Source organism: Lacicoccus kunmingensis DSM 17847, from assembly GCF_059568765.1.
In genome coordinates this window covers 172,176-229,846 of sequence record NZ_JCANUC010000003.1, presented here as the reverse complement: position 1 = coordinate 229,846, position 57,671 = coordinate 172,176, and the positions used below count along the sequence as shown (strand labels likewise).

Annotated in this window: 62 protein-coding genes (2 of these 62 cut by a window edge); 18 read left to right on the top strand and 44 right to left on the bottom strand. The window is 42.9% G+C overall.

Features of this window, described 5'->3' with window-relative positions; genetic code table 11:
* Together murA and fsa are read right to left on the bottom strand one after the other, a co-directional pair.
* Positions 1 to 219, bottom strand: the start of a protein-coding gene (murA, locus tag BO48_RS05325; RefSeq protein ID WP_496366380.1) for a UDP-N-acetylglucosamine 1-carboxyvinyltransferase. The gene continues 1,044 nt to the left of window position 1, outside the view; 219 of the gene's 1,263 nt are visible here — the first part of the coding sequence; its start codon is at positions 217 to 219; its stop codon lies off the left edge, out of view.
* Between the two features lie 30 nt (positions 220 to 249).
* Positions 250 to 894, bottom strand: a complete 645-nt coding sequence (fsa, locus tag BO48_RS05320) for a fructose-6-phosphate aldolase (protein ID WP_052254787.1) — start codon at positions 892 to 894, stop codon at positions 250 to 252.
* Positions 895 to 1,112: 218 nt separating this feature from the next.
* Between fsa and BO48_RS05315 the strand changes: the two genes are divergently transcribed.
* Positions 1,113 to 1,625 carry a DUF2529 family protein gene (locus tag BO48_RS05315; protein ID WP_496366379.1) on the top strand — a complete coding sequence of 171 codons (513 nt, stop codon included), beginning with the start codon at positions 1,113 to 1,115 and terminating at the stop codon, positions 1,623 to 1,625.
* Between the two features lie 23 nt (positions 1,626 to 1,648).
* Here BO48_RS05315 and pyrG read toward each other — a convergent pair whose 3' ends face one another.
* The 3 genes from pyrG to BO48_RS05300 form a co-directional block, all read right to left on the bottom strand.
* The gene (gene pyrG, locus BO48_RS05310) at positions 1,649 to 3,244 is read right to left on the bottom strand and encodes a CTP synthase (protein WP_496366378.1); all 1,596 of its coding nucleotides are present in this window, start codon (positions 3,242 to 3,244) and stop codon (positions 1,649 to 1,651) included.
* Positions 3,245 to 3,378: 134 nt separating this feature from the next.
* Entirely contained in the window at positions 3,379 to 3,912 is a 534-nt protein-coding gene (gene rpoE, locus BO48_RS05305) for a DNA-directed RNA polymerase subunit delta (protein WP_496366377.1), read from the bottom strand.
* A gap of 72 nt (positions 3,913 to 3,984) precedes the next feature.
* Positions 3,985 to 4,824: a GNAT family N-acetyltransferase gene (locus BO48_RS05300; RefSeq protein WP_496366376.1), complete on the bottom strand. Its 840-nt coding sequence runs from the start codon at positions 4,822 to 4,824 to the stop codon at positions 3,985 to 3,987.
* A gap of 351 nt (positions 4,825 to 5,175) precedes the next feature.
* Between BO48_RS05300 and BO48_RS05295 the strand changes: the two genes are divergently transcribed.
* The 3 genes from BO48_RS05295 (at position 5,176) to BO48_RS05285 (ending at position 8,322) form a co-directional block, all read left to right on the top strand.
* The gene (locus BO48_RS05295) at positions 5,176 to 6,759 is read left to right on the top strand and encodes a BCCT family transporter (RefSeq protein WP_496366375.1); all 1,584 of its coding nucleotides are present in this window, start codon (positions 5,176 to 5,178) and stop codon (positions 6,757 to 6,759) included.
* Between the two features lie 63 nt (positions 6,760 to 6,822).
* Complete coding sequence (coaW, locus tag BO48_RS05290) at positions 6,823 to 7,626, top strand: type II pantothenate kinase (protein WP_496366374.1); 804 nt, start codon at positions 6,823 to 6,825, stop codon at positions 7,624 to 7,626.
* Positions 7,627 to 7,698: 72 nt separating this feature from the next.
* Entirely contained in the window at positions 7,699 to 8,322 is a 624-nt protein-coding gene (locus BO48_RS05285; protein WP_496366372.1) for a hypothetical protein, read from the top strand.
* 41 nt (positions 8,323 to 8,363) lie between these two features.
* Here BO48_RS05285 and BO48_RS05280 read toward each other — a convergent pair whose 3' ends face one another.
* The 4 genes from BO48_RS05280 to BO48_RS05265 all read right to left on the bottom strand — a co-directional run bounded on the left by BO48_RS05280 (position 8,364) and on the right by BO48_RS05265 (position 11,484).
* A complete protein-coding gene (locus BO48_RS05280; protein WP_496366370.1) occupies positions 8,364 to 8,780 on the bottom strand; it encodes an OsmC family protein in 417 nt (138 codons plus the stop codon).
* 39 nt (positions 8,781 to 8,819) lie between these two features.
* The gene (locus BO48_RS05275; protein WP_496366369.1) at positions 8,820 to 10,040 is read right to left on the bottom strand and encodes an Nramp family divalent metal transporter; all 1,221 of its coding nucleotides are present in this window, start codon (positions 10,038 to 10,040) and stop codon (positions 8,820 to 8,822) included.
* Positions 10,041 to 10,087: 47 nt separating this feature from the next.
* Entirely contained in the window at positions 10,088 to 10,996 is a 909-nt protein-coding gene (locus BO48_RS05270) for an agmatinase family protein (RefSeq protein WP_496366428.1), read from the bottom strand.
* 140 nt (positions 10,997 to 11,136) lie between these two features.
* Positions 11,137 to 11,484, bottom strand: a complete 348-nt coding sequence (locus BO48_RS05265) for a carboxymuconolactone decarboxylase family protein (protein WP_496366368.1) — start codon at positions 11,482 to 11,484, stop codon at positions 11,137 to 11,139.
* Positions 11,485 to 11,622: 138 nt separating this feature from the next.
* Between BO48_RS05265 and BO48_RS05260 the strand changes: the two genes are divergently transcribed.
* A complete protein-coding gene (locus tag BO48_RS05260; RefSeq protein WP_496366367.1) occupies positions 11,623 to 12,000 on the top strand; it encodes a DUF6176 family protein in 378 nt (125 codons plus the stop codon).
* A gap of 57 nt (positions 12,001 to 12,057) precedes the next feature.
* Here BO48_RS05260 and BO48_RS05255 read toward each other — a convergent pair whose 3' ends face one another.
* A complete protein-coding gene (locus BO48_RS05255; RefSeq protein ID WP_496366366.1) occupies positions 12,058 to 12,261 on the bottom strand; it encodes a hypothetical protein in 204 nt (67 codons plus the stop codon).
* Between the two features lie 44 nt (positions 12,262 to 12,305).
* The gene (locus tag BO48_RS05250; RefSeq protein WP_496366365.1) at positions 12,306 to 12,812 is read right to left on the bottom strand and encodes a GNAT family N-acetyltransferase; all 507 of its coding nucleotides are present in this window, start codon (positions 12,810 to 12,812) and stop codon (positions 12,306 to 12,308) included.
* Positions 12,813 to 13,035: 223 nt separating this feature from the next.
* Here BO48_RS05250 and BO48_RS05245 point away from each other — a divergent pair, with 223 nt between their 5' ends.
* Positions 13,036 to 14,010, top strand: a complete 975-nt coding sequence (locus tag BO48_RS05245) for an NADH:flavin oxidoreductase/NADH oxidase (protein ID WP_496366364.1) — start codon at positions 13,036 to 13,038, stop codon at positions 14,008 to 14,010.
* 60 nt (positions 14,011 to 14,070) lie between these two features.
* On the opposite strand, the gene BO48_RS05240 is transcribed toward BO48_RS05245, so the two are convergent.
* Complete coding sequence (locus BO48_RS05240) at positions 14,071 to 14,709, bottom strand: class I SAM-dependent methyltransferase (RefSeq protein ID WP_496366363.1); 639 nt, start codon at positions 14,707 to 14,709, stop codon at positions 14,071 to 14,073.
* 22 nt (positions 14,710 to 14,731) lie between these two features.
* Here BO48_RS05240 and BO48_RS05235 point away from each other — a divergent pair, with 22 nt between their 5' ends.
* Both BO48_RS05235 and BO48_RS05230 read left to right on the top strand, forming a co-directional pair.
* Positions 14,732 to 15,433: a TMEM164 family acyltransferase gene (locus BO48_RS05235; protein ID WP_496366362.1), complete on the top strand. Its 702-nt coding sequence runs from the start codon at positions 14,732 to 14,734 to the stop codon at positions 15,431 to 15,433.
* A gap of 15 nt (positions 15,434 to 15,448) precedes the next feature.
* Positions 15,449 to 16,075, top strand: coding sequence for a hypothetical protein (locus BO48_RS05230; protein ID WP_496366361.1), 627 nt, complete (start codon positions 15,449 to 15,451; stop codon positions 16,073 to 16,075).
* 112 nt (positions 16,076 to 16,187) lie between these two features.
* On the opposite strand, the gene BO48_RS05225 is transcribed toward BO48_RS05230, so the two are convergent.
* From BO48_RS05225 to BO48_RS05190, 8 genes are all read right to left on the bottom strand, one after another.
* A complete protein-coding gene (locus BO48_RS05225; RefSeq protein ID WP_496366360.1) occupies positions 16,188 to 17,033 on the bottom strand; it encodes an aldo/keto reductase in 846 nt (281 codons plus the stop codon).
* Between the two features lie 21 nt (positions 17,034 to 17,054).
* Entirely contained in the window at positions 17,055 to 17,582 is a 528-nt protein-coding gene (locus BO48_RS05220) for a chromate transporter (protein ID WP_496366359.1), read from the bottom strand.
* A complete protein-coding gene (locus BO48_RS05215; protein ID WP_496366358.1) occupies positions 17,579 to 18,118 on the bottom strand; it encodes a chromate transporter in 540 nt (179 codons plus the stop codon). Before BO48_RS05215 ends, BO48_RS05220 begins: the two co-directional genes overlap by 4 nt.
* Positions 18,119 to 18,133: 15 nt before the next feature.
* The gene (locus tag BO48_RS05210) at positions 18,134 to 19,723 is read right to left on the bottom strand and encodes a gamma-glutamyltransferase family protein (RefSeq protein WP_496366357.1); all 1,590 of its coding nucleotides are present in this window, start codon (positions 19,721 to 19,723) and stop codon (positions 18,134 to 18,136) included.
* A 74-nt stretch (positions 19,724 to 19,797) separates the two neighbouring features.
* Positions 19,798 to 20,829, bottom strand: a complete 1,032-nt coding sequence (locus BO48_RS05205; RefSeq protein WP_496366356.1) for a Rho termination factor N-terminal domain-containing protein — start codon at positions 20,827 to 20,829, stop codon at positions 19,798 to 19,800.
* Between the two features lie 55 nt (positions 20,830 to 20,884).
* Positions 20,885 to 21,808, bottom strand: a complete 924-nt coding sequence (locus tag BO48_RS05200; protein WP_496366355.1) for an AEC family transporter — start codon at positions 21,806 to 21,808, stop codon at positions 20,885 to 20,887.
* A 17-nt stretch (positions 21,809 to 21,825) separates the two neighbouring features.
* On the bottom strand, positions 21,826 to 22,110 hold the full coding sequence (locus BO48_RS05195; RefSeq protein ID WP_496366354.1) for an AzlD domain-containing protein: 285 nt from the start codon (positions 22,108 to 22,110) through the stop codon (positions 21,826 to 21,828).
* The gene (locus tag BO48_RS05190; RefSeq protein ID WP_496366353.1) at positions 22,107 to 22,790 is read right to left on the bottom strand and encodes an AzlC family ABC transporter permease; all 684 of its coding nucleotides are present in this window, start codon (positions 22,788 to 22,790) and stop codon (positions 22,107 to 22,109) included. Before BO48_RS05190 ends, BO48_RS05195 begins: the two co-directional genes overlap by 4 nt.
* A 106-nt stretch (positions 22,791 to 22,896) precedes the next feature.
* Here BO48_RS05190 and BO48_RS05185 point away from each other — a divergent pair, with 106 nt between their 5' ends.
* Positions 22,897 to 23,751, top strand: coding sequence for a Cof-type HAD-IIB family hydrolase (locus BO48_RS05185; RefSeq protein WP_496366352.1), 855 nt, complete (start codon positions 22,897 to 22,899; stop codon positions 23,749 to 23,751).
* 30 nt (positions 23,752 to 23,781) lie between these two features.
* Here BO48_RS05185 and BO48_RS05180 read toward each other — a convergent pair whose 3' ends face one another.
* Together BO48_RS05180 and BO48_RS05175 are read right to left on the bottom strand one after the other, a co-directional pair.
* On the bottom strand, positions 23,782 to 23,988 hold the full coding sequence (locus tag BO48_RS05180; RefSeq protein WP_496366351.1) for a hypothetical protein: 207 nt from the start codon (positions 23,986 to 23,988) through the stop codon (positions 23,782 to 23,784).
* Positions 23,963 to 24,604 carry an alpha/beta hydrolase gene (locus tag BO48_RS05175; protein ID WP_496366350.1) on the bottom strand — a complete coding sequence of 214 codons (642 nt, stop codon included), beginning with the start codon at positions 24,602 to 24,604 and terminating at the stop codon, positions 23,963 to 23,965. The genes BO48_RS05180 and BO48_RS05175 overlap by 26 nt, the downstream gene beginning before the upstream one ends.
* 80 nt (positions 24,605 to 24,684) lie before the next feature.
* On the opposite strand from BO48_RS05175, the gene BO48_RS05170 reads away from it, so the two are divergent.
* Positions 24,685 to 25,611: a VOC family protein gene (locus tag BO48_RS05170; protein WP_496366349.1), complete on the top strand. Its 927-nt coding sequence runs from the start codon at positions 24,685 to 24,687 to the stop codon at positions 25,609 to 25,611.
* A 197-nt stretch (positions 25,612 to 25,808) separates the two neighbouring features.
* Here the strand turns inward: BO48_RS05170 and BO48_RS05165 are convergent, their stop codons facing one another.
* From BO48_RS05165 to BO48_RS05155, 3 genes are all read right to left on the bottom strand, one after another.
* On the bottom strand, positions 25,809 to 26,657 hold the full coding sequence (locus BO48_RS05165; protein WP_496366348.1) for a DUF6612 family protein: 849 nt from the start codon (positions 26,655 to 26,657) through the stop codon (positions 25,809 to 25,811).
* A 72-nt stretch (positions 26,658 to 26,729) separates the two neighbouring features.
* Entirely contained in the window at positions 26,730 to 27,647 is a 918-nt protein-coding gene (rarD, locus tag BO48_RS05160; protein WP_496366347.1) for an EamA family transporter RarD, read from the bottom strand.
* A 122-nt stretch (positions 27,648 to 27,769) separates the two neighbouring features.
* Positions 27,770 to 28,798 (bottom strand): hypothetical protein, encoded by a 1,029-nt coding sequence (locus BO48_RS05155; RefSeq protein WP_496366346.1) that lies wholly within the window; start codon positions 28,796 to 28,798, stop codon positions 27,770 to 27,772.
* 182 nt (positions 28,799 to 28,980) lie between these two features.
* Here BO48_RS05155 and BO48_RS05150 point away from each other — a divergent pair, with 182 nt between their 5' ends.
* Genes BO48_RS05150 through BO48_RS05140 form a run of 3 tightly spaced genes read left to right on the top strand, consistent with a single transcriptional unit; the run spans position 28,981 to position 32,398 of the window.
* Positions 28,981 to 29,442, top strand: a complete 462-nt coding sequence (locus BO48_RS05150; protein ID WP_496366427.1) for a MarR family transcriptional regulator — start codon at positions 28,981 to 28,983, stop codon at positions 29,440 to 29,442.
* Complete coding sequence (locus BO48_RS05145) at positions 29,420 to 32,104, top strand: MMPL family transporter (RefSeq protein WP_496366345.1); 2,685 nt, start codon at positions 29,420 to 29,422, stop codon at positions 32,102 to 32,104. Before BO48_RS05150 ends, BO48_RS05145 begins: the two co-directional genes overlap by 23 nt.
* 48 nt (positions 32,105 to 32,152) lie before the next feature.
* Positions 32,153 to 32,398, top strand: a complete 246-nt coding sequence (locus tag BO48_RS05140) for a hypothetical protein (RefSeq protein WP_496366344.1) — start codon at positions 32,153 to 32,155, stop codon at positions 32,396 to 32,398.
* A 47-nt stretch (positions 32,399 to 32,445) separates the two neighbouring features.
* Here the strand turns inward: BO48_RS05140 and argH are convergent, their stop codons facing one another.
* Both argH and BO48_RS05130 read right to left on the bottom strand, forming a co-directional pair.
* A complete protein-coding gene (gene argH / locus BO48_RS05135) occupies positions 32,446 to 33,819 on the bottom strand; it encodes an argininosuccinate lyase (RefSeq protein ID WP_496366343.1) in 1,374 nt (457 codons plus the stop codon).
* On the bottom strand, positions 33,812 to 35,017 hold the full coding sequence (locus tag BO48_RS05130) for an argininosuccinate synthase (protein WP_496366342.1): 1,206 nt from the start codon (positions 35,015 to 35,017) through the stop codon (positions 33,812 to 33,814). Before BO48_RS05130 ends, argH begins: the two co-directional genes overlap by 8 nt.
* 190 nt (positions 35,018 to 35,207) lie before the next feature.
* Here BO48_RS05130 and BO48_RS05125 point away from each other — a divergent pair, with 190 nt between their 5' ends.
* Both BO48_RS05125 and BO48_RS05120 read left to right on the top strand, forming a co-directional pair.
* A complete protein-coding gene (locus BO48_RS05125; RefSeq protein ID WP_496366340.1) occupies positions 35,208 to 35,777 on the top strand; it encodes a hypothetical protein in 570 nt (189 codons plus the stop codon).
* 121 nt (positions 35,778 to 35,898) lie between these two features.
* A complete protein-coding gene (locus BO48_RS05120) occupies positions 35,899 to 36,255 on the top strand; it encodes a YflT domain-containing protein (RefSeq protein ID WP_496366339.1) in 357 nt (118 codons plus the stop codon).
* Positions 36,256 to 36,291: 36 nt separating this feature from the next.
* Here the strand turns inward: BO48_RS05120 and BO48_RS05115 are convergent, their stop codons facing one another.
* Both BO48_RS05115 and BO48_RS05110 read right to left on the bottom strand, forming a co-directional pair.
* Positions 36,292 to 37,278 carry a cation diffusion facilitator family transporter gene (locus BO48_RS05115; RefSeq protein ID WP_496366338.1) on the bottom strand — a complete coding sequence of 329 codons (987 nt, stop codon included), beginning with the start codon at positions 37,276 to 37,278 and terminating at the stop codon, positions 36,292 to 36,294.
* A 54-nt stretch (positions 37,279 to 37,332) separates the two neighbouring features.
* On the bottom strand, positions 37,333 to 38,439 hold the full coding sequence (locus BO48_RS05110; protein WP_496366337.1) for an amidohydrolase: 1,107 nt from the start codon (positions 38,437 to 38,439) through the stop codon (positions 37,333 to 37,335).
* A gap of 197 nt (positions 38,440 to 38,636) precedes the next feature.
* Between BO48_RS05110 and menC the strand changes: the two genes are divergently transcribed.
* Positions 38,637 to 39,776: an o-succinylbenzoate synthase gene (gene menC, locus BO48_RS05105; RefSeq protein WP_496366336.1), complete on the top strand. Its 1,140-nt coding sequence runs from the start codon at positions 38,637 to 38,639 to the stop codon at positions 39,774 to 39,776.
* 71 nt (positions 39,777 to 39,847) lie between these two features.
* Here menC and BO48_RS05100 read toward each other — a convergent pair whose 3' ends face one another.
* From BO48_RS05100 to BO48_RS05050, 11 genes are all read right to left on the bottom strand, one after another.
* The gene (locus BO48_RS05100) at positions 39,848 to 40,498 is read right to left on the bottom strand and encodes a LysE family translocator (protein WP_496366335.1); all 651 of its coding nucleotides are present in this window, start codon (positions 40,496 to 40,498) and stop codon (positions 39,848 to 39,850) included.
* A 14-nt stretch (positions 40,499 to 40,512) separates the two neighbouring features.
* Positions 40,513 to 41,352, bottom strand: a complete 840-nt coding sequence (locus BO48_RS05095; RefSeq protein WP_496366334.1) for a metallophosphoesterase — start codon at positions 41,350 to 41,352, stop codon at positions 40,513 to 40,515.
* Positions 41,353 to 41,436: 84 nt separating this feature from the next.
* Positions 41,437 to 42,699, bottom strand: a complete 1,263-nt coding sequence (locus BO48_RS05090) for a hemolysin family protein (RefSeq protein ID WP_496366333.1) — start codon at positions 42,697 to 42,699, stop codon at positions 41,437 to 41,439.
* 116 nt (positions 42,700 to 42,815) lie between these two features.
* A complete protein-coding gene (gene copZ / locus BO48_RS05085; RefSeq protein WP_496366332.1) occupies positions 42,816 to 43,022 on the bottom strand; it encodes a copper chaperone CopZ in 207 nt (68 codons plus the stop codon).
* Between the two features lie 31 nt (positions 43,023 to 43,053).
* Entirely contained in the window at positions 43,054 to 45,438 is a 2,385-nt protein-coding gene (locus BO48_RS05080) for a heavy metal translocating P-type ATPase (RefSeq protein ID WP_496366331.1), read from the bottom strand.
* A gap of 22 nt (positions 45,439 to 45,460) precedes the next feature.
* Positions 45,461 to 45,763, bottom strand: a complete 303-nt coding sequence (locus BO48_RS05075) for a metal-sensing transcriptional repressor (protein WP_496366426.1) — start codon at positions 45,761 to 45,763, stop codon at positions 45,461 to 45,463.
* Positions 45,764 to 45,858: 95 nt separating this feature from the next.
* Positions 45,859 to 47,640, bottom strand: a complete 1,782-nt coding sequence (locus BO48_RS05070; RefSeq protein WP_496366330.1) for a S9 family peptidase — start codon at positions 47,638 to 47,640, stop codon at positions 45,859 to 45,861.
* Between the two features lie 185 nt (positions 47,641 to 47,825).
* The gene (locus tag BO48_RS05065; protein ID WP_496366329.1) at positions 47,826 to 49,643 is read right to left on the bottom strand and encodes a purple acid phosphatase family protein; all 1,818 of its coding nucleotides are present in this window, start codon (positions 49,641 to 49,643) and stop codon (positions 47,826 to 47,828) included.
* A gap of 170 nt (positions 49,644 to 49,813) precedes the next feature.
* Positions 49,814 to 50,590, bottom strand: a complete 777-nt coding sequence (locus tag BO48_RS05060) for a 2-keto-4-pentenoate hydratase (protein ID WP_496366328.1) — start codon at positions 50,588 to 50,590, stop codon at positions 49,814 to 49,816.
* A gap of 116 nt (positions 50,591 to 50,706) precedes the next feature.
* Positions 50,707 to 51,867, bottom strand: a complete 1,161-nt coding sequence (locus BO48_RS05055; protein WP_496366326.1) for an aminotransferase class I/II-fold pyridoxal phosphate-dependent enzyme — start codon at positions 51,865 to 51,867, stop codon at positions 50,707 to 50,709.
* A gap of 75 nt (positions 51,868 to 51,942) precedes the next feature.
* Positions 51,943 to 52,125 (bottom strand): hypothetical protein, encoded by a 183-nt coding sequence (locus BO48_RS05050; protein ID WP_496366325.1) that lies wholly within the window; start codon positions 52,123 to 52,125, stop codon positions 51,943 to 51,945.
* A 150-nt stretch (positions 52,126 to 52,275) separates the two neighbouring features.
* On the opposite strand from BO48_RS05050, the gene BO48_RS05045 reads away from it, so the two are divergent.
* Positions 52,276 to 52,464, top strand: a complete 189-nt coding sequence (locus BO48_RS05045; protein WP_496366324.1) for a hypothetical protein — start codon at positions 52,276 to 52,278, stop codon at positions 52,462 to 52,464.
* A gap of 39 nt (positions 52,465 to 52,503) precedes the next feature.
* Here the strand turns inward: BO48_RS05045 and BO48_RS05040 are convergent, their stop codons facing one another.
* Positions 52,504 to 53,670 carry an MFS transporter gene (locus BO48_RS05040; protein WP_496366323.1) on the bottom strand — a complete coding sequence of 389 codons (1,167 nt, stop codon included), beginning with the start codon at positions 53,668 to 53,670 and terminating at the stop codon, positions 52,504 to 52,506.
* Positions 53,671 to 53,699: 29 nt separating this feature from the next.
* A complete protein-coding gene (locus BO48_RS05035) occupies positions 53,700 to 54,749 on the bottom strand; it encodes a tartrate dehydrogenase (protein ID WP_496366321.1) in 1,050 nt (349 codons plus the stop codon).
* Between the two features lie 197 nt (positions 54,750 to 54,946).
* Here BO48_RS05035 and BO48_RS05030 point away from each other — a divergent pair, with 197 nt between their 5' ends.
* Positions 54,947 to 56,011 carry a branched-chain amino acid aminotransferase gene (locus BO48_RS05030; RefSeq protein WP_496366320.1) on the top strand — a complete coding sequence of 355 codons (1,065 nt, stop codon included), beginning with the start codon at positions 54,947 to 54,949 and terminating at the stop codon, positions 56,009 to 56,011.
* A gap of 53 nt (positions 56,012 to 56,064) precedes the next feature.
* On the opposite strand, the gene BO48_RS05025 is transcribed toward BO48_RS05030, so the two are convergent.
* Entirely contained in the window at positions 56,065 to 56,811 is a 747-nt protein-coding gene (locus BO48_RS05025) for a 2-keto-4-pentenoate hydratase (protein ID WP_496366319.1), read from the bottom strand.
* A 113-nt stretch (positions 56,812 to 56,924) separates the two neighbouring features.
* Positions 56,925 to 57,671 carry the 3' portion of an anthrax toxin lethal factor-related metalloendopeptidase gene (locus tag BO48_RS05020; RefSeq protein WP_496366318.1) on the bottom strand. It continues 747 nt past the right edge of the window, so only the last 747 of its 1,494 coding nucleotides appear in the window; its start codon lies beyond the right edge, outside the window; it ends in the stop codon at positions 56,925 to 56,927.

Sequence of the window (57,671 nt, the reverse complement as noted above, 5' to 3'; positions counted from 1 at the left end):
TGTGGTGTCCTCTAATTCAGTATCAATATTCAAATCGTTCAATAAACTCATTAAAGTATCCACATCAGAGATTTCAGGCAGACCTTCCAATGTCATTTCACCTTCAGATGCCATCAATGATGCAGGAATCAGTGCAACTGCACTATTTTTTGCGCCGCTTATGCCGACTTCTCCAGTAAGCGTTCTTCCGCCACGTACTTTAATCACTTCTTTTGTCATATACTTACTCCTTACTTGATATCGAGCGTTTTACTTATCTTTATTCCAGTCATTTAAGAATTGCTCGATTCCCTTATCTGTCAGTGGGTGGTCTGTCAATTTCTTCAATACTTTATAAGGTACTGTTGCTATATGGGCACCTTTAAGCGCAGCGCCATGGATGTGTCCTTCGTTTCTGATGGATGCCGCTATGATTTCAGTATCGATATCATGAAGTGCGAAAATATAACTGATATCTTCGATCAGCTGCATACCTTCAAGACCGATATCGTCCAGTCTGCCGATGAACGGTGATACGTATGTTGCGCCTGCTCTTGCTGCAGTCAACGCCTGGACAGTATTGAATACAAGAGTAACGTTTGTTTTAATCCCTTCTGCAGACAATACTTTGACAGCTTTCATACCTTCACCTGTCATAGGTATTTTAACAATGATGTGTTCATGCAGCTTTGCAAGCTCTCTGCCTTCTTCAATCATGCCTTCTGCATCAAGCGCAATGACTTCACCGCTGACAGGGCCCTGTACCAATTCACAGATTTCCACAAGACGTTCATGAAATGAGATATCCTTTTCTTTTGCTACGAGTGATGGGTTGGTTGTCACACCGCTAAGCACGCCCCACTCATGTATTTCTTTAATTTCGTCCATATTTGCTGTATCAATAAAGTACTTCATAATTAAAAATCCTCCATTACATCTTTTTATTCATTATATAAGAATTTTGTTTGTACCGGCAAAGAAAATGATGAAAGATTTTATACTCATCATTTAAACTATAATATCTTTCAATTAAAATATGATTAAAATCCGGCGTTGTTTTATTAGAATTCAAATAAACATTCATTTTATTGTTATGATGATATATGCTTAATTATAATATAGGGGTGATAATCATGGATAAAATATTACAGACTCAACTCATCAACATTTACAATCATATAGACGCTCAGGAAGAAGAAATCGAGATTGCTGCAAGATTATTATCTCAGGCGGTTCATGGTGAAGGCAACATCATCATCAAAACTTTTCACGACTTCAAAAGCATGGAACCCCTTCTTCTCCATGGGGAGTTGAAGCTGGGCAGCCCTTCTTCATTCAGTGCATTTGAAAATATCGATACACCGGACAGAATGCTGGTCGTTGCAAACATTTTCGATGATGAAGTAAAATCATTTGTAGACGAATTGAATTCACAGCCCATCGAATTTGTACTGATTTCAAATTATAACAGACATGAAAATGAGACGCTCGACAATGTTCACCATTATATCGACCTGTCCTCACCGAGGGAATTGATACCCACACCGAATTTCGATAAGATCGTAAATCCATATATAAATGCATTTACTTATCTATATTATCATCTGTACGTCCTGATTGACGAGATGACGAATGATGAATATTAAAAAATCCCCGGTTGGGGATTTTTTTATTTTATACTCGCATCAATCAGACCCTGGAATAATGGGTGTGGTCTTGTCGGTCTTGATAGGAATTCAGGGTGGAACTGCACACCCATAAAGTAAGGGTGATCTTTCAATTCTATCATTTCAACCAGACGGCCGTCCGGAGATGTTCCGGAAAATACCATACCGTGCGCTTCCAGCTGTTCTTTATATGCATTATTAAATTCATATCTGTGTCTGTGTCTTTCGCTGATAAGCTCTTTATTATAAAGTTCTTTCGCGATCGTACCGTCCTTCAGTTCACACGGAAAGCTTCCGAGTCTGAGTGTTCCGCCAAGGTCGATAACATCTTTCTGTTCAGGCATCAGATCAATGATCGGATGTGGTGTGTTCGGATCAAGCTCTCTTGAGTGCGCTCTTTCCAGACCGATGACGTTTCTCGCAAACTCGACTGTCGCAAGCTGCATGCCGAGGCAGATTCCAAGTACAGGCACATTGTTTTCTCTTGCAAATTTCATTGCCATGATTTTACCTTCGACTCCGCGCTCACCGAAACCGCCGGGTACAACGATGCCATCCAACTGACCTAATTTTTCTTCGTAATTATCAGAACTCACATGTTCTGAATTGATCCATTTGATATCGATATCTGTCTGACGTTCGTATCCGGCATGTCTCAATGATTCAGCTACTGACAGGTAAGCATCCTGCAGCGAGACATATTTTCCGACAATGCCTATGGAGACAGATTTATCGATATTGTCGAGGTTTTCAAGAAGATGCTTCCATTCAACCAGTTCCGCCGGCTCAGACGGTTTCAAATCGAGCTTTCTTATAACCAGATCATCCGTTTTCTGCTCCTGCAGTCTCATGACAATATTATAGATTGTTTCTTCATCACGGGCTTCGATGACATTTTCTTTTTCAATATCGCAGAACAGTGCAATCTTATCTCTTAATTCTTCCGCCATTTCATGTTCTGAACGCACAACAATCATATCCGGCTGAATGCCGAGACCGCGTAATTCCTTAACACTGTGCTGTGTCGGTTTTGTCTTCATTTCTCCGGCAGCTTTGATGTAAGGCAGTAAAGTACAGTGGACATACATGACATTTTCACGTCCGATATCACTGCGCATCTGTCTGATACTCTCAAGGAACGGCAATGATTCGATATCACCGATCGTACCGCCGATTTCTGTGATGACAACATCGGCTTTTGAAACCTCTCCCGCTTTGATCAGACGTGATTTGATTTCATTAGTGATGTGCGGGATAACCTGCACAGTCGCACCAAGATAGTCTCCGCGACGTTCTTTTCTGATCACTTCAGAATAGACTTTTCCGGCCGTTACGTTTGAGTATTTATGTAGATTGATATCTATGAAACGTTCATAGTGGCCGAGATCCAGGTCTGTTTCAGCACCGTCTTCAGTAACGAATACCTCGCCGTGCTGATATGGACTCATCGTTCCAGGGTCCACGTTCAAGTATGGATCGAACTTCTGGATCGTCACTTTATAACCGCGGTCTTTCAATAATCTGCCAAGCGATGCTGCTGTAATTCCTTTACCGAGTGAAGATACAACTCCTCCGGTAACAAAGATATATTTTGTCATCTTTCTTCCTCCTGTAAAAATAAAAATGCTCCCTTTCACGCAACGTGAAAAGGAGCCGTTCTTTATCTTCCCTACTTTAGGGAGCCCAAATAAAATAATAGCACTTCTGGGAATAAAGTCAACTATAAGTTGAGTTACACACTTTGCTCATCGTCTTCGTATGAGTCTTCCAATTCATCAGTATCGTCATACTCAATCGTTTCATCGATTGACTCGTCGATCGCTTCGTCTATTTCCTCATCTTTATTATCATTCAAAGGTGTTTCCAGATCTTCAGTGTCTCCGTCAACGAGCTCTTTATCCTGGTCGAACGCATCTTCAACAGTATCATCTTCTTCGTATACTTCAGGCTCTTCTTCTTCAGTCGCAAGCTCTATTTTGTGAATTGTCGGCGCAACCTTATCAGAAATATCATCTACTGAATACCAGTCTCTCAGTCCCCAGATATTTTCACCTGTAGACAGGAAACGGCCGTCCGTGTTCAAATCCGTATAGAATTGCAGAATACGGTTTTCTATCTCATCTTCATTATAGTTGCCCACTTCTTTGAATTTATCTATGATCTCATATAGATCAGCGTCTTTCCCTTTGTCTTCCAGGTAAATAAACGACATGTCTATAAATGAATTCTCATCCATCATTTCTTTTGAATAATTATCTATCCTCATTGATTTACATCCTTTCGTCCGCTCGTATCTTTAGATATGATACAGTTATTTAACTGATGAATCAAGAAGTATTTAATATTTGATATACTTTATATATAGATCATCTTCATCCGTCTCTTTAAAGCGTGCGAAACCGACATATTCAAATAACTGATTGATGCTTTCATCTTCATCCACCGCTACAGCAAGTTCCGAGATTTCTTTCATATTCCTTCTGAGAAAAGTGCCAAGTTGCCTTAGGGCACTTGAAGCAATCCCCCGATTTCTTTCATTCTCATCGACATAAATATTTTTTATGAAGAGTGTTTCTTCTTCGGCTGTGCCTTCAACATAACCAATCACTTTTTCATTATCAAGAATAATGTCTATTTTAATTTTTGGTGACTCTATACTTTCCTCTACCACTAATTTGATATTACTAACATACTTCTGGTCAAGATCTAAATGATACAGCCGCTCAAGTCCGATCGGTCCGTCTTCTTTAGTTGCTGTATGAATAAAACCGGCTCTTTCATAAAGGTTCCAGGCCGCAGCATTATCAGTATCCACCACAAGGTGCAGATGGTCGTAATCTGAAAAATGTTTCTGTACAAATATAGGAAGGTTCAAAGCCACTTTTGTACCGTAACCCTTTCCCTGTACGCTTTCATTTATGGATAAAGAGCGGACAAACACGACTTCTCTGCGTGTGTCATAGCCTTCATGACGGTAATGTTTGTGAAGTATGAAGAATCCGACGATTCCGTCTTCACCGTTGACAACAACGCATGGCTGACGCTCTTCGTCACCCAGTGCATCGTTCAGCACATCAAGCGGCAGACTGGTAAATTCAAGCTGCTGTTCACTGAGTTTAAAATCCTTCAGTGCGGCTCTGTCATTCTCTTCAAATGGCCGTATATCAATATTATTCATAAATTTCGTCCCCTTTTTGACATATGTATTTATTTTGTTATGATACAGAATATACAAATTGAATTTCAATTATACTCTATCTTCACTTTCAAAATAATCCTAAGTGTAATTGTAGAAAGATCATATTTAGTGTATGATTTTCCTATATTATACTAAAAGATGTAAGTTTTACTTAAGCAAAATCTATTAAAGTAATTTAATTGACAAACACACAGCCAATTATCTTACTATCAGCGAAATGCCGCTGGTACGAGGTACCAGCGGCATTCTTTATGGACGCCACCAGAACAGACATCTCTGCGCATTAAAACTGTAAAAAAGCTGAAAATTATTTTTATGGAGGTTTTTTTATTGAGTAAAGAAACAGAACAGGAAGATCCTAAAAATACTAAGCGCAAACTTCCCGGCGAAGACGATGCAAAGCTCGGCACCGTTTTCTGGGGAGCCGGCGGCGTCATTGCAATTGCAGCATTAATGGCAATGTTTTTCCCTGAAGCAGTGGAAAACGCCTCGAGTAGTATTTACGACACTATCGCACGTAACTTCAACTGGTTATTTCTAATCAGTGTGTTCGGATTCGGCATGTTCCTATTATTCATGGCAATCTCACCATACGGCCGTGTAAAACTCGGTCCTGATGATTCAAAGCCTGAATTCTCATTCCGTTCATGGGTAGGCATGCTGTTCTCCAGCGGTCTAGGTGTCGGCCTCGTATTCTACGGGGTTGCAGAACCTATGGAGCATTTTATGATCGCTCCTTTCCCAGGCGGTGAAGTTGAATCATATGAAGCTGCGCGGGCAGCGATGGGCTATTCTTTCTTCCACTGGGGTATCTCACAGTGGTCCATATTTGGTGTAGCAGGTCTGGCCATCGGCTACAGTCAGTACCGTAAAAAGAAAAACGGTATGGTTTCTACATCACTTGAACCGTTGTTCGGCCAGAATTATAACAAGACCTCAAGGAAGTTCATTGATATCCTTGCTGTTATTGCTACAGTGACGGGTATGGCAACTTCTATCGGTCTCGGTATCCTTCAGATGGATGGCGGATTGAACTTTGCTTTTAATATACCTTCTGGACCAGTCACTCAAATCGTACTGACTGTTCTGATGGTTACTCTCTTTTTATTCTCAACAATTACAGGTTTAAAAAGAGGTATTAAGTGGCTGAGTAACTTGAACATGGCGCTTGCGTTGATTTTAACAGTGTTTGTTATGTTCATGGGACCATTTACATTCATCATGGAAACTTTTGTTCTCGGTATCGGGGACTACTTGAAGAGTTATGTCGGATACTCACTGAGAACCCAGCCGTATTCAGGCGAGACTTGGGTGCAGGAGTGGACAGTGTTCTACTGGGCATGGGTTATTGCCTGGAGTCCGTTTATCGGTTCATTCGTCGCCAGAGTATCCAAAGGACGTACGATAAGAGAATACGTGCTCGGTATACTGATTGTTCCACCGGTGCTGTCCTTCTTATGGATCGCTGCTCTTGGGGGAACAGCAATATACTCAGACTTGTTTAACGGCACTTCTATCGGTGAGATAGTACTGGATGACCAGACTGCCGCATTATTTACAATGTTTGATACGCTGCCGATGAGTCAGATTACATCAGCACTGGCTATACTGTTAATCTTCACATTCCTTGTTACATCTGCAGACTCTGCAACGTTTATCGTAGCAGGAATGACTTCAGGAAGCACTGAGAACCCTGCTTTACGCTTAAAGATTCTTTGGGGAATTCTGCTTGGGTTCTTAACAATCACATTGATTCTTGCAGGTGGACTGAGCAGTTTGCAGGCCGCATCACTGCTTGCCGGACTGCCATTCACAGTCGTATTGATATTGATGATATTCTCAGTATCGAAATCTCTCAGACGCGAGTCGAATGAAGCAATGAAACGTCGTCCGAGAAGATCAAAACTTAAATAATTGTACAAAATATTAAATGTCATTGGTATACTATTGCCAATGACATTTTTTTGGGGGCATATTATGAAAATTAGTATCGATGCCGGGGGCACTTTATTAAAAATAGTTTATATTAAAGATGATGGTGAAAGAGTGTTCGATAAGGTGCCCTCTTTGAACATCGATGACTTTATAGAAGATTTGAATAAAGACCATCCTGATGCCGACATTTATATCACCGGCGGTAAAGCGGAGTATATGAGCAGAAAACTGAACCATGATGTGAATATTTCCATCGAGTTCGATGCCACTTATATCGGCCTGAAACAGCTTATGGATGAACAGAATTTACATATTGAGCGTTTTGTATATTTGAACGTCGGCACAGGGACCTCATTCCACCAGGCTGATGCGGACGGCCAGAAAAGAGCCGGCGGTTCTGGCGTCGGCGGCGGTACTTTAATGGGCTTATCCTATCTTCTGACCGGCATTAACAGTTTCGATGACATAGTCAGCCTGGCAAAAGAGGGCAACCGCGATGAAATTGATTTGAAGGTCCATCACATATATGCCGGCGATGCGTCCCCGATACCGGGGGATCTGACAGCAAGTAATTTTGGTAACGTAAAGTCTGGGGACAGAAAGATCGTCAGACACGCGGATGAGCTGCAGGCTGTTATTGCGCTTGTTGCTGAAACTGTCAGTACAATCGGCATCAACCTCGCGGACGGCTTTGACACTGAAGATATCGTCTTCATCGGCTCCACCATCAGGGATAATGATGTCATGAAGGACATCATCAACAGATATGTATCATTGAAAGGCATGCAGCCTCACATCATTAAGAACGGTGAGTTCTCCGGTGCTCTGGGGGCAATGTTTGTATAGGCCATACAGGTCCTGGCATTTACGCGTACGGTGCTTTAAAATATAATTAAAGGACTATTATGGGGGGATTGGATGAAACTCTTGCTTTTAATCATTACGACACCTTTGTTTTTAATTTCCTGTTTAAGTACGATTACAGGAAATAATTCTGATGACCTTGAAACAGCAGGAGAGCCCGAAGAGGAAGTCGAAGAGACCGAAGAGACCGAAGAAAACGAGGAAACGGAAGAAGAAACTGAACCGCCCGAAATAGAACCGATCAATATCACTTCCGATGCTTTCATTTCAAATTTCTTCTCTGCAAGCTATGAATATCGCACAGTTTCACTGGGTTCCAGCTATGATTACATGGTCAATGCACTTGGAGAACCCAATGGAAGCGGTGAATTGACTGATGGCACATATTATCACTATGAACATATTGCTTTTAATTTCCCGGAATCTGCCGACGATACAGATACTTCGGAACTTAAAGCAGACGGTATAATCATTTTTCCTGATGAATTCACTAAAATGAATGCTGTGGAAAATTACGGCTGGCCGACATTGGATGATACATCCAATTTCCGAATGATGTATGACAGCGATCCGGATAATGGTTACTATGTCATGATGACTTATGACCAGCAGGACTACATCACCGAAATCGTGCTTCACAGTAAAGATTTTCAGGATACATCATTGAGTGATGACTAATAAAAAATGTTTCCCGGTCGTTTTGGTCCGGGAAACATTTTTTATATCTCTTTGCCATTTAAAACAGCTTTTGTTGTAAATTCGGCGTTTAATGAGTTGACTGCTGAACAATACTTTTCATGCGACAATTTCACCGCCCGGTTCAAAACCTTTTCAGGAACGTCCCCGTCCACCTTCACTGTAATCTGAATATCAGTAAAGCGTTTCGGTTCCGTTTCTGCACGGTCCCCGTCAAGCTCGAGTTCCAAATCAGTCACGCTGTCCATATGGTGTCTCATTATGACACACAGGTCGATGCCCATGCAGCCGGCGACGCCATGCAGTACCATTTCCATCGGTGAAGGCGCACTGCCTGAACCGCCCGCTTCTTTTCTTGCATCCATATTTACAGTGTGTCCTGAGACATCTGCTGTTGATTCAAAAGAGATGTTGCCCTGCCATTTCGTATTTACTTTCATTTTTATTCCTCCACTTGCTCATCTTCTGATTATACTTTACTAGAAAAAGCTGGTCACCGCATCAATCATGCTGTACAGCCCTAAGAATGTCACGACTGCCGTCACCACATACCCTGCAATATTCAATGCCAGAGGGTTTTTAAAATTGCCCATAAGACCTTTTTTATTAATCACTATCATGATGAATATCGCAATAATCGGTAAGATCAGGCCATTCAGTGCCTGCGCTATAAGCAATACTTCAAGCGGTTCAAAGCCGATTGCCGAAGTGATGATACCGATACTGATGACAAGTGCAAAAATCAGTTTATACTTTTTATTTGTGAATCCGCCCTTCCAGTGCATAAAACTGCTCACGGTTGCTGCAGCACCCATCGGTGACGCAATTGCTGATGAGAACCCTGCTGCAAACAGACCGACACTGATAAATACAGGCGCCAAACCTCCCATTAATGGTTCAAGCGGTGATGCAAGCTCTACGACACTTGTCACTTCTGTGCCCTGAATCAAAGCACCCGCAGTGATTAATATCGCTGCAGTAATCAGACCACCGACAGAAATCATTAAAATTGTATCGAGCCTCATATCAGACATCTTGGAAGTGTCTCCCCATTTTTCACTTGCAGTCTGTGCATGTATGAAGAAGTTGTACGGAACGACTGTAGTACCGATCAAAGCAATGACAAGCAGGATGGATCCGCTTGGTACTCCCGGTACAAAAGCGCCTTTGAAAAGTTCTGCAATATCAGGTCCCGCTACAAACATCGTTGTAATAAAAGTAATTCCCATAATGATGATCAGAAAGATCATCAGTTTCTCGATAACTTTATAGCCGCCGCTCAAAGCGAGAATTAAAATGATAACACCGAGAATCGGCGCGACTATATTTTCAGGAACATTAAATAAATATGATACGCCGAGAGATGTCCCAAGAAGATCGCCGCTGATGTATGCCGCACAACCGATGGCCACAGCAATCATCACAATATAGACTGATGCAAATTTAAGTATTTTGTTATCGAAAAGCTCTCTAATGTTTTCACCCAGCCCCTGCTTTGTCACAACCCCGATTCTTGCCACCATCTCCTGCAGAATTATCGTTGCAATAATCGCAAATATGACCGCCCACAGCAATGCAAATCCAAAACCTGCACCTGCTCTTGTTGCTGTGGTCACTGTTCCCGGACCAATAAATGATGCAGTAATAATAGCACCTGGACCAATCTCTTTCAGTTTATTTATAAATCTTGATTCTGACATACTATCATCCCCTTTTATTTATAAAAAAACAGGAGGTCACCCCTGTTTTATTTGTGGTGACCTCCCTCAATATGACCTGCAAGAACGTGCAGTACTGCAGTTGAAACAAAATGCGCAGAATTCTGGTTGGCATCCTGCATCGGATAAACTTCCACGTAGTCCATTCCGCACAGACCACGCTTGCCGAATTCATAAATCATCGTTAATAACTCATACGAATTCAATCCATTGCCGTCCACCGGACCGCCTGGGTTAAAAGCAAAATCAAGAACGTCGCTGCAAATCGTCAAATAGACGACATCAACATCTTTTGAAGCCATATCATAAATCTCATTTGCATATGCTCTTAAATCGCTCTGCTCGCGTATATCATTAATCGTCAGCGTTACAGCACCCGCTTCTTTTGCCGCCTTTCCATTTTCCGGCTTATTTCTCGGACCTTTGATACCAGTATGAATCAGACTTTCATTTCTCACACCTTCAGTTTCATATAATCTCTTGAACGGTGTGCTGCGGGCATACTTATCCCCTTCATAATCCTCATAGTTATCATAATGGGAGTCCAGATGAATGATCCCCACTTTTTTTCCTGTATTGGTCAGTGCCTTTACAATTGGATAGGACACGCTGTGATCTCCGCCGATACCGACGAGAAACTTGCCGCTGTTCCAAAGGTTTTCAGCGAACTCTTCAATGATGTCCACCGTTTGCGGAACATTATGCGGGTTTACAGCCACATCTCCGACATCTCCAAAACTCAGGTGATCTTCTATGTTTATATGATCGAGTTCCGGTAAATAAGTACTGTATCTTTGTGAAGACAGACGAATCTGCTTAGGGCCGAGTTCCACGCCCGTATAATCTCCCCATGTACTTGAAGCTTCCCATGGCACGCCATAGAAAAGTACATCCGTATTATATTCTGCCGCCTCCGTTAAATTTTCAGCCCCGAGCATTGGTGGTGTATTGCCGTAAATATTTTTTTCTGCCACTAGATGAACACTCCTTTAATATTTTTCATAGTAGAAGCCATATACCTTTCAATTAACCTAATATTGAATATATAAACCCGCTTAATAAAAACTTTCTGCTGCAGTTATTTATTCTCCCCGGTTGCCTCGTCATAAGCTTCCAGTGCTTTTCCGCCATAGACCATTCCGGGGCCGCCGCCCATGACTATAGCAACTTCTGCAATCTCTGCAATTTCCTGTCTGGAAGCACCGAGCCCCACCAGTTTATTGACATGGTTGCCGATGCAGCCTTCACATTTATCTGCAATAGCATAAGTCAGTGCGATAATTTCTTTCGCTTTTTTATCAAGTGCACCTTCAGCGTAGGCACTGTTCTGCAGCTTTTTATATTCTCTCATCGTTTCCGGCACAGTTTCCTGGATACGTTTTGTATTGGCCTGTGCACGTGTGTTCAACTCTTTCCATGTAGACATAGAATCACCTCTCCCATAATCTGTCTTTTTAAAACATTTTTACATATTAAATATAACAATGAAAATTTGAAAAGTGAATTGACAACCATTTAAAATGATGTATGATAGTGAAAGTGAATTTGAAAAGGAGGCTTGAAAATGCAGGTAGAGTTAACGAAATTTCGTATAAAACAAGGCAAAAGCGAATTGGTAGATGAGTGGATGGAGTTTCTGAATGAAAACATGCAGGATGCGCTGCTTTCACTGGATGGTGAAAAAATGTTTGTAGAAACTATTATGCGTGATACTGTAGGAGATCATGAGTATCTCTACTGGTATTCAATTCAAGCTGACGATGGCGACAGCAATTCAGATGTTGCTGAGTGTATCGACCGCAGGCATATTTCTTATTGGAACAGATGTATCGATAAAACATATCGCCCGAGAAACTTACAAAATGAAGTAGTCATGATTCCGCATCGTATAAAAGACTATATGCAGCACCTTGAAAATGAAGATAAAGCAGTCACAATATAAATGCATAATGAAAAGGTACAAAATCAAAATTGATTTTGTACCTTTTTTATTTCTGTATCATCTTTTTTCATTATCCCTGTCCCCTTTGGAATCCCGCGTGAATTTCACAATCAGCAGGGCAAATAAAACGACAAGGGAAAGTATCAGTATCAGACTGGCCACTGCGTTAAACACGAAGCTCTCCGGAAAAAATGCTATTCCCGTAAATATTAAAAGGAAGCCCAGCAGAACGCCGCCGCCCACCATTAAAATGGATTTCATAACAAACCTCAACCTTCAATCTTATAATAACCCCATCTGCAGAACTATTTGACGAACTTTGCCATCTGGATCAGGTCTGTATAACCGTCTTTCAGTTTCACCTGGTCTTTTTGTCTGCCTTCCTGAACGAAGCCCAGTTTTTCGTAAAATCGTATCGCACCTTCATTATTGGAAAACACGTTGAGCACGATTTTTTCAAGAACCGTACTTTCTTCTGCATGTTTAATCGCCCGGTCAATCAGCTCAGTGCCGATACCATGACCTGCATACTGCGGCTGCAGACTGACACCGAACTGGCAGACATGTTCAAATTTTTTGCGAGGGTTCTGCCTTAAATTCAATATGCCCACAATGCGGCCGTCCGCTTCCACCACCAGCCCCAGATCTTCCTTCGTCAAGGAGGTGATGCTGTCCTCCTGCTCATCAAGTGGAAGACCTCTGTCTTCAATGGGAGTGGCAAGTGTATCCGGATATGCCTCAGTCACAATTTCTTTATGTTCGATAATCTGTTCTGCATCTTTAATTTCAGGTTTTCTAATAATATATTCCATGCCGACTCTCCTATGCTATTTTACTATTATCTCAATTTTATCATGTGAAAGATTTATTACAATTTAAGTGTTTGAGAGAGTATCAGAGGCCGCATCACATCCCCCTTTTGTAATTCATTCAGTATTACAGCACCCTGTATCAAGCGCATCACCAGTCACTTAACTTTAAAGTATAAATTTTCACTTTATAATTAATATCCTCCAATGAAATCTTATTTTACGATTGCAATTGAGAAATAGAATCGTCATGGCGCCGATGTGTCAGTACAGTGCCAAGGACGGCATACCGGGCGACTGGCATACGACACATTATTTATCCCGCGCCCATGGCGGTGTCGGTATGATCATGGTTGAAATGACGAATGTCGAACCGAGAGGAAGGATTACACACGGCTGTCTCGGCATATGGTCTGACGGGCATGTTCCCCACTACAAACGCCTGGTGGATGCGGTCCACAAAACAGGTGCAAAAATCGGTATTCAGATCGCCCATGCAGGACGGAAGGCAGAGGACGCCGAAGTACCTGTATCATCCAGTGCCATCGCATACAGCGCCAAATATAAAGAACCGCATGAACTGACGACTGAAGAGGCAGAGGAAGTCATTGAAAACTACCGTCAGGGTGCCCGCCGTGCTATTGAAGCAGGTTTTGACACGATTGAAATCCACGGTGCACACGGTTATCTGATCCACCAGTTTTCAGCACCGCGTACAAATAACAGAAGTGATGCATTCGGCCAGGACTTGAGTTTATTCGGTGTAAAAGTCATTCAGGCAATGAAAAAAGAGATGCCTGAAGATATGCCGCTGCTGATGAGAATGTCATCGAAGGAATTCACTGACGGCGGATACGACCTGGACCACGGTGTTTATCTTGCAAAACAGTTTAAAGCAGCAGGCGTCGACATGATCCACGTTTCTGCAGGCGGCGAAGGGAAACCTTCACGTGAACGTTTCCCGGGTGCAACACCCGGCTATATGCTCCCTTACGCCAAACGCATAAAAGAGGAAGCAGACATCCCTGTCATCGCGGTCGGTATACTGGATGAGCTGGAAGATGCCGAGCGCGCGGTCACTGAAGCAGGCGCAGACCTGGTTGCTCTCGGGCGCGTGCTTCTCCGCGATCCGCACTGGGTACTGAACAATGATGAGAGTAAACAATTTGTCCCAGAACAGTATACAAGGGGTTACAATTAAAAGGATTTAAAAAGAGTATCATCCATTCCATGATGGATGATACTCTTTTTTTGATTTATTTTATTTTTCTGCTGAAGCGATGAGCACTGTTGCATCAGTTTTCACAAATATTTCTTTACCTTCATAAAAGTTTTTCACCTTTATATTTTTAAAACCTGCATTCTCCATCATTTCTTTCAAGTTACCGTGAGTAAAGCCATTCGTCACTTTCGGATGGGTCACTTGGTCATTTTTATCAAAGTCCACTATATATACTTCGCCGCCATCGGCTGATACATCATAAAGTTTCTGAATCAGTTTCTGATGGTCATTCACATGAAGCAGGACAAGAGACATGATAATCGTGTCTGCCTTGATAATAGTATCCGATTCCAGCAGATTCATTTCATGTGCTTCTGCATTTTCGATATTTCCAAGGTCTATCTTTTCCTTTAAAACTTTTACCATCTCAGAGGAGACATCTGCAAGATGCACCTTCTTGAATGATTCCGCAAGTTCAAGGCCGAGCAGACCTGTGCCGGCGCCGTAATCGAGCAGCACTTTTCCTTCGGTATTATGAAGGTGCTGTTTCAGCTCATTTAATATGACACCGGCCAGATGACGGCGTTCTTCATTATCATAACGTTTTGCAATCTCATTAAAAATTTCCTCATTCATTGTAAAACTCCTCTCAAGTCGTTTATTCTTAATTATAATCACTTACAGGAAGCGGTGCTTTTCCATGGATAAAATGATCAATCCCGATACGCCTTATATTGAACCCGGTGACTTCAGTTATTTTGTGTATATGGTTTTTCTGGCAATTGCCGCTTATGTAATATATCGGCTGAGGTTTAAGATTTCAAGAAATACGTCTTTGGTGCTGTTTGTATTCCTCATCATTTCCGTTTTTCAGAGAGTGCTGATCAATTCCTGGTATTTGATCAATGATGATTACTCCTTCGCCTATTCACTGCCTTTTCAGATTTGCCGCATCATCATCTGGCTGATTATTATCCAGTTCTTTGTCAGGAAAGATGTGTTGAATCAGGCGATATTCTATATCGGGCTGTTCGCGTATGCCGCTTTTTTCTATCCAATCGGCATCCACCCTGTTTGGCATATGGCCGGATGGTCATTTTTCATCCTGCACGCCGCCAACGTACTCTTCCCGCTGGCCATGCATTATGCGATGGGATTCGTTCCCTCATTAAAAGGCACCTTCCAGGCGTATGTCATATTTGCCGTTTATTTCTTGTTTGTTTACTTTTTAAATCCTATTGTCAGCGGCAATTACTTTTTTATTAATAACCGGCCGTTTTTCCATGAGATGAATGAAGGCTTATATGTTACTGTAAATCTAGCCGGTACATTCATCGGTTTTATGGCTGTATATTTTGTCATACAGCTTATTATTAAATTCAGAAAAAAACTTACACTATAGACAGGAGACACACGAATGACGGAACGTTCCAATAATAAACTCAATCCCCTTAAATACTTTTATATGTGCCTGCTTTTGCCGATCCGCATTTTAAATCACAGTAAGGTCGTATCAAAATGGGCAAGCACACTCATCAGCACATTACCTTTGATTTTGTTTCTTACACTTGCTCTGATGCCGCTGTACAGAGCTTTTGAATCAATGTTGGAAGTCGGCAGTTTAATCATAATGGCAGGACTCATTCTGCTGGTCTATTTATGGGTGTTTTACGCCGCAGGATTCCTCGTTTTTTATTTTATGAATAAAATCGCGCTTCAGCGTTCGAAAAGCACGGGCAAACTGCTGCATGATTACGGCGTGCTCGCATCCAGTACACAATTCATGCTGATACTGCTTGCGGCGCTGATACTCATCCTTCTTAATTCAGCCGCTGATATTACGATTGTATTTGTCATAACCATACCTTCAATCGTACTGGTCATGTTCATATATATTACGTTTGCGATTTTCATATTCGGTAAATATCTGGTTCAGGAGAAAAATGCCCAGACCCTCAAATGGATAGTGATGTTCATCATATTCCAACTACTTACAGCATTTATCTTTACCGTGCTGCCATTCATCATTTTAAGGTTCAGTTAGATTGTCCTTTTAAGACTGTGTGGTCAGTCATTCATGATCCCCAATGAGTGATTGAAGCAAAAATAAACCCCGCTGAAATTGAGAGTCACCTCAAATTCAGCGGGGATTTTTATTAATCACCAAATGTGGCCAATGTCACTTTATCCGGATCTTTACCGACCCTCTCATGTCGGTCGAGTGCAGTGATTGCCTCAGCTTCTTCATTCGTCAGTTCAAAATCGAATATATCTCCATTTTCTTTCACTCTGTCGGCACTGACGGATTTGGGTATCGTGGACACGCCTGTTTCCACGTCCCATCTCAACATGATCTGCGCAGGTGTCTTGCCGTATTTTTCCGACAGTTTCACAAGCACCGGTTCATCGAACATGCGGCCGCGCTTAAGCGGCGACCATGCCTCAAGCAGAATGTCGTGTGCTTTACAGAATGCTCTCAGTTCAGGCTGCGCGAGATGCGGGTGGTACTCAACCTGGTTCAGCATCGGTTTTATTTCACATTCATCAAAAAGATCCTGTAAATGATGCGGATTGAAGTTACTCACGCCGATAGCTCTTACTTTGCCTTCTATGTACAGTTTCTCCAGCGCTTTCCAAGTTTCCACGTATGTTCCCGGCATCGGCCAGTGGATTAAATAAAGATCGATATAATCCATGTCCAGTTCCTCAAGACTCTTATCAAACGCCTTCAAAGTGTTTTCGTAGCCCTGGTCCGTGTTCCAGACTTTTGTTGTCACAAAAATCTCTTCTCTCGGTACACCGGAATTTTTAATCGACCGTCCGACACCTTTTTCGTTTTTGTAGACTTTTGCCGTGTCAATGTGACGGTAGCCATATTCAAGCGCAGTCGCGATAGCTGTCTCGAGTTCGGTTTCATCTACATTTTTATAGACACCGAGTCCCATGACAGGGATTTTAACTCCGTTAGATAATGTATAAGTATCCTGTATAGATTTTGCCATTCTATCACCTTTTCTCTCTCTTTATAGTAACAATGCACCATAGACCAGCCCGAACAAAATGACGAGAGCCGGATGCACCTTGAATTTTGTCAGCATGAGGAAGCTGGCAATGATCAATACGACTGTGTGCACGACACCCGACTGGATGAATGCACCGCTGAAAAAGTCGTATGCGATGACGCCGAGCAGAATCGCAATGACGGGCCTGACGAGTGACGTCAATGTTTCAAACTTCTTGGTGCCCTTCATTTTGTAAAGCAGCCCTGCTAAAAATATCATCAACAGTAGTGACGGCAGGACAGCCGCAGTTACTGCAATGATTGCCCCCGGTACACCGCCGACCATAAAGCCGATATAACCGGCCATCTTAGTGATGATCGGCCCCGGCAGGCCGTTGCCGAGCGCCAGCACTTCCGCAAACTGCTGTGAATCCATCCACCCGTAGTTACTGACCACTTCCTGCTCAACAAGCGGGATGGACGCCGGACCACCACCGTAGCCGAGAATGCCGGGAATGAAAAACGCTAAAAATATCTGGATATATATCATGCTTTTCTCCCCTCTCTTCTAAGCAGGCTGAAGATGATGATCACTGCAATGATGATTGCGGGATGCACATTCAAAGGTACAAGGAGCACTAATGATACCAATGTGAAAGGAATCAGAAAGACCCAAGTGGTCTTGGCTTTTGCCTTGCTTAAAAAGTCGATGGTCAGCAGTGCCATCATGACGCCGACGACAGGCAGAACACCACGGCTCATGCCCTGTACCCATCCCAGATTCTTAAATTCGACAAATAACGTCAGAAGGAGGATCATCAGGAATATTGTCGGTATGATGGTTGCGAGCACCGCATTGACCAATCCCAGCCAGCCGCTCTTTATATAACCGATATAACCGGCGAGCTTGGTCGCAATCGGACCGGGCAGCGTGTTGCCGATGGCCAGCATATCTTGAAATTCCTCATCCGTCATCCATTTATGTATGTCCACCACTTCTGCTTTTATTAAAGGAATGGACGCCGGACCGCCGCCGTAGCCCAGCATCCCTACTTTAAAAAATACCCAAAATATTTTTAACTGCATATTCGCTCACTTCTTCTAATAAATTGATATGGAACCGTCCGTTCTGGATTCAGTTCCGCCGACATAACTGCCGTTGTCCTGCTTGATGATTACCTGACCGCGTCCGAAATGGTTCGGTTCGAGGTTAACATTGATTTTATGACCCCTTCTATTCAGTTCACGCGCAATATCCATGGGGAAGCGGTCTTCCACATCGACACTCAAGCCTTCCATGAACTGCCATCTCGGTGCGTCCAGCGCGCTCTGGGGATTCATGCCGTGATCAATGAGGTTCATCGCCACCTGGAGATGCCCCTGCGGCTGCATAAATCCACCCATAACACCAAACGGGCCGACAGGCGCTTTATCTTTAGTGATGAAGCCCGGAATAATTGTATGGAACGATTTTTTGCCACCGCCGATATAATTCGGATGGTTTTCATCAAGTGAGAAATTGTGCCCTCTGTTCTGCAGAGCGATGCCTGTATCCGGCACGACGACACCGGAACCGAAGCCCATATAGTTGCTCTGTATATATGAAACCATGTTGCCCTCGTTATCTGCTGTCGCGAGATAAACCGTCCCACCCTTCGGCAGGTCACCGTGCACCCGTTCATGTGCATAGCCGTCAATTTCTTTCCGGCGGGCCTGCAGATATTCCACATCCAGCAAATCCTCACTCTTCACTTTCATATGACTGCTTTCAGAAACATAAGCCGTCGTGTCACTGAACGCCTGCTTCATCGATTCGATCTGATGGTGATAATAGTGGCCGTCTTTCTCTGCAAAATTATCATCTTTAAGTATGCCAAGTGCCATCAATGCTGCGATGCCCTGTCCATTTGGAGGGATTTCATGAATATCATACCCCTTATAATTGATGCTGATCGGGTTCACGTATTCGACTTCGAAATCCTTAAGGTCCTGATGCGTGATCAGACCGCCGGTCTCTTCGGCGTACTTTACTATTTTATCGGCCAGATCACCTTCATAAAATGAGTTTGCCTTCGTGTTTGCGATGTCTTCCAAAGTGTCCGCATGTTTCGGCAGTGTTTTCACACCCCCTGCCTCGACTTCGCCGAACACTTCAAACCAATGTTCGATTTCCGGGAAATTCTCAATTTCTTTTTTGAATGTTTTATGTGCAGCCTGCCAGAATTTCGCAACTGTCGGTGTGATGACATAACCCTCTCTCGCCGCACGGATGGCAGGCTTTAAAACTTCTTTTAAAGTGAGTTTGCCGAACTTTTCAATCAGACTTGCCCATGCCGCCGGCACTCCCGGTACATTTACGGGCAACCAGCCGTATGTAGGTATTTCATTATGACCATGCGCTTTTAATGTGTCCATGGATACTTTATCCGGAGACTGTCCACTCGCATTCATGCCATGGAGTTCACCGTTCATCCAGGCAATCATGAAAGCATCTCCGCCGATACCGTTGCTGGTCGGTTCCACGACTGTCAATGTCGCTGCGGTAGCCACCGCGGCATCCATCGCATTGCCGCCCTGCTTCAATACTTCAATGCCCGCTTCTGTTGCCAGAGGGTGCGTCGTTGCCACCATCCCGTTTTTTGCATATACACTGTAACGACTGTTCTGATACGGATAATTGTTATGTTTCATATAATCCCCTTAATTTTATTATTTTGAAAATTCAATATAAAGAAGAACCCTGCATCGCGCAGGGTTTTGTTGTATTAAGCACCGCAGCATTTCTTATATTTTTTACCGCTGCCGCACGGACAAGGATCATTACGTCCGACTTTGACTTCTTTTACAATCGTCTTCGTTTTCAACTCTGATTCTTTATGCCCTCTGAATTTGAAGTGGCGTGTATTTTCAACGATCCCTGCAATATTATCGAAAAAGTCTCGTTGGTCGTTAACGTTGCTGAATTCAACATCAAGAGACATTAAATACTGCACAATCTCATCCTGTTTTTCACCGCGCATAATCAGCTGTAACAAAGAAATATAAATGCTCTCATGTTTTGAACGGGGCACTTTCACATTTCTCTCGACCCATTCACGCAGTTTCCTGTGGTTGGATGATTCATCAATATAGTTCGGATTGCTGAATTTGATGAACTTGCCGAACTCAGGCTCATAATACGGTCTGTCGCCCTGAAGCTTTTTGACCATTTCATACTGGGCGTAGTTCATATCATCAATCACTATTTGTGCATTATCCTCATCAATGGAAATATCATAAGGCGAGCCTTCAAGGAAATCGATGATTTCTTTTGAAGTCACATCTTCATCGTAATACTTTTTAAACAGATGGATCAGCTGTTCAAAGCTCACGATGCCGTACAGGTGAAGCGCCGCTCTGATCAGATTCAGCCTTCTCTGGACTTCGAGCCTTTCTTCTCTGTTCTCTTTCGTATCCACTTCGTTATACAGATTGACGATTGTATCCGTCAGAAAGAAATGATCTTCCTGTTCTGTATCCTCAAACGCATATCCCATAATATACAGGCCGAAGATCTCTTCAAGCGAGTAACGCTTTTCCTTATCTTCTTTCACTGATTTTTTCCATGTATTAAATGAATCCTCATCAATGTACTGATATGCATATGCTGCCGTCTCGGCATTTTTTTGCTGCTTAATGATTTCTTTTATCAAATCATCTTTTTTAAAAGTAGAATAGTTTTTAACCGAAATGGTCTTTGCCAATCGTTTTAAATCATTCATGTTATATGCTTCCAAATGTGTCTCTGCATTCGCCATGACAGATTCACCTCCAAATACTATTTAGTAATTACATTTTATCATACAAGAAATATTAAAATACATTCAAAGCGATGTAGATGACGAAAGGTACGGTCACCACACTGAATAATGTACTGAACATGACGATTTCCGCTGCGTATTCAGGGTCGTCACTGTACTGCTGGGCAATGATGGTGCTGTTCACTGCCGAAGGCATCGCTGTTGTGATCAGTATCGCCTGTGCGACCACGCCATCAAGATTGAACAATAATAATAAAACAATTGTCAGGGCGGGTCCAATGATAAGTCTGATGAAACTTGCAGCAATGGAGCTGATACGGATGCGCCTGAACGATATACCCGCAATCTGCGCACCGAGTATGAACAGAACCGTACCAATCATGGCATCACTGATATAGTCAAAAGAAATATATACAGACGCAGGTACACCTATATTGAAAAAGTTAAATATCAGACCCAACGCGAGACCATAAAATATCGGCATTTTAAAATATCCAAGCAGCGCTTTCCATTTGCCGGATTCCGCGGCTCTGAGAGATACGACCCCATAAGAGTATGCAAACATATTTTGAAAAAAGACCATCATGATCTGAACACTCATCGCATAAGGGTCGCTTCTGAATACCAGATCGTTGACCGGCACCCCATAATTGCCTGCATTATAAAAAAGATTCGAGTTAGTAAAAAGTATCTGTTGCCCGGTTCCGAGCCCCATCGCCCTGCCGATAAAATATGTAAGAACAAATGTCAGTGCTGCATATAATATAAGGAACAGCAGGACAGACATAAGCAGGATGAACTCCATATCCGCTTCAAACAGATTCATGAAAATAAAGACCGGCATTATGTAATTAATCATCAGTTTTGCAAGTGTGCCGCGGTCGAGTTTGAACTTGAGCTGGACCACATAGCCGATAATTACAATGATTGCGATGGGGAGCATGACATTAATGAATATAAACAAAAAATCTGACATAATGTTCCCTCACTATTTTATATTAAAAAGTATACGAAAATAATTGTTCCAAATACAACAAAGAACAGCGGCACTCTGAATATTGCCAGTATCATTGCAAATAAACCGCCTAAAACCCCCTGCACCGGCGTCTCAACCGCCGTCAGCAATCCGGGGAAGATCAATACACCAAGTGCTGCATAAGGTATGTAATTGAGCAGAGTGATCAGCCACTGAGGAAATTGAATGCCTCTGACAAAAAATGCAGGCAGAATTCTCGTAATGATTGTCGCCATAAATAAAGCGATGACTAACATTATCATACCCTATCACTCCTTTTTTCCAAAACAAGCCCGAACATTGCCGCCAATACCATCGCTAAGATAATTGCGAGACCGGACGGGATGAAGTTTATTTCTATAAAAATAAAGTGCAGTATCATACCGAGTACCGCAACAATCAAATATTTATAATGTGTTCTGATGGCCGGGACCAATAGAGCGATAAACAGTGCGTATAAAGCGATGCCGCTTGCCGTCACCCACTCCTCACTCATTATCTCCCCCGCCATATATCCGACAACCGAGAAAACGACCCAGAATATGTAAGCCGTAATAAAAATAATGAAGTAATTGATGAAGTTTTTCCGTTCGTCCTCCACGTTGGCAGAGAGTGCGAATGATTCGTCGGTGACATAGGATGAAATGAGCAGCTTTTTCAACAGTGACTCATCTTTTAAGTCATAGTTGATTTTAAAAGACATCACGAAATGTCTGGAGTTCAAAACAAAGATCGCAATGGTGATTGCTGCTGCACTGCTTGATGCGGAAAGCATTTGAAGTGCCAGAAACTGACTTGCACCGCCGTAGACCATAAAGCTCATCAGAAATGTTTCAAATGCGGTAAGCAGCGGTTTTGCGGTGATTCCAAAGGCGACAGCAACCGGCAGATAGCCGAGTCCGATAGTGAGACCGTCCAGTAAAGATTTCTTGTATGTGTTCAATTCTTGCGCTCACTCCAATAAATTTAATTAACAAACATTTTAACATATTTGGTATAGTCTAATTAACAAATAAATTCAATCATCATACGTTATAGGAGATATATTTATGAAAGCAATCGCTTTGGATATGGACGGTACGATTTTAAACAACCGCGGGGAGTATTCTCCGCGTCTCGTGGAAGCTTTAAGGCAGCTTCACGATCAGGGAATGCTGGTCTTCATCGCTACAGGCCGGACAAAGAGCGGCATTCAGAGAGTAACACCAAATGAAGTCCCTTTATCAGGCTTTGTCGCAGCCAGCGGAATGAGCATCTACAATCTTTCAGGCAGTGAATATGAAAAGATTGTCAGCTATCGCTTCGACAGGGCACTGGTTGAGGAAGTGCTTGCCTCTGCAAGAGAACGTGAAATTTATTATGAAGCGTTCACTGCTGAAAGCGGCGGCAGAACACTGAAGCAGGATAAGGAATACAGCGCCCGTGATATCGGCGGAGAACAGCCTGAAACAATGTTTGAATATGAACATGTGCAGCTCTTGAAGACACTGGATAACGAGGAACAATGGGTCGATGAACTGAATATGGATGAACTGTTGAAAGTATTTTTCATCTCCAAAGATATTGAAAAGATAGATGCCTGGTTCGATTACTTGAGTGATGAACAGAAAAGACTCGGCTACTCACTGTATAAGACAAGCAGACATAACAGTGAAATCATGCTGGGCGGAAAAGATAAGGGCACCGGACTTGAAACATTGGTGAAAGAATACGGGATCTCGACTAAAGATGTCCATGCCATCGGCGACTCAATGAACGACCTGCCGCTCTTTGAAGTATGCGGCAGAAAAACAGCCATGGAAAACAGTACAGAATCCGTCATCAGTGCAGCTGACGATGTCACGGAGTTCAGCAATGAAGAAGACGGACTCGCAATTTATCTGGAAGAAACTTATTTAAAATAAAAACAGGCTTTAAGCCTGTTTTTTTGTGTTCTAAATTCTGTCTTTTGATGAAGCTTCTTTATATTCTTCCCGTGCTTTCTGAAGGCGGTCATTGATTCCATCTGACTTTCTTAATGTGACCAGGCTCAGTGCGCCCCAAAAGAATATTTGCATCATGGCAATCGTTCTGTGTTCTGATTGATCGATGATGTGCATATTACCAGCCCCTTTATCATTGTCCCAAATTATCGAATTCATCTTCTGCTTCTCTTTTAAGGCCGAGGAACCATACATGGGCTTCCATCAGTTCATCGGGTACTATTTCATGACCGCCATCGGTCAGCTTCACTTCGGCAATCGCCCCGCGCAGTTCCAATTCTTTTTTCAACTGGTACGACTCCCCTGCCGTCGTCACCATATCCCTTGCACCAGCAGTCAGCATGACACTCGTACGTGTCAGATCCACTTTTTTAATCTGTTCACTTTTATAGCCGCTGTGAAGCAGTACCGCACCGAAGAAATAAAGGTCATAATTTAACAGCAGATGCGCAGCCATATTTGCACCATTGGAATATCCAACCAGTATCGACCGCTCCAGGTCAATGCCGTATTCTTTTTCGTAAGATGACAGTGCATCTTTTACTTTTTTGCCCTCTTCCCGGAGACTGTCTTCATCAAATTCCGCCGGACTGTGCCGTTTGAAAAATCTGGTCCGCCCGTTTTCTTCTGTCTCACCGCGCAGACTCAATACGTTCGCATTGGAATCTATCGTCGCCGCCACATCCAGCAGATCGGTCTCCCGTCCGCCCATTCCGTGAAATAAAATGATTGTATAAGGGTTTTTATTATTCCCTTTTATAAATAGATGCTTCATATTCAACACCCTCTAAAGTTAGTCTTCTATGCACTCGTATTATATAATAAATGTAACATATTTACCGAGGAGAGATATCTGTGTCAGTTAAAGGATTGCATCATGTCTCTGCAATAACTAAAGAAGTTTTGGACAACCATGATTTTTATACAAAAATATTAGGACTCAGACTCGTCAAGAAAACGGTCAATCAGGATGAGCCGAGTATGTATCATCTGTTTTATGCCGATTATCAAGGGACGCCCGGCACCGACATCACATTTTTTGAAATCGGACAGTCATCCAAATATCAGCCGGGCACTAATTCCGTATCAAGAACCGTATTCAGGGTGCCTTCCCTCGAAGCCCTGGAATATTTCAAGGAACGCTTTCAGAAAAATGGCGTGTATACAGAAGGCACCATTGAAAGATTCGGTTACACATATATGAACTTTTCCGACTATGAAAACCAGCGCCTCGCTTTGATCGTCGATTCGGAATATGATGAATCACAGCCATTTGCCGGCGCTGATATACCTGAAGAATTTGCCATCACCGGCATCAAGGCGGTTGAAGTCACCGTCCAATACTTGAAGCCGATGGTTTTATTTTTAGAAATGCTCGGCGGACAAGTCGTTGGTGAATGGGATGATGAAACCGTTGAAGCGGAAGTGAAATTCGGCGCGGACTCGGTCTTTATTATAGAAAACAGAACTTCCCAGATTGAAAAAGAGGGGTTCGGCAGTGTTCACCACTTCTCACTCAGAGTCAGTGATGAAGCGGCGCTTGAAAAAGTGCTGGAAACAGTCAATGCGGAGAAATGGCGGAGTTCCGGGATTGTTGACCGCTTCTACTTCAAAGCAATCTATATAAAGGCAGTCGGCAATATCACCGTTGAAATTTCAACCGAAGAACCAGGATTCACCGTGGATGAGCGTCTTGAAGCACTCGGAGAATCACTCTCCCTGCCGCCTGACCTTGAAAAGGACAGAGACTTTATAGAACTTTACATGATTCCGATCAACTGATGGAGATGCTTAATGGGAATTCGTGGTACGGTTTCGAATAAGTCTCCCGGAAACATGAAGTTATTCGAATTTCGTCGGCGATTTCGAATAAAACCCCTCGAAACACAAAGTTATACGAATCAGGTTTGCTTTTGTCATCAAAAAACCGAGCCGCTCACACGGGAGCCGCTCGGTTTTCATTTTTATAGACTAGACTTTTAATTTCTCTCTTCTATTTCAGAGGGCAGTTCTATATCTTCCACTTCGTTGAAGCTTGTGAATTCGACATCGCCGTTCATCGAGTATTCCCCTTCTTCATCCTCACCGGATGCTTCGTAGGCAATATACTCAACGAGATGATCTTCTTTATCCACTTCGACTTCCAAATCACTGTATATCTCTGATGTATCCAGAGCGCCGAACTCAAAACCAAGGAGTGATTGAAATGCTTTGTATACTGACTGGTTGGAACCTTCGTAAGTAAACAAGTATGAATCATCCGTTTCCTCTTTGCTCAGCTGCCCTGACAATTCCGATAAGGAATTCAGCGTACTTTCGTACGTTACGAAAAATAAACTTTCAATATTCATGGACTCGGTCGTTTCCACCCAGTCATCACCTGTGAATATATAAGTGGAGCCGTCTTTTGCAACTGTTCTCACTTCATCATTGGATTTTAATAACAGATCAGGCGGATCTCCATCTTTAATCGCCGCTTCAGCATTTAATGCATACGGGGCGCCGTCAACAGACCCTTCCAAATCTATCAGTGCCTCATAACTGTCAAGGTCTTCCGACTTATCTATAACCCGATTGAATATTTCATTATTTTCAGCTGTACTTTCATCTTTTTTGTCTGATTCTTCCGATGCAGGCTCACTATTTTCTTCTTCATCTATGTTTTGCTCTTCACTTTCTTCTGCCATTTCTTCTGATGTTTCATCTGTCGTTTGTTCCGCCGTTTCTTCAGATGCTTCATTTTCTGTTTCGTCGGTGTCATTCTGACAGGCGGTAAAGAACACTGACAGAAGGAGCAATGGTAACATCATATATTTTTTAGTCGTCATTAATATTTAACTCCTCAAAGCCTAATCTCAATAAAATAATACCATGCTTGATTAATATTAACTAATAATATGCTAATTTTTGATACGACGTCTGGATTGTTTTTTATTCTCATTGCGCATTGCCAAATACCTGTTCACGCTGTAAATGATCAGTCCGCTCCAGATGAAAATATATGCAACGGCATGGACATCGGTAAATGCTTCACCGTACATGAATACGCCGATGATCAGCATAATTGTCGGTGCAAAATATTGAAGAAAACCAATCAGGGACAGTCGGATTTTCTGAACACCGAGACTGAACAGAAGAAGTGGAATAACAGTCACTGCGCCCGCACCTATCATCCACATACTCTCAGTATTCACACCGAACGTACCGGCACCTGCCCACTGGAGGTAAATGATGTATATCAGTGCAAATGGAGCCAGTACAAAAGTCTCTACAGCCATTGCGTAGACTGCATCCAGATTTATCGTTTTCTTAATAAGACCGTAAAGGCTGAAACTGACAGCAAGATAAAAAGATATCCACGGGGCGGATCCTAAACCTGCAATCAAGTAGACGACCCCGACCGTCACGATAACAATAGCGACCCATCCCACTTTGGAAAACCGCTCCCCTAAAATAAGGAGGCCCAGCAGAATACTGATCAGCGGGTTTATGTAATAGCCGAGACTCGCATCGAGTATATGACCAGCCTGCACAGCAAAAATGAATACCAGCCAGTTTGAAGTGATCACTGCCGAGGCTGTAAACAACGCTATCACTTTCTTTTTATTGCTGAAGATGAACTTCAGGTCCTCTTTGAAGTATCGCCACTTTCCGATAAAGAAGATAAATAAAATCATAAATACAAATGACCACAACACTCTGTGAGCGATAATTTCATAGGAAGAAATTTCTTCAATCTGCTTCCAGTAAATTGGAAGGAAACCCCAGATGAGATATGCGCCCAGAGCAAATATTACACCTTTTTTGCTCGCACTCAATTCGCTATCACTCCCGACGTTAATATTTATTTGCAATAATCTTATGTTACTTCTCCGCACTGATAATTAAAAGAAATTCACCTCAAAGAAAAAGCCTGGGATACCCGGGCTTCAAAGTTATTTTAATAATCTCTGTCATTCAGAGGTCTGAGATCGTCATCTCTGAGGTCATTTTTTTCGGATTCAGTTTCATTCACACCATATGAGGCAGCACGTGCAGCCTGTTCATCCAATACATTCCGCCCTTTATAATAAAAGGCAACGATTGAACCGACCATAAGATACATGACATATATATAGAAGATCAGGAACAGCACTCCCGTAACGACCAATATAATTACAATCAGGAAAGGACTGTCCATCGCAGCCGCCAGGAAGCCGATAAGCAACCCGACAACAAGCATAAGAATAAAATAAAGTATCGTCACACCTGCGAGCAGCAATACGTTGCTGAAGAACAGTCTCATCAGACTCTGCCCGGCCTGGAACATTACTTTGAAGGCAATTGAAAACTTATCGAACGTCGGTATATGCGGCTGATCCACGAATACAAGGTATACCAGGAACATGTAGATCATCAGCAGCACGTAAGGTATATACATGACGAGGACCATCAGCAGGTTCACTATCAGCATCAATATGAAGACACCGATCTGTCCTGTAATCATCGCAGCTGATGTCTCGATATTGTTTTCATATGACAGACCGCCGAGCAGCGCGGAAAACGGCAGATTGACCACTGTGAAAGCCAGCTGCATCAACAGTGACAGGCCTAAACTGATAATAGTGTATCCGACTATTATCAATATGGTCAGTTTAATTGCCTTGCCGTACCTGCGTTCCTTGAATACAAAGAACAGATCACCAAAGCCGTATCTTTCACCGGTATAAGCCGAAGTGAAAAACTTGATGACACCTATGCTCAATGGATAAATTATAAAAACACTGAATAAAAATAACAAAAAGAAGATAAACAATACATACAATATTACCCAGCCGCTATCACCAAACGCAAAAGTGGGCAGCATGGCCAGAGAAAATATGATAAAAAAGCTGATAATCATAAAAAGAGCCGCAAGTATCGTCAGGCCGATAATTTTTCCAGCCTGATTACTCGCATTTTGCCTGAATAGAGATTGATATTGAAACATTCTATCATCCTTCATTTTTTTATTTATATTGCAAGAATATCATTTTTCAAACAATTGTGCGATATTCGACAAATTACCACACATACAATTAATTGAACAGCGCTTTTAAAAATGCTAAACTTCTTCTGTGGTAATTTAGTACAACATACTGAACTATATAAGGAGGGAAGCGTGTGGACAGAATGCATGAGACTGTAAACAACCTGCGCAATATTTATGGGTATGGCTATGCGAATATTTTTAATGATGTGACAGATACTGTGTCAAAACTGCATATCTCCAAATCCCAGATGGAAGTGCTACAATACCTGTTCATTCATACACAGGCGACTCCCTCAGATATTACCGAAGCTTTGGATACGACGAAAAGTTCAACTACACACACTTTAAAGAAACTTTCCAATAAAAATCTGATTTCTTTTAAGATGAATGAACTGACAAATGACCGCCGTTCGAAGCTGGTTGTTCTGAACCCGAATGCAAAAAAGCTGTTAGTGGAGTTCCTCTCAAATATTAAAGATTCCATTTACGATGATATTAAAAATATCACTGCAGAAGAACTATCAGAGTTGCACAAGGCAACAGAAACAATACTTAAATATACAGATGGAGGAAAAATGAATGAAACATATCCTGAAATTTAAATGGCCGGTTACGGTTCTGATGATTGCCTTTGCGGTCCTGACGTTCATATTTTCTCCAAACCTGACACAGCTCGCCACTGAAAAAGGTGATGTCCAGTTAGCTGATGACCAGCCAAGTGAACAGGCACGTAAATATTTGGAGAAGCACGGACAGGACAGCGAAGTAATGTCCCTTGTGCTGGAATTTGACGACGGTGTTAAAGAACACCAGGAAGATATAGGGACATATATTGAAGAGTTGGAAAATGTCGATGAAGTTGACAATATCACCAACCCTCTGGAATTAAACGACGATCTGCAGGAAGGGCTCATCAACGAAGCATCTGGCGTCATGATGATTCCAATGGAATACACAGGCAATGAAAATGTAATATTGGAAATCGCAAACAATATTGAAGAACTGAATCCGACTGAAGCGGACACTTCAATCACTTCCAATGAATTGATTCAGAGAACACTTGAAGAAGATGCGATGAACGGCATCCAGACCACTGAGATTTTCACTGTCATCATCGTCCTTGCGGTCCTGCTCGTCATGTTCCGTTCGGTTGTGACTCCGTTGGTACCGCTCGTGGTCGTCGGGGTATCATACTTAATCGGCCAGTCTTTTGTCGGCTGGTTCGTGGAATGGTTCGGTTTCCCCATTTCGCCTCAGACACAGAGCTTTTTAATCGTAATTTTATTTGGTGTCGGCACGGATTACTGTATTTTACTTCTTAATAGATTTAAAGAAGAGCTGCAGATGAATGATAAGTATCAGGCGACATTAAACACATTCAAAACAGGCGGTAAAACCGTATTTATCAGCGGAATCTCCGGTGCTGTGGTGTTTGGGGTTCTGTACTTTGCAAACTTTGAAATTTATCGTTCAGCTGTCGGGGTCGCCCTCGGTATGGCATTCATGTTGCTGTCTCTGTTTACATTGCTGCCGATTCTTATGTCTCTGCTTGGAAAATATATATTCTGGCCGAGCATTAAAAACATCGAAACAAAAGAGAGTAAAATCTGGAGAGTGTTCGGAACGTTTTCAATCAAACACCCTACCCGCGTCATATTCTCTCTTGTAGCCATTCTTATAGTACTGTCATTCTTCTATGACGACGAAGTGAGTTATGATTCATTGAGTGAACTCGATGATTCCTACTCTGCAGTACACGCGACAAATGTAGTCAGTGGCAGTTTTGATGAGGGAACGATATTCCCGATCCAGGTCATCCTCTCGGACGGCGATGATCTCGTGAACCATGAAAGCCTGACACGCATTGAATCTGTTGCTGACACTGTCAGCAAGCTTGACGGGGTCAAGGAAGTCCAGACAGTGACCAGACCGACCGGAGAACCGATAGATGAACTTTCGGTCAGCTACCAGCTGAACGAAGCAAATTCCGGTCTGGACGAGATTACCGGAGGTTTGGATGAAGTTACCGGCGGACTGGAAGAAATCTCTGCCAACTTAACAAGTATCAGTGAAGAAATCTCAGGCCAGGAAACGGCTTCAGGTGATATGAGCGAGTTAAGCAGCGGCCTCGGCGAACTCAGCCAGGGTGTCGAAGGCGTCAGCCAATACTTGAGGACGACCGGCGATGTGCAGGGTGCGGCTGCTCAGCTCGAAGAAATACAGACCGGTCTGAATGAAATGACTACACAGGTGGAAACGGCCAATGAAGAAATGGCCACCCAGCAGCAGCAGGCATCAGAGCAGATGTCCGAACTCTCGGGCGGTCTTGAAGAGATGTCTGCCGGCCTGGATGAAATCAATGAGGGCGTCAGCGAAGCCAATGACGGTCTCGGCGAAATTCAGAGTCTATTGACAGAAGTTACGGATAATGAAGCCGTCGATCATACTGGCGTCAATGTGCCGCAGGAGTTTATAGACTCTGAGGAATTGGAAAATGCCATTGATCAATACAGCTTTGCTGATCATACAGCAATCAATTTGAACGTCATATTGGATGGTGATCCATACAGTCACGAAGCAATGGCCGTGCTGGACGATGTAGAGTCTACTGTAAATAAAGAGCTCGACAGATTGGAATTGAACGAAGTGGACAGCTATTTCTCAGGTGTAACGAGCATGAACAGAGATCTGGACCAGATTACGACCGATGACTACTCTTACGTGGTCACCATTTTTGTAATCACTTTATTTGTAATACTCACAATACTGTTCAGATCATTCATCCTCCCTGTCGTTATGATCGGTTCAATATTTGTCACATACTTTGCATCAGTCAGCATGACTCAATGGATACTCGGATGGTTTGGCATCGATCAATTGAACTGGGCAGTGCCTTTCTTCAGTCTGATCATATTCGCGGCACTCGGTATCGACTACTCGATATTCATCATTGACAGGTTCAGAGAAGAAATCGTGAATCATTCGATTAAAGATGCGATAGCAATCGCCATTAAGAAGATGGGAACTGTCGTCATTACCGCGGTGATTATATTATCCGGTACATTTGCAGCACTCTATCCTTCAGGCATCGTCATTCTGGTGCAGGTAACCAGCGTCATCATATTCGCACTGCTGTTCTATGCATTTATCGTTCTGCCGCTTCTTGTACCCGCACTGGTTGTCACGCTTAAGCGCGGTAACTGGTGGCCGTTCAATATGCCGGGCGGTAAAGCGCGCAGAGCAAAGTTTAAAGACGAGGAATAAAGGGTATATTACACTAGTTGAAAATATACGAAATGAGGAATTGAATTTATGCCAACACAAAAAAGTGCAGGCGTTGCTGCGGTTTTAAGTTTCTTTATCAGCGGCCTTGGACAAATATACAATGGACATTTCTTTAAAGGAATTACGCTGATTATTCTCCAGCTGATCAATGGCGCTTTGACTGCCATTCTGATCGGTTATCTGTTCCTGCCGATTGTTTGGTTATTCGGAGTAATAGATGCATACAGAAGTGCCAACAAAATTAATGCCAGGAACCAAAGAAGGTTCCGGTAAGATGAAAAAATACTCGCATATCAAAGTTGATATGCGAGTATTTTTGTTTATATTATTTCTTTAGCGTATTTAATCTGCTGTTTCACGGATTCAGTGGAAGTACCGCCGTAGCTCAGTCTTCTGTCTACGACAGTTTTCGGCGACAGCACATCATAAATATCCTCTTCGATTAAACTGTTTGCCGCCTGGAATTCCTCAAGGCTCAAATCTTTAAGATATTGATTGCTGTTAATACATTTCAGCACGAGTTTCCCAACCACTTCATGCGCGTCTCTGAACGGCACATTTTTCTCTACAAGATAATCTGCAAGTTCTGTTGCGTTGGAGAAGTCTTCATTGATTGTCTGCTCTAGTCTCTCTTCATTCACTGTCATCGTATCAATCATGCCGTTCATTATTTTCAAGGCACCGAGAACAGTGGTCACAGCATCAAACAGCCCCTCTTTATCTTCCTGCATATCTTTATTGTATGTGAGCGGAAGCCCTTTGACGAGCATCAGCATCGACATCAGCGCGCCTGTAGTACGCCCTGTTTTACCGCGGATAAGTTCTGCCATATCCGGATTTTTCTTTTGAGGCATCATTGAACTGCCTGTTGTAAACGTATCGCTTAAAGTGACAAATTTCGCTTCTTCACTCATCCAGAAAATAATCTCTTCAGAAATTCTGGAAAGATGAATCATCACCAGATTGATACCGGACAGCGTTTCAATGATATAATCCCTGTCGCTTACGGCATCCATACTGTTGTGATATAGATCCCCGAAGCCAAGCGCTTCTTTCGTCATCTCTCTGTCGATATTGAAAGTTGTACCGCTGATTGCACCGGCGCCGAGCGGTGACACATCTATACGTTTCAAGGCATCCTGCATACGTTCCTTATCTCTTTTGAACATCCAAAAATATGCCATCATGTGATGTGAGAATAAAATCGGCTGCGCTCTTTGCAGATGGGTATAGCCGGGCATGATGACATGAATATTTTCCTCGGCTATTTTAATGATTGTATTCTGCAGCTCTTCGATAGACTGAATGATGCTCAGCACCTGCTCTTTTACATAGAGGTGCATGTCTGTGGCAATCTGATCGTTCCTGCTGCGCCCTGTATGAAGTTTACCTCCAACAGGACCGATCATTTCTATCAGTGCATGCTCAACATTCATATGAATGTCCTCATGCTTTATATCCCACTCGATGTTGCCTTTGTCCACTTCTTCTTTTACACGATGAAGACCGTCGACGATAGTGTCCTTGTCTTCTGTCGAAATAATCTCGCAGCTGGCGAGCATCTCTGCATGGGCGGTGCTTCCTTTAATATCCAGGTCCAAAAGCACTTTATCAAAGTGGATCGATGCATTAAACTCTTCCACCCATTCGAGTGCTTCACCTGAAAATCTTCCGCCCCATGCTTTTTTAGTCATTAATCTTTACTCCGTTATCCAGCATCGCTTTGACTTTCGTTGGTAAACCGAAGATTTCAATGAAACCAACGGAAGCTTCCTGGTTAAATGCATCTTCTGAAGTATAAGTAGCAAGTTTCTCGTTATACAGACTGTTCTCTGACTGACGGCCCGTTACAATAACATTCCCTTTATAAAGTTCAAGACGGACTTCGCCGTTCACTTCTGTCTGCATATCTTTCAGCATTTTTCTTAATGAATCGCTGAGCGGTGAATACCATAAGCCGTTATATACCTGCTCTGTGTATTTTTGTTCGACAACAGGTTTGAAATGAGCGATGTCTTTTGTCAGCGTGATCGTCTCCAGGTCATGCTTTGCAGTCAAGATAACCGCCGCACCAGGTGTTTCATAGATTTCTCTGGACTTTATCCCGACCAATCTGTTTTCAACATGGTCTATACGTCCAATACCATGTGCACCTGCGATTTCATTCAATTTAAGGATTAAGTCATCAAGCTCGTAGCTGACACCGTTTATCTTAGTTGGAAGTCCCGCTTCAAAGGACAGTAGAATTTCTTCAGCCTCATCTTTTGCAGCTGTCGGATGCACTGTCAGGTCATATGCATCTTCCGGCGGCTGGTTCCATGGATTCTCAAGAACGCCGCACTCGTTACTTCTGCCCCATAAGTTCTGGTCGATTGAATACGGTGAGTCCAGGTCCACCGGAATCGGAACATTATGTTCTTTCGCATATGCAATCTCTTCTTCACGGCTCCAAGTCCACTCTCTGACAGGAGCAAGTACTTTTAATGAAGGGTCCAGGGATTTTATCGCAACTTCAAAACGTACCTGGTCGTTTCCTTTACCTGTACAACCATGTGCAACATAGTCTGCATTCGCTTTATGCGCAACCTCTACCAGCTTTTTGGAAATCAGCGGTCTGCTGAGCGCTGATACCAGCGGATACTTTCCTTCATACATCGAGTTACCGTAAATTGCATAACTTACAAACTCATTTGCAAACTCTTCTTTAGTATCGACGACGTAGCATTCAGATGCGCCCATTTCGAAAGCCTTCTCCTTTACCATGTCCAGATCTTTTCCTTCTCCAACGTCTAAACATAATGCCACAACTTCGAATCCTTCGTCGATAAACCATTTAATCGTTACACTTGTATCCAATCCGCCTGAATATGCTAATACCACTTTTTCACTCATATAATAGACACCTCTACAATTTATTTTTGGATGATAATGATATTTATACTAACATTATAATAATGCCTTTTCAAGCATACTTATGCAAAATGTTGAATAATCTTTTCATTTTATGAATTATTTGTGTGATTTTGTGAGGCCGTAAGTTTTTTTATATGTTTTCAATCATGATACAATTAAGTACAAAGGAGTGGTTACCATCGAAATTTTCGGACTATTGGCCGGCCTCGTAGCAATCGGTATAATCGTGTTGATATTTTTAGTTGTCGTCGGACTGATCAAATGGTTACTTCAGGGGTACTTCCTGTTCCGTATAGCGGAAATTAAAAACCTTGATGTTCCCATGTTATCTTTTGTGCCTTTTGGTACATTCTATGTAGCAGGTCAGGATTTTGACGGTAATGTTTTTCAAAAAGGCAGTTTCAACCCGAAACAGCTCGGACTGATCTTTGCGATTACAGGGCTTGTTGTATACTTCCTCGGCTTGTCTGTCGGAGATATTGCAATTTCCTATGTATTGATGGAATCTATTATCTTCATCGGTGTATTTAATGCATATACTAAAAATATCGGTGTGGCGATTCTATTAGCATTATTAAACGCAGTCACTGCAGGTATAGCAGCAATCATCATACTATTCCTGTATTACCGCAAGTTATCCAGAACGTATGAAGACCCGGTCGTATATACAGATACCGGTGAATCTACTGCCAGCGATTCTCGGAACAACGATGACATTGATCAGCATAAAAATATTTAGTCATCGAATTGAGCCTGCCAAGGGCTCTTTTTTTCGATTCCTTTAAATATGTTTAATAAATTCCATGCCGGGAATGACTATATTGCATGTGATTTAAATATATTTTTTGGAGGAGATAATTATGGCTAAACCATTTATCAAAGGTTATACGAATGATGAAGAACTGCAAACGGATATAGAAAAGCTGAAATCACAAAATGTTGGAGAAAATGATATTTATGTCATTTCACATGACGATGAGCGTACGAAACGCATTGCTAAAAATGTAGAAATCAATACTATCGGCGCAAATGAAATGGGTGTCGGAGATGCTGTAAAAGGCGCTTTCGATAAAAAAGGCGACCAATTGAGAAAACAGCTGGAAAACATCGGTTTCTCCGAGACTGAAGCTGAAAACTACGAATCCGAAATGGATAAAGGAACAGTGTTCCTCATCGTCACAAGAACAGATAACGTAGACACTATACTCGCACAATAAAAAATTATGAGCATGGACAACGTCCATGCTCATTTTTTACTTTCTCTTTTTGGATATCTGCTGCGGCCATGCACGCTTTCCATCATCCACCTCAAATTCCAGATTCACATCAGTGACATGATTTTGGTGGAGCACAATTTCTTCAATATCATCTCTGATGTCATTCGCTTCTTCAACTGTAAGGTTTTTGTCGATTTCCGCGACCACTTCCACATGCAGGTTATCTCCTTCTTTCATAACAAACAGCTTTCTGATATCCCTTATATCCTTATTATTCAATACAATGGAGGAAATCCGTTCTTCCATATGCGGGTCACTTTCACCAAGTACACCTGCCGCATTTTCCATAAATACTTTATAAACGATATAAAACATCATAAGTCCGATAATGACTGAAGCAATACCTTCTGCAACAGGTACATTCAAATACTGCCCTATCAAAATCGCAATGATTGCAATCACAGCACCGACTGTGGCAACAGTGTCTTCCAAAAAGACGAGCTTGGTTGCAGGTTTAGCCCGGTTCATATGAAGATAGCTCGTAGTCAACGGCTTAAGACCATCATACGGCTGACCAGCCTGCTGCAATAATTCTTTACCTGCTTTATATAAAACAAAAGACTCTAATATAAATGAAATTGCTAAAACACCAATGCTGATCAGAATCATCATATTGTCAGTTTCACGCGGTAACGGTTCAACTACATGATTGATACCTTCCTTTACCGTTTCGTACGATAATATCGCTACAATGACAATTGCAAACAGACAAACCAGGTTGACCAGTCTGCCGTATCCGAATGGAAATCTTTTAGTCGGCGCCTTCTTCGACAGACTTGAACCGATAAAGACAAAGAACTGGTTTATCGAGTCACCGAAGGAGTGCATCATCTCAGCAAACATCGCAACATTGCCTGTCAGAAAAAATGCCCCGCCCTTTAGCAGACCGATAAAAAAGTTGACGATTGCGGCAGTAAGTGAGGCCATACTGCCTTTTTTAAATAAACCGAAAATTTCTTTCATTAAAGTTACCCCCTCTTCAAAGTTATACTACCCGTTCAGAGAGGATTAATTCTTTTATTTTACATTTAAAATGGAATGGTAAAGGATATCAGCCCCATTTTCCAGTGCATTCCGGTCAAATTTCATTTTCGGATGATGCAGTCCCGGCTCCAAATCGCAACCAAGCCCGATCATCGCTCCTTTCAATTCTGGATACTTCACTGTGTAGTAATGGAAATCATCCCCGCCGCTTGTAATGATCGGCTCCATAAGATTTTCCGTACCGAGAGCGTCAATAATGCCCTCTTTTAAATACTGGATTGCTTCTTCATCACTTTCACTCGCAACAATGCTTGAAAAATTCTGATCTTCGATTGAGACTTCATAAAACTCTTCCACATACTTTAAAATTTTAAAGACCCGTTTCTTCAAATTATCCATCTCGTCATTCGTTTGTGCGCGCAGATCGATTCCGCATTCTGCGATGCCCGGGATGATGTTCAGTGATTTGCCGCCCGATATGAATTTAGTCATCTTCACTGATGATGGGATGATTGGATTAATATGGATTTTAGACAGCATGTTTACGATATCCGCACCAATTTCTATTGCGTTGTGATTCAGATGAGGACGTGCGCCATGAGCATCATCCCCTACTATTTTGAAATCCAGAGAGGCAGCAGAGCCGTGTTCGATACTCGGAGACGCCTGTCCCATAGAAGCTTCTTCAATCGGACGCAGATGAATGCCGAACAAATAATCCAGGTCCTCGATAATCCCTTCATCTGCCACAGCCAGTGCACCTGTGCCCAGTTCTTCAGCCGGCTGGAAAATGAATCTGACTCCCCTTGTTTCAAGCGCTTCATGATCTTTTATTTTCAGCATGGCCCCGATGACCATCCCTGTATGTGCATCATGACCGCAGGAGTGGTTCGCACGTTTTACACCGTCCACTTCCTGATACAATGCATCGATGTCAGCACGTATACCGATTTTTGGATACCCCCCGCTGAATGTGCCCATATCACAATAAAGGCCTGTAATCTTTTTAAATTTGACGGGAGTGAAGCCTTCCTGCTTCAAATAATCAAATATATAATCCGTCGTTTCATATTCCTCATTGCTCAACTCCGGATTCTCATGCATATGGTTGAAAACTTCCAGTATCTTTTCAGCAGTCATTTTAAAAATCCTTCCTCAATTATTTGTATTATCCGATGATTACATTCAATATATACTTATAAAATATTAAATACAACGGAGAGCGACGCTTATATTTAAAGTTTTACCGTTGTTTAATGGTAATATTGTATATGAGAATCCGGGTTAGATGATTGTCTTTATTTCAAAATATTTTGGACCTGTTTAGGAGGAGTAATATGAAGATCAAAGAAATTAAACTGCATCAGCTGGAGATGGATTTAAAAAATCCTTTCACGACAAGCTTCGGCTCTCAGACGAAAAGATTTATCACAATTATTGAAGCTGTAAATACAGACGGGCTGTCAGGATTTGGCGAGTGTGTCGCAGGTGAAGACCCACTCTATTCAGAGGAGTTTATGGACAGTGCACTCATAGCGATGAAAAAGTACTTTGCGCCGATCATCATTAAAAATGAAATCAGCCATCCTGATGATGTTTGGGATCTGCTGGTGCCTTTCAAAAAGAATAATATGGCTAAAGCAGGCCTCGAAGGTGCGGTGTGGGATTTATATGCCAAAGAAAATGGTATGACACTTGCTGAAGCGGTCGGCGGTAAGAAAACCGAAGTGGACGTCGGCGTGTCCCTCGGACTTGAAGATACCGATGAACTGCTCCTTGAAAGAATTGAGGAAAAGGTCGAAGAAGGTTATAAACGTATAAAAGTGAAAATAAAACCTGGCCGGGATATCGAAATGCTCAGAAAAATAAGAGATCAGTTTCCTGATATTCCTTTAATGGTCGATGCAAACTCGGCCTACACTCTGGATGATATCGAGCTTCTGAAAGCGATGGATGAATTCAATCTGATGATGATTGAACAACCTCTTGCAGCAGGTGATATTGTCGATCATGCCAAACTGCAAAAAGAAATTCAGACTCCTGTCTGCCTTGATGAAAGCATTGACAGCTATCAGGCAGCAAAAGCTTCGATTGAACTCGAAAGCTGTAAAATTATCAACGTCAAAGTCGGACGTGTCGGCGGCATCACCGAATCGAAAAGGATTCATGACCTTGCAGCAGAACACAACATTCCGTTATGGTGCGGCGGCATGCTTGAAGCAGGTGTCGGCCGACTGCACAACGTAGCGATTACGACATTATCAAACTTTACACTGCCGGGCGATACCGCTTCTTCCAGCCGTTACTGGAAAGAAGATATCATCACGCCTGAAGTCGTTGCAGAAAACGGTGTTGTCCAGGTCAGCGACCAGCCGGGCATCGGTGCAGAAGTTGATTTTGACAAGATGAAACAATATTTGAAGCAGACAGACACAATCACTGCTGACAATGATGTCGACATGGTGTTTTTTGATTAATCACTGATATGAAAGAAGGCATAGCCCGGGCCGGTCTATGCCTTCTTATTTTTTAATTAATATGGGCTGGTCTATCCCCAAAACAATGTCCTGACCCCGAAGAAGATGATGACTACACCTGCGCCTTTACTGAGCCAGTTTTGAAATACATAGGATTTCATCCAGCGCTTGAGGAGATTTACAAGCTCCACCACCGTCATAAACCAGATAACTGAAACAATGAGAAGAATCGCCGCAAGCAGTAGGATCTGCTGATTATGACCAAGCGATGTCTGACCTTCGTCCGCAACAAACTGGGGGATGATTGTCATATACAGTATTAAAACTTTCGGGTTCAAAATGTTTGCCACAAACCCCTGCCTGAACGACTGCATCAGTGACTTTCCGCTGACGGTCTCCTTCAGGGAATCGATATGATCGATGGACTGGCCGGGCACAAGTACGCCCGCCCTTATACTCTGAATACCTATGTATATCAGATAGAAAGCCCCCATATACTTGATCGTATTGAAGATTGCGGGAGAATTGGCGATAATCACTGCCAGGCCGACAACAGAAATGGTAATCCAGAACAGATGTCCTGTCAATATGCCGGTAAGCGTAATCCTCCCGGCCCACCTGTTCAATGCCAGTGTATTTTTCATGATGATCATCATATCCGGTCCGGGGACCATCACAAGTACAAACATGACAATGACATATGCTGTCAGCTGTTCAACCAATCATCTCACCTCAATCATTTCTTTTTTAATGTTATGACAACAATCTCCGGATGGTTAAATACACGGAAAGGAAATCTGCTGTTACCGAGCCCCCTGCTGATGGATAATGCTGTGCCATTTTTATAATGTGTGACCTCGGTGTATTTCGGCAAAACACCCTGGTGCGGTGAATAAAGTCCGCCGAAATACGGCAGACGGATCTGGCCGCCGTGGGCATGGCCGGATAAAACCAGATCCAGTTCATATTTACTGTATATATGAAACAACTCGGGCCGGTGAGATATTAAAATCGTGAAGCCGTCCGGCAGGCCGTTCAGGCGGTCCTTCAGCATTTTCTCAAAATATAAATGGACATACGGATCTTCCTCATCACCTAAAAACCATGGATCAGGCATGCCGGCAAGATTTATAATCTCTCCATCCTTAACCAGAGCCGTCGATGAAAAACTCACATTTTCCACATCTGATTCTGTAATGTATTTCTTCAGATTAAACCATCTTTTATAATGTGCTTCGTGATTCCCGGTCACATAATAAGTCGGCAGAATCTCAGAGATTTTTCTGATGAAATGCTTGGAGCGCCGGAGATTCGGTGTTCTCCGGTCAATGATGTCACCAGTGATTAATATGACGTCACCTTCTGCCCGTTGAACTTTATTTAACAGAGTACGGGCTTTCCATCCAAACCATGCATTGTGATAGTCGGATATATGAACGATTCTATAACCATCAAAAACGTCGGGAATTCTATCGCTGTATATTTCACGTTCATTAACCTGGATACTTTTGTCCTCTTTATACAAAAATCTGCTCAAAGCAATGACAAAACCTAATGTAATCGCATATTTTTTCATATATGTGCCCTCTATTTTAAATAATATCAATTTTACCATTATTTGATGCATAATAAAAAGCCCGACTCATGCCGGGCTCTGTTTCTAGTCATTATTACCTCCTGTATCTTCTTCCGGTTCTTCTTTTAAAATCCGGATGGTGCGGATCGTCTGACTTTCCATGACCACCACTTCAAATCTGAGTCCGAGTTCTTTATTTTTTAAAACATCACCCTGAACGGGAATATCGTTGAATTCCTTGAACAGGTACCCTGACAAAGTATCTTCTTCTTCCGGGATGTCCGTTTCAAACTGCGTATTCAATCGGTGAAGTGTGATTCTGCCGTCACAGATGATTTCATCTTTGCTCATTTTATCTACAAGCGCATCACCTTTGACATCGGTCTCATCTTCTATATCAAACCCAAGCATATTTTCGATAATATCTTCGTGGGTCACGATACCTTCCGTGCCGCCGTATTCATCGAGTACAATCGCCAGGTGCCGGCGCTCTTTCGTCATCTTCCGCAATACGGTTTCCACCGCATCAAATTCTTTGACCGTCAAAGGGTCCGGATCTGCAAAGTCTATCAAATCTTTTTCAGGGCTGAGTGACCATCTAAGCAAATATTTAGTGTGGAAAACACCGACAATATCATCAAGGTTTTCATTATAGATTGGATATCTGGTATGCATCAGGCTTACAACTGTCTCAAGCACTTCATCATATGATGAATCCACCCTGATTGCATCCATCTCGGTTCTTGGTGTGGACATGATATCTTTCACATTCAAATCGCGGAAATCCAGAATACCTTTAATCCGGTTCCTTTCCCTTCCTTTCAGCACCCCTTCAGCATTCGCAATATCAATCAGGTTTACCAGCTCATCTTTGGATACCGTCCAGGCCGGCTGCTCGCCCCCCGATAAGATTTTAGTAATATTATCTGTTATAAAGTTTAAAATGATGGTGAGCGGCTTGAAAATGATGATGATCAGAGTAATTGGTGGCCGGACCATATTGGAAATTTGCTCTGGAAAAGCAGCAGCAATTGATTTCGGGATGACTTCGGCAAATAAAATAATAGTAATGGTGAGTGCGGCACTCGCAACCGCCACACTCCAGCCGTAATCAATTGCCATCGCCGTCACAACCGTAGGCAGCAGAATATTGGAGATATTGTTGCCGATCAATATCGTTGTGATGAACTCACTCGGCTTTGACACGACACCGAGCAGTTTCGCAGCTTGTTTATCCCCGTCCTGTACTTTAGCCTGCAGTTTCACTTTATCCACTGCAGTTAGTGCTGTTTCACTTCCTGAAAAGAATAATGAAGTGAATAATAAAATGATGATCAAAAAGACCAAAAGATCTTCCCCTTTCCGAGACCCCTTTTAACAATCGATTATATTTCTTTAATTATATCAGATTTAAAATAAAATGAGCTTGTATCTTTTTCAGATACAAGCTCATGTTTTTATTATTATACTACATCGTAGCCTTGATCTTCAATCGCTTCATTCATTTCATTTACACTGACTTTATCTTCTTCGTATTCGACGGAAACCTCGTTGGCGTTTAAATCAACTTCCGCTTTGTTTACGCCGGACAGCTTACCTAAAGCGCCTTCCACCGAGCTTTTGCAATGTCCGCAAGTCATACCTTCAACTTTGATTGATGTTGTGTTCATATTAAATACCTCCATATTGATTTATATATTATTATATTTTTACTCTTTTCAGTCTTAATGAGTTGGTAACGACACTGACAGAGCTGAATGCCATCGCGGCACCTGCAACCCACGGCGCAAGTAGACCGAGTGCCGCTATCGGAATGCCTGCCGAATTATATGCGAATGCCCAGAACAGATTTTGTTTGATGTTGCGGATCGTCTGGTGGCTGAGGTTGATCGCTTTTGGAATCAGCGTCAGTTCGCCGCCCATAATCGTAATATCTGCCGCTTCAATCGCAACTTCTGTTCCTGTACCAATCGCGATCCCGATATCTGCTGTTGCCAGTGCAGGCGCATCGTTCACGCCGTCTCCGACCATTGCCACAGATTTACCCTGTGCCTGAACTTTCTTAACCTGCTCAGCTTTCTCCTCAGGCAGCACTTCAGCAATTACGGTGTCGATATTCACTTCTCTCGCGATCGCTTCAGCTGTACGCTGGTTGTCACCGGTCAGCATGATGACCTCAAGCCCCTGCTCGCGCAAGTTCGTGATCGCTTCTTTTGCAGTATCTTTAACTGTATCCTGTACAGCTACAATACCAGCCATTTGACCATTCACAGCAACCAGCATCGCTGTTTTACCGTCGTACTCATATTGTGTCATTTCTGAATCATAATTATCAACTGCAATGTTTTGATCTGACATCAACTTCCGTGTGCCGACCAGAACACGGTCACTGCCGACAGTCGCTTCTATACCATGCCCGGGTATCGCCATGAAATCATCCACTTCCGGAATCCCGATGTCCTTTTCCGTTGCATAGGAGACGATGGCTGTTGCGAGCGGGTGTTCAGACCCATTCTCAGCTGCTGCAAGCAGCTTCAATACATGGTCATCACCTGTGAAGTCCGTCACTTCAGGTTTACCTTTTGTAATGGTGCCTGTTTTATCCAGAATGACTGCATCAAGATTATGTGTCTTCTCCAGATGCTCGCCGCCTTTGAATAAAATGCCGCTCTCAGCACCTTTTCCTGTACCGACCATGATTGATGTCGGTGTCGCAAGACCCAGCGCACACGGACAGGCAATGACAAGCACTGTAATCGATGCGATCAGTGCCGGCTCGAGATTATACGGAGATGCGATAAAGTACCATATTAAAAATGTCACAACCGCGATACCGATGACTATCGGTACAAAGTAGCCGGAAACAATATCGGCCATTCTCTGTATCGGCGCCTTTTTACCCTGTGCCTCTTCAACCACTTTGATGATGGACTGAAGAGCCGTATCTTTTCCGACACGGGACGCTTCAACAACGACATTTCCGTTCTGGTTGATTGTCGAACCGATCACTTTATCTTCAATATTCTTTTCAATCGGGATTGATTCACCCGTCAGCATCGACTCATCGACTGACGTTCTCCCTTTAGTGATTACACCGTCGGCCGGAAATTTTTCGCCCGGTTTTACGACAAGCGCATCGCCGACTGCGACATCAGCTGCAGGAATCATTGTTTCAACGCCGTCTCTTAAAACTCTGGCTTCTTTCGCCTGCATATTCATCAATTCTTTTATTGCGCCCGAAGTCTGTGATTTCGCACGGGCTTCAAGATACTTACCGAATAAAATCAAAGTGATGATGATTGCACTTGCCTCAAAATATAAGTGCGGATCCGCTGTTGCACCGGTCATCCATCTGTATGTTTCAAACAGACTGAAACCGAATGCTGCGGTCGTCCCCATCGCGACCAGTACATCCATATTGGCACTGAAGCTTTTCAAGCTTCTGTAGGCGCCGACATAAAACTGCCAGCCCAGTATGAATTGTACCGGTGTGGCAAACGCGAGCTGAAACCATGGGTTCATAAATATAGCAGGAAGACTCATTCCGAATAAGTGATCCAGCATTGTCACAAGCAGAGGCAGTGACAGTAATGCAGATATCACCACTTTCCATTTTAGCCTGGAGAGCTCTTTGCCCTTCTTCTCTTCTCTTGACTCAGCGCTTTCTTTTGCTGTGGCACCATAGCCCAAATTATCGATGCGGGCAATCAGGTCGCGTTCGGAAAGCACATTGGCGTTATATTCGATGACGGCATTTTCTGTTGCGAGATTGACCGTCGCATTGGACACGCCGCCGGTCTTGTTCAGAACTTTTTCTATCCTGTTCGAACATGCCGCACAAGTCATACCTGAAATATCAAACTCTACTTCATCGTACTGGACACCATAACCGAGATTTTCAATTTTATTCGTAATATCATCCAGCTGGATATTGTTTTTATCATAATCAACAGTCGCCTGTTCTGTTGCCAGATTAACTTTGGCATCGACGCCGTCCATCTTGTTCAATACTTTTTCTATTCTGTTTGAACATGCTGCACACGTCATTCCCGTCACATTCAGTCGTGTATTTTCTTTGTTTTCCACTTTTCCGGCCTCCTTTATTGATTTATTTTGAAAACTGCTTCAATACCGCCATTAACTCTTCGATTGATGAATCGCCTTCTCCTTTATCAATCGCATCTGCGACACAATGTTTCATATGTCTTTCAGTCACTTCATAGCCCACATTTTTCAGCGCCGACTGGATGGCACTGATCTGAATGAGGATGTCTACACAGTAACGGTCTTCTTCAACCATTTTCTGTATCCCCCGGACCTGCCCTTCAATACGTTTTAAACGCTTCAGCACTTTATCCTTTTCATCATCTGTTCTTGGAATTACTGCGTGATCATGTAATGTCTCTTCCATGTTCTTCACCGTCCTGTTCTTATTCGTTAAATTCATTATACCCTAACGGGGTATTAGTGTCAAAAAATAAAACCCGCAGATGCGGGTCTTTGATATTACTGGTGTTTATTTAAAAATTCCAGCATTGATTTATATACGAGAATTTCATTTTCCTTTTTGGAGAAACCGTGACCTTCATCATCCAGTACGATATACTCCACTTCACGTCCGGCATCCCTCAGCTTCTCCACGATCTGATCCGACTCTTCTTTGACGACACGGGGGTCATGCGCCCCTTGTATGACCAGCATCGGCCTGGTCATCGTATCCAGGTACGTCACCGGGCTGTCTTTCTCAAACCGCGCTTTATCTTCAACGGGGTCTCCGACCCATCGTTTCATCAGCGGCTTCCAATGTTCCGGTACAGAACTATAGAATGTGAATAAGTCCGATACACCGAAAATGTCGACTACAGCCTTGAAGTACTCCGGATGACGGCCATGCAGGAGCAGTGCCATATACCCCCCGTAGCTGCCGCCGACAAGGAATAATTTTTCGGGGCTGGAGATGCCTTCTTCAAACAGCCATTTGATGCCTTCGACATTATCAAGTCTTGGGCCGTGGCCCCAGTCACCTTCCACCATCTTGACGAATTTTGCACCGTAACCCGTACTGCCCCTGAAGTTCGGACAGAATATATTGTAACCGCGGTTTAAGAATATTTGGAACATCGCCCTGAATGATTTACTTTCATTGTATTGCGGTCCACCGTGCGGCCAGAATATTGTATATCCATTCGCGTTTTCCTCTTTTGCTCTGAACAGGAGTGCTTCGATTTCCAGATTATCGAATGATTTATAAGTGATGACTTCAGGTTCAACCATATCTTTCGGCACAACCCCAAGCACTTTATTTTTAGTGAGCTGTACCCATGATTCATTTTCATACTTGAAAATATTCGTCGGTACCGTCGCACTTGTCCCTTTGACATACAATGCACCGCTCTGCGCTGTGACGACTCCGCTGAACGAAGTGACTGGTGCCGCAATCGGTTCAAGCTGGTCATGATTCAAATCATAATAATACAGATTTTGGACCACGCCTTTTTGAGTGAGAAGGTACATCATATTCGTATGGCGGTTGAATTTGATCATCATCAGCGATTCCTGTTCGAAATCCAATACTTTTTCAAAAGATTTAGTCGTCAGATCATATTTCGCAAGGTAGCTGTAATCTGAATCGTAATTGGTTACAAACCATGCCTCATCATCTTTGACGAATGTGATGCTGCCGACTGTATGTACTTTCTCGATGTCAGGCGTCAAATATTCAATACCTGCTTCAGTTTTAATAAAACCGATCATATAAGTGTTGGCATACGCTGTAACATAAACCGAATTCTCTTCGTCCTGTGAGACATCGACCAGATGCGTCGGGCCGCCCTCGCCTTCATGCAGCAGTGTTTCCTCTTTTGTTTCGATATCGTAAACATAAGAATTCAAGTAGCTGTCATTGCCTTTTGATGAAGTATAATACACTCTCGAGCCGTCTTTCGATAATTTAGTAAACATGAATTTATCTTTGTCTTCTGCATCAATCAGCTGTTCAGGCATACCCCCCTCAGGTGGTATCGCATAAATTTTATGGTTTTCGTCCCCGTCTTTATCAAATCCTGCCAGCACGTAATCCCCATTCGGTGCTGCCTGTATAAAGCTTGTACTTTCATCTTTTCCGGAAAATTGATACGGATAGTAATTCGGCAGATCCATCCCGTATATATTCACTTTTCCAGTCATATTTGACGAAAAGAGCAGCCGCTTTTCATCCGCACTGATTGAAAAATCCCCGATGCTGTACGGTGTGAAGAACTGCTCCACTCTTGTTTTTTGAAACTCCATTAAAACCCCTCCGTTTTTTTTTATTCCTCACAATAATTTTAATCGAGATTCGGAGAGAGTGCAATTTAAGGGGACATCGGTATTTCTCCTCTGCCCCGACATCGTTTTTACGCCATGTCGGGAAAACGCCAATTCACAAAAATAGAGACCGGAATGCCGGTCTCTTTCAACTTCACTCAATATTTTTATTCAGCATCTTTAACGATGCCGAACTGATCCACCATTTCTACTGTTCTTTCTTCACCTTCCAGCAGCTCGCCTTCGATCTGATACATGCTGACAACGAGTTCGTTGTCTGCCATCTCATAAACTGCGAAGTTCTGTACGTTTGAATCTCTGTTGTTTGAATGCGAATCTTCAAACGTATCTGTTTCCTGCGGCTGGTTGCCGTAAGCAAACAAGTCATTGTAGTAATCCATATCTTCCTGGGTCATCCAGTCAAGGTCCGGTCTGACTTCATGCAGGTGATCGACGCCTTTTGAATAAACGTCATCATACTCTTTTGTACCGCCGGTATTCGGCAGAATATAAGTCGTGCCTTCCGGATTTTCCATATACTCAACACCGTCGTCCCCGACAAACGACGCCGCATCTTCCACTTCACCATTCGAGAAGTTTTCATCCGAGTCAACATGAGTTAATGAATGTGTTCTTGAAACGACATGGTCGTGCCCCTGCAGCGCAAGATCTACATCCAGCTCATCGATTAAAGCAGTCAGCTCTTCCCTGATTTCCTGAACATCTTCATCCTGCAGTGAATGATACGACTTCGAGTAAAGCGGCTTATGGTAGTTCAGAACGACCCACTCTGCACCGTCCGCACGCGCCTGTTCAATGTCTTCTTTAATCCACTGCATCTGCTCTTCACCAATTGCACCGCCATTCGGATTGTCATCGGATTCTTTATTGTCATTCGTGTTTAATGTAACGAAATGAACACCGTTATAATCAAATGAGTAATATGAACCGCCGTCCACTGCATCGTTTGTCACCGGTACGTTAAAGTGTTCATTGAATTTCTCAGTCACAGGATCATCGTTCCAGTCCAGCGCATACTCATCGTGGTTGCCGGGTGCCACTGCCATAGCCGACTGCATGAAGTAAGGTCTGGATTGTTCGAAAATATCCACCCACTCATCTTCAACTTCAGCAACTTCAACCATGTCGCCTGTGTGCAGTACAAAGTCTGCATCTTCGGCAGTATCGAGTGCACGCATCAGAGTGTCTGCACCGAATGCCGCTTCATTACGGACATTTTCGTTCCAAAATGCATTTTGAGTGTCGGTGTAATGAACGAATTTGAACGGATCGCCTGATTCACCCGACGTTGTAAACTCTCCGACTTCACTGATTTCTCCTGATTCACTGCCTACCTGATAATAGTATGTAGCGTTCGGTTCAAGGTCCGTCGCCTGTGCTTTATAGGAATACTCCTCGACATCGATGAGATCCATCTGTCCGTATTCGGAACCGGACATCCAGTCCCCGCCGTGCGCCTGCTCGTCAGTATAGTAGCCGTTGATTACCGGTTCGCCGTTGTCATCTGTTACAGGTTCGCCTTCATCGTCCTCTTTTACATCGGCAAAGATATAGTAGCCGTTTTCGTCACGCTCACCGTAGCTGGAAGTGACTTCCTTTGCTTCTGCTTCAAATTCCATTGTATCGTCAAAGTCCCCGCTTTTGGAAACCCACACTTTTGAATCTTCATACAGATCTGTTGTATACCAGTTGAAGCCCATCTCGCTGGTCGTATCGCCGTTGAATGTGGCCGCGATACGGTTCGGCATATTATTCGCCTCAATTTCAGCCACCTCGGGCTTCTCATCTGTCAGTTCAGGTATGAACTGCTCCGTCACCGGTTCTGAAGGTGCACCGGCAGGACCGCCTCCGCCTGAAGCATGTGCAGCAGGGCCCACCAGTGATGATAATAAAAGTAACAGTGTTGTAAAAGCGACACCGAATGTAGTCATAAATTTCTTGTCATAAAACAAATTGACATTCATTAACAGTAAACCTCCCAAGATTTTCGAATCATATGATTATCACTTACATTTATATGATAAAGGTTCAATGTTCATTCAGTTTTAATATCAAGTAAATAATTCTTTACTGAAACACGGCTGTATTTTGATTCAGTAAACTTTGTTAAGAAACCTCAATCCGACAACCCGCTTTATCTGATACTGAACTTCACTTCGCACATACCCTCAAATTTAGTAACGACCGCGTCTCCTCTGTTTAAAAGAATCGCCCCGGTCATCCCTCCGGTAAAAATGACGTCACCCTTCTTCAAACCTGAACCATTTCTTTCATACAGCATTTTGGCCAGCGTAGCCACCGACTCGGCAGGGTGCCCGAGAACAGCTGAACTTGTTCCTTTGATTTTCTCTTCACCATTCGACTGGATGGAAACAGTGATATTTTCAAGTTCAAGCCCTTTGGGAATAAACTTCTCTTTACCGTAAACGACACCTTTGGCCGAAGTGTTGTCTGCTATGACATCGGGCAGCGTAAACTTGAAATTTTTATACCTGCTGTCGATGATTTCAAGTGCCGGAATTACAGATTCAGTGTTTTCAATGACTGCATCGATTGTAACTTCATTTCCTTTAATGTCATCTTTGAGAATAAACACCAGTTCCGCTTCAACTTTCGGGTGCAGGTAGTCATCAAATTTTAATGTATCGCCGTCAAAGTTCTCCATGTAATCGAACACTTTGCCGTGAATCGGGTCATCGACCCCCATCTGCTCCATCTTGCCTCTGCTCGTCAGTCCCATCTTATATGCAGTGATTGCCTGCCCTTTATTTTCTTTCAGACTGATGACTTCTTGCTGGATATCATAAGCCTCGTCAATTGTGATATCACCGAATTCCGCAGTGATCCTGTCAATCAGATAATGGCCGTCCTCCGCATTGTGAACGTGCTGTGCGACTTCTTTTATATTCATTGATATTTTCCCCTCTCGATACTTCATTCATTTATATTGTATACCTCAGATGATTGATTCAAAAATTTACTGCACGATAATAAAAACTGCCCTCATAACGAAGGCAGTTTTACAATTTATTTCATATCCAGTATTTTAATATATTTCTCCAGACGGTCAGCCGCTTCTGTCAGTTCTTCCATACTGCAGGCAAATGACAGTCTGATGTGTCCCTCTCCGTACTCGGAGAATGAGCGTCCCGGGACAACTGCCAGATGGACATTTTCCAGCAGATCCGTCGCAAACTTGAATGAATCCTTTTCGTACTTGCTGATTGACGGGAAGATATAGAACGCGCCAGTCGGTTTAGACACTTCAAGACCCATATCGACCAGTCTTTTATAAATATAGTCACGTCGCTGAATATACGCCTGATTCATCTCTTTAGGTATATGGAGCTGAGTCGTCAGTGCTTCAATTGCTGCATACTGGCTCGGAATACTCGCACAGATTGTGTTATACAGGTGAACAGCAGTAATATCTTCCATAATTACGCTGTGACCGACTACATACCCGATACGCCAGCCGGTCATGGCATGGGACTTGCTGAGGCCGTTGACGATAATCGCCTTTTCTTTGATTTCCGGATACATCGCCAGACTGATATGTTCGCCTTGCAAAGTGTTCTCTCCATAAATTTCATCTGTAATCACAAAAATATCATACTTTTTAAATACTTCGACAAGCGCATCCATCTGCTTCTTCGTGTATGTGACCCCCGTGGGATTCGTCGGGTAGTTCAGTAACACGGCTTTAGTTTTTTCTGTAATATTCGATTCAATCAGTTCAGGTGTCGCGATGTAATCCGTTTCTGACATATCAACGAATTTAGTCACGCCGCCGCTGAGTTCGATAATCGGCTCATATCCCAGATAAGTCGGTGCCGGAATGAGCACTTCATCACCCGGATCGATGATGGCTCTGAGAATGCCGTCTATCCCTTCACTGCCGCCCACAGTGACCAGCACTTCACCGTTCGGGTCGTATTCAGCACCATAACTATCTTTATAATAGTCACTGATTGCACTTCTCAGTTCAAGCAGCCCCGTGTTGTGGGAATACTTTATCGACTTTGTATTGATTGCTTCTATCGCCGCCTGCTTCACCGGCTCCGGCGTGTCGAAATCAGGTTGTCCAAGTGTCAGATCCACCGCATCCGGGAACTCTTCCACACGGTTGGCGAACTGTCTTGTACCCGGGACTTCTATATTTTTCATCTTTTTATTTGCCTGTGGCATGATATCACTCTTCCTCAGTTATATTCATCCCGATTATAACAAATACGCCGTCAAATGACTCGTCATATAAGATTTTTATTCGTAAATGTCCGGAACTGGTATAACCGTGTCATCATAGGCGCCGTAATCCACGTATGATGAAACAATTTCAATATGAATGTATTCATGAGTCAATCCGGCAGGTGCAGAAGATATATAAGGCAGATGCATCAGATTTCCATTCGACTTTTTAACAATGCCAATCACAGCATTCTCCATCCTCATCTTCAACTGGTCCGCAGGACATTAAAAAACACTCATGAATATCATTAATAAATGTTTCATAATGATTCCCATTCGTTTATGTTAAAATAACAACAATTATATAAATATATATTCCCCAATTTTTATAGTCTGGAGGGTTTTATTTTGACTAAAAAGACCGTTAAAAGAATTTATGTCATAGGCATGATCATCTTATTATTGGCTGCTGTGATGAACCTGCTTCTGGAAGTCACGCTGTTGAACCCCTTCATCATATTCGGTCTCATATTTATCCTGCTGGCAGTCAATATTTATAACAACGCCAGAGCAGACGGAGAGGAAAAGCCAAAATAAAAACTGAACTTTTGCCTGTCAGGCGAAAGTTCAGTTTTTTTATATCGTCATATACTTTTCCTTTTTCCCATAGACCATGTAATATAATACCGTTGCAATGATAACGATGATTGTCATTGAGTTGTACAGGCCGCCGTATCCGATGAATGGTACGAGCTGGCCGAATATATATGACCCGACACCGAGCCCGAAGTCCAGACAGATGAAAAATGTCGAAGTCGCAAGCCCGACGTTTTTCGGTTCTGCGAGTTTGATACATAATGCCTGAATAATCGATTGGAAATTACCATAGCCGAGGCCGATCAATCCACCTGCGAGCAGCAGCATCCATCCGGACTGTGCATTGCCGAGTACAAGATATGCTGAGAACAAAACAACGAGTGCGGGATAAACAATGATATTGGCACCTTTCTGATCCATCAGACGTCCGCTGAACGGCCTTGTCACAAGCATTACAACTGCGTTTACCAGGAAGAAATAACCGGCTGCGGTACCCAGCCCCTGTTCATCTGCATATAGCGCAATGAATGAGAATATTGTTGAATGGGCCAGACAGACAATCAGTATTGTTGTTGCAGCAGGCAGTGCGTCCTTATCCACAAACTGAAATTTTGGTTTCGGTTCTTTTGTCAGGTCGATCGTTTCATTATCTGTCTTAATGAAAATCGTAAATATACTTGCTATCAATACGACGGTAAAGACAAGAAGAAACAGCATTTGATAATCTACATATTCAAGCAATGTGAACGCAAGGTAAGGTCCGATGGCCGTCGCCATGACAAAGCTCAGACTGAAATAGCCAATCCCCTCACCTCTACGCCTCGCCGGCAGCGCAAGAGCCGCAATCGTCCCGACCGCTGTTGTCGCCACCCCATTGGCAAATCCGTTAAAGAACCTGACAATGAGCAAAATCCAGAAGTTCCCGGCAAAAAAGTAAAGTCCATATGTAATGATGAACATGATTGTACCGATGTACATGATTTTCCGTGCACCCATCAGGCTCAATTGATGTCCGGTGACGATTCTGCCGATTAACGAACCGACGATAAATATCCCTGCTGCGAGTCCCGCATTACTTGTCGAGATGCCGAACTCATCAATTGCATAGCCGCTGATTGTTACCATCAGCAGGAACATAGCCAGCATAATAAAGAAATTAAATATGAAAACTATGATAAAATCACGGGTCCATAAACGCTCCTGCACGCTGCCCCCTCCTTACTATCGGTTTTTATTTACAGTCGGTTCAATATTGAAGCAGTCACTTCTTCGGTTGAGGCCTCTCCCCCGATATCCGGTGTCATGATGCCTTCTCTCAAAGTATCTTCTATCGCTTTCAGAAGCTGACTGCCCAAATCTTCATATCCGAAATGGTCAAGCAGCATTTTCGCCGTCCAGATCTGGCCAATCGGATTTGCAAGACCGCGTCCGACAATATCCGGTGCCGAGCCGTGAACCGGTTCGAACATGGATGGGTACTTTCCGTTTATATTCAAGTTTGCACTTGGTGCGATACCGATGCTACCCATGATTCCTGCACCGATGTCTGATAAGATATCACCGAATAAATTACTCGCCACCACGACGTCATACCGTTCGGGTCTGGTAACAAACGATGCAGACAATGCATCAATATGTTCAGATGTAGTGGAAACATCCGGGTATTCTTTTGATACTTCTTTGAACACTTCATCCCAAAAAGGCATGGCATGATAAATACCGTTCGATTTTGTTGCACTCGTCACCATATTCCCTCTCGACTGGGCAAGTTTGAAAGCGTACTCCATCGCCTGGGAAGTCGCACGCTTTGAGAACACACTGCTTTGAATTGCGACTTCATGTTCCTCATGGAACATACGCCCGCCGACTGAGCTGTACTCACCCTCACTGTTCTCTCTCACAACTATTAGGTCGAAGTCTTTCGGATTGCCGAGCGGAGATTTCACCCCTTCAAAAACTTTCGCCGGTCTGACATTGATTTCCTGTTGGAATTCTCTGCGGATTTTTATAAGCAGTCCCCATAATGAAATGTGATCAGGCACTTTATTGACATCTCCGACTGCGCCTAAAAATACCGCATCACTTTCACTGAGCCTGTCCATACCGTCCTCCGGCATCATTTCCCCATGCTGCAAATAATAATCACAGCCGTAGTCATAATGTTCAAATTCAAATTTCAGACCGCCGTGTAATTCTGCCAGACGGTCCAGTATTGTCAGTGCTCCCGGCATCACTTCATGACCGATACCATCTCCGGGAATTACAGCAAGTTTTATCTTATCCATTACTACACTCCTCGTCTTTTATTTCATAATAATTCTATTATAACAAGTTCCCCTCCTATATACTTTATTGTTAGAAATAAAATTAAATTTTAAATAATCTGAAAACGTCTTGCTTTATTGGTGTTTCCTTGATAAAATAAACTCTAATTTTCAAATCAAGTAAGTGGCTTGTTTTATAGTTAGAAGGAGGGTCCATTATGGGACAAACAATACAAATCGAGAAAGCAAATTCATTGAAAGAAAAACCAGATGTATCAACGGTGAAGTTTGGAACAGTGTTTACTGACTATATGTTCACATCGGATTATACACCTGAGCATGGTTGGGAAGAGCCTGCCATTGTACCGTATAAAAATCTCGAGATTTCTCCCGCGGCAAACGGTATCCATTATGGACAATCTGTTTTTGAGGGTTTGAAAGCTTACAAAAACGGTGATGATATTTTATTATTCAGACCGGATGAGAACTTCAAACGTCTGAATACTTCATTGGAGCGGCTTGCTATGCCCAAGATCAATGAGGAAACAAGTCTCAATGCACTTTATGAATTGATTAAATTAGAGCGTGACTGGGTCCCAGACGGCCCTGGACAATCATTATATATTCGTCCGTTCATCTTTGCAGATGAAGCCTTTTTAGGAGTCAGATCTGCAAGAACATACAAATATAATATTATTTTATCTCCAGTGGCAGGATATTACGGCGGACAGCTTGACCCGACAAGTATCTATGTCGAAGATGACTACGTCCGTGCTGTACGCGGCGGTGTCGGTGCAATCAAGTGTGCGGGCAATTATGCGGCAAGTATCCTTGCACAGCAGAAAGCTGCTGAGCTTGGCTACGAGCAGGTGCTCTGGCTGGACGGCGTTGACCAGAAATATGTTGAAGAAGTCGGCAGTATGAACATTTTCTTCGTTAGAAATAATGAGCTGATCACGCCACAATTGAATGGTTCTATTCTTTCAGGTATTACGAGAAAATCTTTGATACAGCTTGCAGAGTATAAAGGATATACAGTGAAAGAAGAAAAGATTCTTCTGGATGACCTTCGTGACGGCCTTGAAGACGGCAGCGTCTCTGAAATCTTCGGGTCAGGTACTGCAGCAGTCATCTCACCTATCGGACGCATGAATGTCCATGGTGAAGACTATGTTGTAAATAACAACCAGGTCGGCCCTGTGGCGGAAGATCTTTATAATCACTATACAGGTATCCAGTACGGGACTTTGGAAGACCCTTTCGGCTGGATTGTTAAATTATAAAATTCTATAGCAAAACGGCAGCTCATCAAGTGAGCTGCCGTTTTTATTTTGCTTTAATGCACTTCAAGAGTTACAGTGCCTATATTTTCATATTCTGCTTCATAAAAGCCTTCTTCCAAATCTATCGGCAGATTAAATGTACCTGAAGATACGACCCAGCCCGCTTCAATCACTTTTCCTTCTTCATGAAGTTTTTGAATCAGCCATTTCACCGCTTCAGCCGGATGACCCATCACTTCGCTCGACCGTCCTTCTTTAACGACTTCACCGTTAAATTTAAGCGTCCCTTTAATATCATCTAAATCCTTATAGTTGAAGTAGTCACTGTCTCCGAATGTGACACTGCCGGCCACGGCACTGTCAGAGACCACTTCATATTTAGATGCGTGGGGAAACCAGTCTTCATAACGCCCGTCCGGTATTTCAAGACCGGGAGCAATCATACACTTACTCATTATATCTTCAACCGTATCCTCAATCGTCAGATCCTCCTGCACCAGAAATGCAACTTCCATCTCCAACTTTGGTACATTATAATCTGACATTGTAGCATTATTAATTATATTTTTATGAGTCAATGCGCCGTAGAGCGGTTCATCGTGATCAAACATCTCCTGGGTCTCTTTACTCGTTAAACTGACTTTGTATCCTCTCAGCACTTCCTCATTATCCTCAGTCTTCAATTTCAGAACCTTATCCTGAACCTGATAAGCATCCTTAATTGACTGAACATCAATGCTACCAAGTGCCAACGGTATTTTTTCTATATAAGCTTCATACAATTCATCAGCTATTGACATGGAAATCCTCCTAAAGTGTAGTTATATGAATGATATCATTTTATCCTTTAAAATTCATAATTACAGATAAAAATATCGAACTGCACAGACAGTCCGATATTTTTATTATTATTTTACTTTCTTAATACTTTGATCAGAACAGCAGATGCTGCGGCTAAAATCAGCAGCATTACTGCCACTATAAAAATAAAATGATTGCCGTCAAAAATAGGATTTGCTACCGCTTCACTTTCTTCATCTGTTTCTACTTCGGATGATTCTTCTTCTGATCCCGTCTCTGCAGACTGACCCTCTTCTTCAGACGCAGTTTCACCTTCTGAAGTTCCGTCTCCAGATGCGCTTTCTTCTGCTGTATCCTGTTCAGGTTCAGCATCTTCACCGGACTCTGTTTCTTCTGCAGTTTCTTCAGATTCATTCTGTTCTTCCTCAGCAGATTCAGAAGCATCTTCTTCAGGTTTTTCTTCTTCGTCCATCGAATTCTCTTCTACCGCTATCAGTAATGCTTCTGTCGCTTCATCAATCGAGGACTGTTCTTCTACATTCCCTTCATCACTTTCAGACAGCATTTCCTGAGCCTCACTAAGTGCAGCGGATAGATCATCTGATCGCTCAGGCTCTGGAATCTCTTCCGCCTGACTGATTGCCTCTTCCAATTTTGAATCATCAACATCGAGTGCCTCTTCTTCCTCGGCGGAATCATCAGGTTCCGCTGAAGTTGTCGCATGACGGAAGAATGATGTGAATAACGCATCGTCATCAGCATTCAACGGTTCTACGTAAAATTCATAATTTGTATTCGTTTCTAAATCCGTCGCTTCATACTCACTTTCAGAAACGTTATCTACCAACTCACCATTTTG

Excerpts from the sequence above, each read along its gene's own strand:
- BO48_RS05035 (WP_496366321.1), bottom strand. The coding sequence starts at position 54,749 with ATGGATAAGATAAAACTTGCTGTAATTCCCGGAGATGGTATCGGTCAT.
- BO48_RS05230 (WP_496366361.1), top strand. The coding sequence starts at position 15,449 with ATGACGGAACGTTCCAATAATAAACTCAATCCCCTTAAATACTTTTAT.
- BO48_RS05250 (WP_496366365.1), bottom strand. The coding sequence starts at position 12,812 with ATGGAATATATTATTAGAAAACCTGAAATTAAAGATGCAGAACAGATT.
- BO48_RS05275 (WP_496366369.1), bottom strand. The coding sequence starts at position 10,040 with ATGTCAGAATCAAGATTTATAAATAAACTGAAAGAGATTGGTCCAGGT.
- BO48_RS05185 (WP_496366352.1), top strand. The coding sequence starts at position 22,897 with ATGAAAGCAATCGCTTTGGATATGGACGGTACGATTTTAAACAACCGC.
- BO48_RS05205 (WP_496366356.1), bottom strand. The coding sequence starts at position 20,829 with ATGGCGAATGCAGAGACACATTTGGAAGCATATAACATGAATGATTTA.
- BO48_RS05115 (WP_496366338.1), bottom strand. The coding sequence starts at position 37,278 with ATGAAAGAAATTTTCGGTTTATTTAAAAAAGGCAGTATGGCCTCACTT.
- BO48_RS05255 (WP_496366366.1), bottom strand. The coding sequence starts at position 12,261 with ATGAAATCCATTTTAATGGTGGGCGGCGGCGTTCTGCTGGGCTTCCTT.
- BO48_RS05140 (WP_496366344.1), top strand. The coding sequence starts at position 32,153 with ATGCCAACACAAAAAAGTGCAGGCGTTGCTGCGGTTTTAAGTTTCTTT.
- BO48_RS05055 (WP_496366326.1), bottom strand. The coding sequence starts at position 51,867 with ATGCCACAGGCAAATAAAAAGATGAAAAATATAGAAGTCCCGGGTACA.
- BO48_RS05070 (WP_496366330.1), bottom strand. The coding sequence starts at position 47,640 with ATGGAGTTTCAAAAAACAAGAGTGGAGCAGTTCTTCACACCGTACAGC.
- BO48_RS05200 (WP_496366355.1), bottom strand. The coding sequence starts at position 21,808 with ATGTCAGATTTTTTGTTTATATTCATTAATGTCATGCTCCCCATCGCA.
- BO48_RS05145 (WP_496366345.1), top strand. The coding sequence starts at position 29,420 with ATGAAACATATCCTGAAATTTAAATGGCCGGTTACGGTTCTGATGATT.
- BO48_RS05110 (WP_496366337.1), bottom strand. The coding sequence starts at position 38,439 with ATGACTGCTGAAAAGATACTGGAAGTTTTCAACCATATGCATGAGAAT.
- BO48_RS05150 (WP_496366427.1), top strand. The coding sequence starts at position 28,981 with ATGCATGAGACTGTAAACAACCTGCGCAATATTTATGGGTATGGCTAT.
- BO48_RS05180 (WP_496366351.1), bottom strand. The coding sequence starts at position 23,988 with ATGAATTCGATAATTTGGGACAATGATAAAGGGGCTGGTAATATGCAC.
- pyrG (WP_496366378.1), bottom strand. The coding sequence starts at position 3,244 with ATGACAAAATATATCTTTGTTACCGGAGGAGTTGTATCTTCACTCGGT.
- menC (WP_496366336.1), top strand. The coding sequence starts at position 38,637 with ATGAAGATCAAAGAAATTAAACTGCATCAGCTGGAGATGGATTTAAAA.
- BO48_RS05120 (WP_496366339.1), top strand. The coding sequence starts at position 35,899 with ATGGCTAAACCATTTATCAAAGGTTATACGAATGATGAAGAACTGCAA.
- BO48_RS05025 (WP_496366319.1), bottom strand. The coding sequence starts at position 56,811 with ATGTCAATAGCTGATGAATTGTATGAAGCTTATATAGAAAAAATACCG.
- BO48_RS05265 (WP_496366368.1), bottom strand. The coding sequence starts at position 11,484 with ATGTCTACATGGAAAGAGTTGAACACACGTGCACAGGCCAATACAAAA.
- BO48_RS05075 (WP_496366426.1), bottom strand. The coding sequence starts at position 45,763 with ATGGAAGAGACATTACATGATCACGCAGTAATTCCAAGAACAGATGAT.
- BO48_RS05215 (WP_496366358.1), bottom strand. The coding sequence starts at position 18,118 with ATGCAGTTAAAAATATTTTGGGTATTTTTTAAAGTAGGGATGCTGGGC.
- argH (WP_496366343.1), bottom strand. The coding sequence starts at position 33,819 with ATGACTAAAAAAGCATGGGGCGGAAGATTTTCAGGTGAAGCACTCGAA.
- BO48_RS05280 (WP_496366370.1), bottom strand. The coding sequence starts at position 8,780 with ATGAAAGTAAATACGAAATGGCAGGGCAACATCTCTTTTGAATCAACA.
- coaW (WP_496366374.1), top strand. The coding sequence starts at position 6,823 with ATGAAAATTAGTATCGATGCCGGGGGCACTTTATTAAAAATAGTTTAT.
- BO48_RS05165 (WP_496366348.1), bottom strand. The coding sequence starts at position 26,657 with ATGACGACTAAAAAATATATGATGTTACCATTGCTCCTTCTGTCAGTG.
- copZ (WP_496366332.1), bottom strand. The coding sequence starts at position 43,022 with ATGAACACAACATCAATCAAAGTTGAAGGTATGACTTGCGGACATTGC.
- BO48_RS05300 (WP_496366376.1), bottom strand. The coding sequence starts at position 4,824 with ATGAATAATATTGATATACGGCCATTTGAAGAGAATGACAGAGCCGCA.
- BO48_RS05220 (WP_496366359.1), bottom strand. The coding sequence starts at position 17,582 with ATGATATATATCCAGATATTTTTAGCGTTTTTCATTCCCGGCATTCTC.
- fsa (WP_052254787.1), bottom strand. The coding sequence starts at position 894 with ATGAAGTACTTTATTGATACAGCAAATATGGACGAAATTAAAGAAATA.
- BO48_RS05260 (WP_496366367.1), top strand. The coding sequence starts at position 11,623 with ATGCAGGTAGAGTTAACGAAATTTCGTATAAAACAAGGCAAAAGCGAA.
- BO48_RS05225 (WP_496366360.1), bottom strand. The coding sequence starts at position 17,033 with ATGGCAAAATCTATACAGGATACTTATACATTATCTAACGGAGTTAAA.
- BO48_RS05210 (WP_496366357.1), bottom strand. The coding sequence starts at position 19,723 with ATGAAACATAACAATTATCCGTATCAGAACAGTCGTTACAGTGTATAT.
- BO48_RS05050 (WP_496366325.1), bottom strand. The coding sequence starts at position 52,125 with ATGGAGAATGCTGTGATTGGCATTGTTAAAAAGTCGAATGGAAATCTG.
- BO48_RS05175 (WP_496366350.1), bottom strand. The coding sequence starts at position 24,604 with ATGAAGCATCTATTTATAAAAGGGAATAATAAAAACCCTTATACAATC.
- BO48_RS05095 (WP_496366334.1), bottom strand. The coding sequence starts at position 41,352 with ATGAAAAAATATGCGATTACATTAGGTTTTGTCATTGCTTTGAGCAGA.
- BO48_RS05030 (WP_496366320.1), top strand. The coding sequence starts at position 54,947 with ATGGGACAAACAATACAAATCGAGAAAGCAAATTCATTGAAAGAAAAA.
- rpoE (WP_496366377.1), bottom strand. The coding sequence starts at position 3,912 with ATGAGGATAGATAATTATTCAAAAGAAATGATGGATGAGAATTCATTT.
- BO48_RS05065 (WP_496366329.1), bottom strand. The coding sequence starts at position 49,643 with ATGAATGTCAATTTGTTTTATGACAAGAAATTTATGACTACATTCGGT.
- BO48_RS05315 (WP_496366379.1), top strand. The coding sequence starts at position 1,113 with ATGGATAAAATATTACAGACTCAACTCATCAACATTTACAATCATATA.
- BO48_RS05155 (WP_496366346.1), bottom strand. The coding sequence starts at position 28,798 with ATGTTTCAATATCAATCTCTATTCAGGCAAAATGCGAGTAATCAGGCT.
- BO48_RS05130 (WP_496366342.1), bottom strand. The coding sequence starts at position 35,017 with ATGAGTGAAAAAGTGGTATTAGCATATTCAGGCGGATTGGATACAAGT.
- BO48_RS05235 (WP_496366362.1), top strand. The coding sequence starts at position 14,732 with ATGGATAAAATGATCAATCCCGATACGCCTTATATTGAACCCGGTGAC.
- BO48_RS05270 (WP_496366428.1), bottom strand. The coding sequence starts at position 10,996 with ATGCTCGGGGCTGAAAATTTAACGGAGGCGGCAGAATATAATACGGAT.
- BO48_RS05060 (WP_496366328.1), bottom strand. The coding sequence starts at position 50,590 with ATGAATATAAAAGAAGTCGCACAGCACGTTCACAATGCGGAGGACGGC.
- BO48_RS05285 (WP_496366372.1), top strand. The coding sequence starts at position 7,699 with ATGAAACTCTTGCTTTTAATCATTACGACACCTTTGTTTTTAATTTCC.
- BO48_RS05195 (WP_496366354.1), bottom strand. The coding sequence starts at position 22,110 with ATGATAATGTTAGTCATCGCTTTATTTATGGCGACAATCATTACGAGA.